Below are 57,671 nucleotides of genomic sequence, written 5' to 3'. Positions count from 1 at the left end.
TGGCGGTGGGAAATAGCTGTTGTATTTCCTGTAAAGGAGTATTCCCGTCTATCTTTCGGCCCTTGTAGGTAATATAATTTCCATTGGTAAACCAAAACTCATCGACGGCTACCTGTTGTTTGTTGTTTTCAAAACGCGAACCATTCTTATACAAATACCTGTCATCTGCATCTTTACTGCCATCGGGATTTTCAAAAATATAGGAGCAGGGAGCTTCTTCGGTCATTAGTTTTATACTATCGGCTTTGCCGAAAACTTTTCCAAAATCGCTGAGGGAAAAAAATCTTTTCAGCTGGCCATTAAATCTAATGTCATCTGTTATCATTACATCTCCCGGCACATTATCTGTACCGGGTGTGGTAACAGGAGCCGCTGAACTGCACCATTTGGAAAGATCAGTTCCCGGGAGAATCGATCTGTCGTACCGTAAGTGAACAGGATTCCCGGGATCGTTTGTAATATCCATAAGCTGGCCGGTTTTCCAATGAAATGCTAACCAGCCTACCGGGTTTTCTGCCGCTCGCTCTTTTCCCGATCTATCTGAGCGGTCATTTACATACAGTTTAATTATTGCTTTGTCAGCGGCCATATTGTCTATGCGGGCGTATACAAGAGCAGCGTTAAAATGTTTGAACGCAGCGGCGTTACTCGATTTTACGAGTGCAGTAATAAATTCTTCGCAGGTCTTAAATGTATTTTCGTCTTTTATAACCGCTTTTCGGGCAACAGTATCATTGTTGGTTACTGATGATTTTGAATCTGCATTATCTGTACAGGACAAAGCTAGAAGTAATAGGATAATTGTTGTTTTTCCCATGTTTTTATATACTAATTGTCAATTATGGCTCCAGTGAAAACCCGTCTTCGGCATAGTAAGGATCTCTGTGCGTTTTTGTATTTACCGATTTTTTATAGCTCTTTCTGAAGAGGAGCTTATGTTTGTCATTACCCAGTTGCAGATGGAGGCGACTAACCCCAACCCGCAGGATTGCCTGAGACCTGTATTGGGCGTGACTCCCGTAAGTTAACGGATGCAGCGAACGATAAGTTTGATCCGTCATGTCCCATACAAAATCTGCATCCAGGAAGGACTCCCTCCCAATCTTATACTTCACGAGCAGGGTATCGCCCCGGGTATCATCTATCCTTACCGCCTGTATTTGTTCGTTGTGACCCTTTCCTGCGAGCAGGGTGTCAAGAGCATATACCATTCCTGCAAGTTCTTTATTCCTGCTTTGTATTGTTTGCGCTTTACAGCCAAAAGATAGCAGTATGAAAACCTTCAGCAGCACAATATTGTTCATCAGCCTATTCATACGCTTTGCTTTAAAATGCGAGATCAGTCTTTCTTTCAAATTTAAAAATCATTCTTTTACGAGCTCATAAGTCTCTTTTATGCCTACAAGCTGGGCCATTAAATTACCTGATAATTGATATTTGTTTTTATCCAGTCGTAGGGTAAGTACCCGATCTTTATTGTCAGCAGCAGCCAATTGTATTTCCTTCGTATTTTTGTGCACAATTGTCAGCTTCTTTTTAATATCCTCCGCATACGTGTCAAGATGGAAGCGGGCGCCGTTTTCGTCAATATCCAGATAAATCATTCCCCAGGCACGGAGGTCGGCGTATTCCTCTTTTAATCTTAAAAAATTGCAGGTGTAGTGGCCTGCCCAGTTGGTATCTGCATGACTGCTTGTATTATTTTCAACTGTATTACGGACCATGTCCAGGTAAATAAACCCAAGATCAATGGTGTCCTTTGCTGTAAGCCCAGTATGTTTTCTAAAGTTCCTTATATCAATTACAACCTTTTTGTACCCTTTTTTTTCTATGAAAAGGTTATAGGATACGGCTCTTTGCAGGTGCCTGTCCTTATAATTGGTTACGGCTGATTTTTCAATAAAAAAGTTGCCATCCTTTTTTGTGTTGAGGGTATCAAAAGCATTAAACGCATCCCTATCTGTATAAATTTCTGCTCCCGCTAAGGGGGTGCTATCTTTCAATGATACTACTTTTCCTTTAACGGGTTCAACCAGGATATATTCCCTGTTCTTGCACGCCGCAACAGATAAGATCATTGCCCCCATTACATATATTTTCGTCATTATGGTTGTTCCTTTATTTTAGCCGGTAAGGCTCTTTTAAAAGCGTTGCTTTCCTTAATTAACGATGAATAATAAAGCGGCTGAAATTAATGCTGTCCCAATGGTGTTTTTCATGTGTTTTGAATTTAAAAATTGTTACTGTTTGATTGTTATAAGCCTGCCCCCGGTTACTTGGCAATAACGTCCTGTTGATCTACAGGAGCGCGACAATAGATGGACGTTAGCCGAGTTTTTACTAAAGATAAACAGAATTACTAAAGTTTATCAAATCCGGAGAAAATAACCCGGGAAACACCGTTGGGCTAAGCGGTATTTATTGAGGTCCTGAAACATAGTATAGCATATCTTTGGTAGTGGCATCATGCCCGCTGACTGTTTCCTTGTGGGTAAATGTAAATCCCGGGCGGTGATCAGTTGCCTTGAAAACCGTATCGCTTTCCGGGAGCGTACTGTTAATTACCATTTCAGATGCCGCTGGTTGTGGAAACAGAGGTTCCTTTTAAATATCAGCCACACGGGAGTTGCTGCATCCCGGCGTCATTATCGGATCGTATTACCCATGTTGAACATCGGCAGGTACATGGCAATGAGTACAACGCCCACCACCAGTCCCAGTACAATAATGATAACGGGCTCAATAAATTTGCTGAGCTGGGTGGTCTGATAGTCCAGGTCCCCGCTGTACCGGTCGGAGAGGTTTTTAAAGAACAGCTCCAGTTCATTTACTTCCTCGCCTACTTTTACCAGCGCCACCATTTTGGAAGGGAATATGTTTTTACTGCTCATGCTTTCATGCAGGGGAAGGCCCTTCAGGATATCCTGTTCCATTTGCTCCAGTGCAGTTTCGAGCGGGTAAAACCCCATTACCTGTTTGCTTAAACCCAGGGCCTGCACCAGCGGTACCCGGGCTCCCAGCAACAACTGCATGGTAGAGGCAAATCGGGCCAGGTATATTTTGGAAACGATATTTTTTATCACCGGCATCTTTTGCAGCAGGAGGTCTTTATACTTTTTATACCAGGGTTTGCTGCGGCTGATGCTGATAAAAACAATAGCGGTCAGCAGCAACAGGAAGAGTTTGCCGGCAGCGGCCTGCATAAAATGAGAAAGGAGCAATACCTGTCGCGTCAGAAAGGGGAGGTTGCCGCCAAAGCGCCGGAACACATCGGCAAACATCGGCACCACGTAATTCATCATAAAGAACACGGAACAGAACGCCACGGACAATACAATGATGGGGTAGGTGAGTGCCCCGATGATCTGCCGGCGCTGCCGGATCTTTGATTGATAGTAAACGGAAAGCTGCTGCAGCACGGTATTCAGTTTGCCGGTTTCTTCACCGATCTCGATGGTAAAATATTCATAGGGCGTAAAGCTTTTATTTTCGCGCAGCGCGGTGGAAAGGCTGCTGCCATTGATCACTTTTTCGAGAACGGCGCTGAGGATGGCCCTGGGTGCTTTTTTGGTCTGTTCATCCCGGATCAGCTGCAGGGCGGTACGGATATCCAACCCGGCATCCATCAGGCTGCCCAGCTCCAGGTAGAAGGACTCCTTGATCTTATCAGGAAAGGGCTTGCCAAACAGGGAAAACTCGCGGGTCAGCAGTGCTTCAAGCTGTTTCATTAAGGGGTGCGCCTGGTTGCCCGGTGGCGCCGCCTGTGTATGCTGCTTTTTCAGCGTATGGATATCGATGGAGGGTTTCCTGTTCATGGTTCCGTTGTTGTTGAATCGTTAAGAAGATCTGCCTGCGCATAGTGTTTCCCGAGAGAGGTATGAAAATATTGTGTGCCGTAACGGTGTTGCAATTTTATGGAAACGAGCAGGGGCGTACTGTCATTCAGGTAGCGTTGGGCGGCGATCCGGGCACCGGGATAGAGGGTATCGGACCGGTCCCCGTCGCTGCGCACTATAAATGCCGTATCTAACCGGTAGGTGATGGTCTTTAATGCCACTCCCTTTTCTTCCCGGAGGATGAGCTGGTGGTGCTCCGCATCCAGCCGGATACTGCGGGCCTTTTCAAAATCCTGCTGTAATTGTTTTTTAGTGAGATAATAACCGGTAAAAAAACGATGGGTAGTAAAGTAATGTGCAGACTGACGGGCCAGGATCATGTACACGGTGGCAATCACACCAAAGAGGATGGCCATCAGGAGCAGTCCAACCACCAGCTCCGGGAGGGTGAAGGCCGGGATCTTTCGCTTGTATATTTTTTTAAGGCAGTGCATGGGCTGGTGGTTCAGAAGGTGCAGGGGAGCGAACAAGGAGGACGCGGGTTAAAAGCGGGGCTGCCAGGCTGTCTTTTTTGTAAACGGTAAAGCGTACCTGTAAAAGGGCGGGCTCCCTTGTATCCGGGCTGGCCTCCCGGCTGACCGCCCAGTTATTGATGACCTCTTTTTGAATGCTGAAGTCCTGCCGGCTGAGGGAGTTTTGTATATAATCATCAAGGGCCCCGGCTGCGTTCATACGCTGCATGCTGAATCCTGATTGCTTCACAGATACAAAAAAATGAATGCTGATAAAGAATACCAGCAGGATGAGCACCAGTGCTACGACGGATTCTATCAGGGAGAAGGCCCTGAGTGTTTTCTGATAAATATTATTTTTTACCGGAGCCATTTTAAGATGGTTTGACGGCTGCTGCCGGTGAACAGGGAAAAATAACCCGCCTGCTGAAACCAGCGGGAAGGCGTAATGGAGGCATCGATAAGGATATTCTCCATGCTCATAGGACCACGTTGTTCAAAGAAAAAATGGGTAAATACTGCGCCCTCTATCCGCCCGTTGAGGTAGGTATAGCCTTCATTATATACCATTCCCCTTACCGTGGCCCCGGGTTTGATCTTTACCACAGGCCTGATATTGGTCCGGTCATTTTCAGTAAGGGCCAGGATCATCCCGTGCAGCACTGTTCCTTCATGTAGGGTTACGGCAGCGCCGGTATTGCCGATGGCATTGCTGCGGCCGATGCCTGCCAGCGCCGTGGGGTATTCAAAGGTGCAGCCGTTTTCCGCGGTGATGCTGTCCAGGGCAATGGCCTGTACGGCTCCTTTAAAGCCCTGGGCAAAATGGATAAAAGGAGCCACCAGGATCACATCTTCGAGGAATGCAGTGGAAGGTACATCGATCACAGAGTCGGACAAGACGATCAGCTTGCCCTTCAGCCAGCGGTGCTTCAGCTGTCCGTTCCGGGGCAGGATGATCTGCCGGGCTGCATCATAAAAGGACTGCGTCAGGGAGTCTGCACCATCGGCGGAACCCGCCCGCAGCGTGTCTCCGACCCGGCTGGCCAGGCTGCGCAGCTGTTTGCGGAAGATGGCAGCCAGGGGAGGGAGTTGTTTGCTGCTGGTGTCTGTAATCCCCTCAACAAGGTTTTTGCGGAAGAAGCCTTTATCCTGGAAGAAGCCGCTTCTTATCCCGGATTTTGGCAGGTATGCCCTGCCTTCGATATAGGTATCGCCGGTCACCGACAGGGGACGGTCATGGTCGGCAAGATAGAGGCTGGCATCCCCGTAGCGGAATTGCCCGGCGCCATATAAAAACGCAGCGGCTTTCATGCGTCCTTTATAGGTTACTTTAATCCCGGACACCGGGAAGCAGCCCCAGAGCTCATTCCTGCAGTACAGGGAATCTGTTTGGTCTTCAAACAGCAGCGCGCTGTCCGGCCCCTGTGTGGTGGCGGAAAGTTCCGTTGCCAATACCCGCTCCATGCCGGATTGCAGATCATCTGCCAGCCGCTGATCCAGCTGGTCCTTTATTGAAAAATATTTAAAATGATAGAGCGACAGGAGCAGCATGCCACAGGTAATAAAAAGGACCAGGGAGAGGACCAGGGTCGCGATCAGTGAACCGGCCGGCAGCTTTCGATATAAAATGGTACGGATCAAAAATAGTTATTTTTTTGAGGGCTGGCGAACCCCCTTTTTATAAGTAATCACAACGGCGCTGTCGTTTACCATAGTTAGCTGTTGCCCGGAGAACAGATGGTTCTTTTCAAAACCTTTTTTCAAAAGCCGCCCGTCGGCATCATAGGTTTTTATATACAGCGCCCCGTCCCAAAATCGTTTGCGGGTTAGGGATTGAAGCATCCCGTTCGGATGCCAGGTACGCCAGCGCCCTTTTTTTGCTCCCCGCTTATACCAGCCTTCTTCCACCAGGCGGCGTTCATGATCCACTACTTTAAAATAACCGTGCAGCAGCCTGCCATAGTAGCTGCCCTCGGTAGTGTAGATATGCCCGGATTTAAACCAGGTATAAAAATGGCTGGAATGCAGGCGGGGCGCGGCATCTGTAACCTGGAAGATGAAAGACCCGTCGGGCGAATCGATCCGTACCTGTCCATTGTAGTATTGGGCAGGGGCACAGGCTGTGAGGAAAAGAAACGGCAGGATCAGCAGCAGGCGATTCATAATGCGTGAATGTTTGAGTTGTGCATAAAGGTAACAATGGGGAATGATCCATTATTTATTTACAGGATCCAATCTTAAAAAATACGTATTTGTACGTATTGTTTGCATGGTTGCATGCATGTAATTTTGATTTACAGATATGTTATTTAGAATAGCCCCGATGATCCATGTGATTTCATAAATGCTTTCGATCCCATAAGAGCGCAGCTGATAATAAGCCAGGGCGGAGCCGCAATTGATGCGGTTACCGGATGGAAGATGTTTGCGCAGCTTTCGATTATGAAGGGTGTTATTCCGTTGCATTAAAAATGATAAGTACTGAAAATTAAAAGCTATGAGCATCCGATTTTTTCTAGTTGTAAACATTCTTGTATTCTTTGCCTGCTTTAGTGGCTATACCCAGGAAACAAAGCTTACCCCTGTAACGCCGGAGGCCGCGGCACTTACTAAAATGGTTAACTATCCTGTAGATTATAATACTGGGGTCCCGGATATTCGCATACCATTTTATGAAATTAATGTCGGAAACATAAAATTGCCGGTTGACCTGGTATACCATGCGGGTGGATTTCGGATTAATGAACAGGCAACGCGGGCCGGCTTGGGCTGGTCGTTAAGCAGCGACCTGCAGATTACCCGAACAATAAACGGGAAAGATGATTTTTCTCAGGGAGGATACCTGAACAACCCGCTTGTGAAAACTTATTATAGAAATGGTTCCTTCTGTCCCGGATGCGCCTACTCCGATTCTTACCAGGAATCCTATTACCTGGCTACCGGAGAAAAAGATGCGAGCCCGGACAAGTTTAACTATAGATTGCTGAATAAGTCGGGATCTTTTTATTTTCAAAAAAATATAGCGGGATCGGGGTATACCATTGTGCCCGTGCCGTTTGATAATATAAAAATACAATTCAATAACGGCCAGTTTATCATTACGGATACGGATGGTACAACCTATTATTTTGGCACTCCCGGTACGGGGAGTGTGAGCCAGGCATTGGCAGGTGGGATGGAGATTTCCGGTGCCGATGCAAGCGGGTCCTGCCCGGCATGTGTTACCTCTGCCTGGAAATGCAAAAGCATCTTTAGTGCCCAGGGCATTGAGGAAATTTCGTTTAGCTATACGCCCAAGACGATGGTGACTTATGCTACTTATAACGACTATATAGAATATTATAATAATGAGAGCCCCTGCACGATGTATCATTATTATAGATCCAGCGACTATCCATTGAGCGGGTACACGAATTATAGTTCACTTCCCGCGTTTTATGAATTGTCGTCTCCGAAATACATGGTGGTTTATGGAAATAGCGGAACATCATATTTTCATATACCCTATCTGGATAATACAGGAAACGTGGTGGATGCGGTATATGAACGAACTAACGTAACAAATGCATCCTTACAAAACGTACATGGACTTTCCGTTTCAGAGATTAGTTTTCGCGGAGGGAAGGTGCAGTTTAATGGCACTGATCAGTTGAACTATATCCGGGTATTGGGTCCTTCTGGCCAGGAACTTAAGACGGCGTATTTTTTTCAGTCCTACACTGAGCCTGTTTATAAGCAGGAAGCAAAAAATTATAACGGTCTGAATTTTCAGGGCACCCGGTATTTGGATTCGCTGCACATCAGAAGCGGTACGGAAACTTTTGAGCGGTACGCGTTAGGATATGAATCAAAGTATTGCTTTGGTAACCATTTGAAGGGGCATGATGCCTGGGGCTACCCAAACGACAATACCGTGGAGATTGCCTATGCCAATAACACATCCGCCAATATAATGTCCTTGCCAACAATCAAGATCAACCAGGATCGGTTTTACAGAAGTATACTGGGTGGATGTACTGATTTCGCGTCCGATATTCCCATTGCTGTTACGGGTAATGACTGGGCCGAGGCGCCGAATGAACCTGCGATGAAAAGAGGCCTATTGAAACGCATTGTGTATCCAACGGGAGGCTATACCGATTTTGATTTTGAAGCTAACCGCTATATGGAAGATTTTTACTGGATGGGAACGCATAATGCCCTGCCTCAGCTATGTGGCGGACTACGCATCCGAAGTATCAGTAGCTTTAAGGAAGATGGAACATTTGCCGGCCAAAAATATTATCAGTATGGCCCATTGGAAGAGGGAAGCGGCAAATTGATCAATAAACCGGCCCGGGTAAAGGAGGATGGTAAGTTTTATTATGGCGCTGCCGGCTACGAGCAGCAGATTGCTTATCTGAAGGTTGGAAACCCCAACGTGACCTGCTATAATAAAGAATGTTTGGATGTTTATGCGCTGGAAACAAAGACAACCTATCAGCCCGCTTCGGCGTTGGATTATACCTATAGCAATGGCGCACCCATTTATTATGAAAAAATAACGGAGTATAACCAGGACCTGGGCAAAAAGACGGGCAAATCAGTGTATGAGTATTATCCGCCGGAACAATTTTATGACTATGAAGCGCCGCTGCATGCCTATAACCGGATAGAGGGTACGAATATAAACGTTCAAAGAACAGACGGGTTAATGGGCGCTCAAAAATCGATAAAGCAATACAAGTACAACACCAATGCAAAATCCTATGAAGTGGATCAGCTGTACCAGCTGGTGCGTAAAAAGGAATTTGAGTATACCCGTTATCTGAAACCAGAGCAGGTGAGGGTCAACTATGCTTTTTTGCGTGTAAGCTACCCCATTGTTGAGGGCTCCTTTCAGGGAAGCGCGTACACGCTCTACAATCCTGCATTGAGCTTTTCGACATCTCTGAACAATCCCGGACCTGATTTTATTGAGGGGGCATATGGAATACCCGTTGGCCGGCTGCTACCCGGCAGTGTAACCGAAACCTCCTATGCCGATGCAGACAGTCTGAAAACGATTACCCAATATGATTACGACAATTTTCCCTACCTGAACCCCTCAAAAATAACGACAACGGACAGTAAGGGAATGCAAACGGAAAAGCAGCTTAAATATGCGTATAATTTTGGCGGCACCGCCGTATATGATTCCATGGTGCGCCGAAATATGGTTACTGCGTCCATTGAAGAAATTGAGATGAACATCACTTTGGGTAATAAAGAGATTGCCAGGCGCAAAACGGATTATAAAGATTTTTCGCTGGGCTGGGGTGTGCCTGCGCCTCTTAGTATCAGCAGCTCTGTGAACGGGGCCCAGCTTCGGGAGGATGTTCGCTACCAGGAATATGACCCGTATGGCAATGTATTGGAACTGAAAGGAAGAGATGGTTTAACCACTTCCTATCTCTGGGGTTATCACTCCTTATACCCGGTGGCTGAATTAAAAGGGCGAACTTATGCGTCTATTCCGTCTTCGTATAAGTCCAATACTCAAATTATAAATCCGGGTAGTGATGGAAGCCTGAGAACCTTGTTGTCCGGACTGAATGAACCCGGTGCCGTTGTGAACGTTTATACTTATCGGCCGCTGGTGGGTATTAGCAGCCAGACGGCTCCCAATTCAAAAACGGTTTATTATGAGTATGATCCCATTGGCCGGCTAACTGCAAAGAAAGACCACAATGGCAATATTCAGAACCAGTACAGCTATCGCATGCGTAATTACAGTGCTTTAGGAGCGCTGCCTGGATATGCAAACGCGCCGGCTATGCGTACCCGCAACGAGCAGTCGGGGGGATTTTGGCTGTTCTATAATATGATTATCAGAGGTGGAAACTACGTTGGGCTTGACCAGCCAGGGGTCGATTATGTAGCCGGATCATCTGCGGAAACCATGTCATTGGATGGTGCTCCCGACAATCCCGGAACGAATATGATGGCTGCTATTAAACTACGTTATTCTATAGTGTCGCCCAGCGCTATACCCTCAACAATGATGATGGACTTTATTAAAAACGATGCCGTGGTTGCCTCCTACAGGTTCAGACCCTACACCGCAACGCCTGGGGAATACACGGTTCATATCCCCGCTGGCACTTACAAAGCGAGTGTTCGGTTAAGCGCGGATTATAAATGTCCGAATGGATGTTTGGTCTACAGCTTCTATGATCTGAGCAAACCTGCTGAATATTCATTTCTTCAAAATGGCGATGAACTTGTGCTGGCAGCAGGAGGTCAGTACGAGATCAGTATTGGAGAGTTGAATTAGTGGCTTTTTAGACGGGAAACAAAATTAAAAATTAAATAAAGGGCATCAGCATTAAAAAAAATGATTATGCGCGTTGTATTATTACTCACCCTGTTGGCAATAAGCCTTGGGAGCCGGGGCCAGCAGGCAGCGGAAGACCGCAATTTTGTCAAAGTTTTGGAACCAAAATATCCTACTACGAATTCCAGTGAACTCCCGGGTAAATCCGTACAGGATGTAAGCCAGGTAACGCAGTATTTTGATGGCCTGGGACGGCCGGATCAAACGGTGGTAAAACAGGGCTCGCTCAATACATCCACGAGCGCTTATAAGGATTTAGTAACGCCGGTAGAATATGATGCTTTTGGCCGGGAGTCCAAAAAATATCTACCCTATGCCAGTACCGATGTTGCCGGTACGTACAAATCCAGTGCTGTTGCCGATCAGGGGAGCTATTATAATAATGCGCCTCATTTGGCTGGTCAGGGGGAGAACACTTTTTACAGCCAATCCTTCTTTGAAACCTCCCCCCTTAGCAGGTTATTGGAAGCCTACGCTCCGGGAAAAAATTGGGGCGGAACAGCCGTCCAGGCAAACGAGCAGGACCGGCACGGTATTAAAACCAAATATTGGTTCAATACGGATCATGATAGTGTAAGAGTATGGGACGTAACGGATGCATACACAATGGGCGGTTTCGGAAGTTATTACAACACGAACTCGCGAATGTATCCTGCTGGTACATTGTATAAAAATGTAATAACGGATGAGCATGGAAACCAGGTTGTAGAATTTAAGAATAAGAAAGGGCAGGTAGTGCTGAAGAAGGTACAGCTGCTGCTCGCTGCGGCAGATGATGGTGGGGGCCGGGGGCATAGCGGCTGGCTTTGTACCTACTATATTTATGATGAACCAGGCAACCTGCGCTGTGTGATACAACCGGAGGGAGCAAAAATAATGAACAGTACGGGATCCTGGTCGCTAAACACAGACCTGCTGGACGAACAGTGTTTTCGCTATGAATATGATAATTATAGCCGGATGATTGTGAAAAAGGTTCCAGGTGCCGCCGAGATTATAATGGTATATGATGTGCGCGACCGGCTGGTAATGACCCAGGATGGAAACCAGCGCAACGCTGGTAATTGGAGCTATACTCAATATGATCACCTGAACCGCCCGGTAAGAACCGGTATGGTCAATCTTCAGAGCAATAGCCCCAATACGCATTGGACGGCAGCCATGAGCCTATCCGGGGATAATAGTGCCATTCAGTACCCTACCCCGGGAATGTTGGTTACCCCAATGGTATTAACAGAAACTTTTTATGATAGCTACAGCTGGATGGCCAATTACCCGGACCTGGCCAGTATCAGTGGTACATACAGTACCGGTCATAATGGATACTTACTTGCCCCAACGGGCCAGTTCCCCTATGCACAGGCAAATACCCAGGATACCCGTACCCGTGGACTAGTAACTGGCAGCAGGGTGCGGTTGTTGAATGAGCCCGGGGAGCAGTTTACAACAACGGTTACGATTTATGATGAAGAAGACCGTCCTGTACAGGTAAAAAGCAGGAACCATATGGGGGGAATAGATATGGTAACCACCCAGTACAGCTGGAGCGGTCAGCCCCTGGTAATTGTAAGCGAGCAAAACAAGCCGGGTGGCACTGCTGCTTCAATAACCACGGTAACCAAAAACAGTTATGATGCACTGGGCCGGATGATACAAACGACTAAAAATATAATCAATAACCTGAACACTGTAACCAGCGGGGACAAGGTTATTGCGCAGAATGAATATAATGAGCTGGGGCATCTGAGTGCTAAGAGGCTGGGCGTTAACGGCAGTACAGCCCTGGAAACCCAGGTATTTGAATATAATGTACGCGACTGGCTGCTGGGAATGAACCGGGACTATGTAAATGCAGGAACTTCAGCTACATCTGGATTTTTTGGTTTTGACCTGGCTTATGACAGAACGGATAATAATAAAACCGGCCAGGGAAATGCAGCTATTAATAATTATTCCAGCGCGTTGTACAATGGCAATATTGCCGGCATGAGTTGGAGGGGACGGGGCGCTAACGGTACAGGTGAGATCCGAAGGTATAACTTCGTTTACGACAAGGCCAACCGGTTGCTAAAAGCTGACTTTGGACAATACAGTAGTGGCAGTTTTGTGGCAGGAAGCATTGGCGTGACGGGGAGTGTTAAGTATGATATGCAGCTGGGGGACGGGATCAACCCAACCACCGCCTATGACTTTAATGGCAACATTAAAAAAATGGTACAGTACGGGTACTTACAGGGAACAAACCAGTCTATAAAAATAGATGATCTTACATATAATTACAAGAATAATGAAGCATCAAACAGGCTGGCCAAAGTAACAGATGTTGCAGGAGATACAAGAGTCCAACAACTGGGAGATTTTAATGATGGTGGTAATAGCGGAGATGATTACGACTATGATGCTAATGGTAACCTGACCAGGGACGGGAACAAGAATATTAGCAGTATCAGCTACAATATCTTAAATTTGCCGCAGCAAATAACGATACCAGGCAAGGGTACCATTACCTACAAGTATGATGCATCCAAGGGTAAGCTGAGTAAAACGGTTAATGAGGACGGCCAGCAGCCGAGGACAACACAGTACCTGGGCGACATGATCTTTGAAAATGAGGTATTACAACAGGTGGCCATGGAAGAGGGGCGGCTACGGCCTGATGGTAGTTCATTTACAGCAGATTACTTCCTGAAGGACCATTTGGGGAATGTGCGGTTGGTAGTAAACGAAAACGGAACTCTGTTAGAGGAGACGCATTACTATCCGCTTGGGTTAACAATGAAAGGAGTTTCCTCTCAAAGTGCAACGGCCAGTTTGCAGAATGACTATCTGTACAATGGTAAGGAGTTGCAAAATGATTTAGGTCTGGATCAGTATGATTATGGTGCCCGCTATTACGATGCTCAAATTGGAAGATGGCACGTGGGCGACCCATTGGCTGATGAGATGCGGCGGTTTTCTCCCTATAATTACGCGTTTGGCAATCCAATCCGGTTTATCGATCCAGATGGTATGTCCTCGATAACCTTCAATAGTGGAGATCCTGGATTTACAGAGGCTTTTGAAGCGCTGAAGAGAAGTCTTCTGTTTACCTCGTCTAATAATGGCAACGATGAGGAAGATAATCCTCTGGATAGAGTATCGCAGAACGATCCAAAGGTGCTACCAGAGGTCATGGTAAAAAGCAAGCGTAAATCCTGGTTTTCCAGAGTTTTTAGTTCTGCCTTGGATATTGCACAAACTGCGTTGGACGTGGCAGGCTTGATACCTGGTGTCGGTGAGGCTGCAGACTTGCTAAATGCCGGGATATATACTTTGCGGGGTGATTATGTCAATGCTGGCCTTAGTTTGGCGGCCGCCGTGCCGTTGATAGGAACGGTATCTACGGGCGGCAAGATGTTTAGGCGGGCAAAGGCGGTATTTCAGAAACATCATGTAATACCAAATAAAATTTATAGAGAGTATGAGCAAGTACTGAGTAGTGCAGGGTGGGTTCAAGACGCTGGTATTAATTTGAAAAAATTGCCAACGCCCTTCCACGGTAATCACCCTGCATATAGTAGGAGGGTTAAGCAGGGTGTTGAACAATTGATACAAAATAATAATTTGAATAAACAAAGTCTTATGCAATTGCAACATGAACTTAGGCAGGAAATAAATAGTATTTATTTAAACGGAGGATATAAACGTATGAATGATTATTATAAAAGTTTAGGATTTTAGTATGAAGTACTATTTATTAAGAACCGTGTCTGATCCTAAAATAGTGGGGGTTACAGATGGGGGCGGACAAGTTGAGCTCGATGCAAATAACCCTATTACAGAAGAGCTAAAGAATTTCTTTTTTTTTGCAAGTTATTGGAATGAAAAGAGGACTGCGCCAAACTTCGATGTTAGAAATTGCACGGCAACCATAGTACCCAAAGCAAAGTTAACTGACTTCTTGAATTTTAGCCCTGCTCTAATGACTTGTCCATTCATGATTAGTGAGCGGTTGGCAGAGGTATTTGCGAGTTTTAAAGTACAAAAATATTATACCTATCCTGTGACCCTTTCTAAAGAAGGAATGCTTATTCCGGATAAATACTTTCTTTTTTGCTGCCCCTTTCTGGGATATGAGGTGATTAATTTTCCTGAGTCCGTATTTTATACAAAAAAAAGCCTGTTCGATAAGGAACGAAATTATATTCATTATAAAGATGAAAAGGACTTTTCAGAAAATTACATAGTGAGTGCCAAAATTGAAAAATTGGTTTTAAATTCAAATTTTGACAGTTCTCTAGATTATTTCAAGACTCGTGTTGGCGAGATCTATATATCAGAGGGGTTAAAGGATGCTATTGAAGTTCTAGGATTTACCGGGGTGAGCATCTTTGATGATAAAGAACCGTTAATAGTAGTTTAAATGGACTTGATAGAGAAGATATTAGCATTTTCGCTGGCCGGACTATTTTTGTCAAGCTGTGATTCTGTTCAAGGAGGGGGTGTGGAAGCAGATGGAATAGTTCATGTGAATGTACTTCAATCAACGGAGCAGGCTCAATCAGATAGTTTCAATAATGCTTCTGCATTACTGCAGGAGGTTAAAAAAGAGCCTCCGTTTTATCGTATGGTGTCTATATACAGTGGGAGAATTGAGGTGTCTGTGCCGACTTCATTTGTCGAGATGTCAGCAGAGAAAGTAACTGTAAAGTATCCAAATGTCGGTAACCGTCCTAATGTGGTATATACCAACGACCGGGCAAATGTAAACATTGCCTTTACATACACTACAATACCGGCGGAGCAGGGGGATTTACAGGAGATAAAGGACGCCCTCTCTCTACAGTTGCGGTCAGCCAAACCAGTCAATTTGCGAAGTTGGATTGAAAACGTAAACGGTTCAGATTATGTGGTCTTTGAACTTGAGAGTCAGGCCATAGACACAATGATTTATAATCTTATGTTCGCAACCGACGTTGACGGTAAATTGTTGCTGGGCTCATTTAATTGTCCTTATGCAATAAAAAATGAATGGCAGAAAAAAGCGAGGGAAATATTGTCATCAATACGTAAAGGCTAAAGAATCGTTTTTTTTAAGGTGTGGTGTTAACTCAGGAAAAGTATCGGATCTGTTTTCTACCGTTGTTGCTATGTGGCGCTCTTGGAAACCGGGGGCAAATGATGATTCTCTGCCAGGCTCGCGGTTGCTTAGTCAGATTGTGATCAGCGGTATGAACCATGAAACCGACTGCTAAGGGCTTAGGTGTCAGTAGAGCGACAAGTTGGAAGTGGTATCAATTGTATTCAAATCTATCGGCACTTCAACGAACTATTGTCTATCAGGGTGGTAAAATGGGATGGGCTTTCATCCGGAGCTTTTTCCAGACAGGATTCCGGGATTTAAAGTTTTTAAAGCCAAATTTGGCTCCCAGGCTATTGAGCCTACTTCCAATCCCATTGAGTTTGTGCTGGGGGCATTGCTTGGTCTGACAGAGAGAGTTACTCTTGCTTTAGCCGCTAAGGGGGGAGGAAACTATGCATATCGCTCGTTAACAAGTGCAAATGCTGAATCTTTAGCTGCTGGTAAAGGGATTTTTGCAAATGCACCAGGCGGATCTTGGACTTTAGAACAACATTTAATTCACGGGTCAAGTCCTAAATCATTTCTGAATAATCCTTGGATAGCTACATCAAGCGATATAAACGTGGCTAGATCTTTTTCCAGTGGAAATGGGTTAATTAGAATTGACTTATCTAAAATTTCAGCAAATTCTATGCAGAGGGGATGGATGAATTTACCAGGGTCATCAGCAGGCTATCACTATTCTATCTGGCAACAAGAGGTTTCAATTTTCGGACATATTCCACAAAATGCAATTAAAATTATCAAATAAAATGGAAGAAATAAGATTTTATAAAGTGAGTGAGCCTTATGGCTATTTTTCAAACTTTTCACCACACTCCATTTTTATTGACAACGAAAAATGGAATACAGTTGAGCATTATTTTCAAGCGAGTAAATTTAATGATAAGGAAATTAAGAAAAAGATTCAATTAATAGAATCGCCAATGCAAGCAGCAATCGAAGGAAGAGATAAAAAGAATATTCTTAGAGAAGATTGGGAGTTGGTAAAGGAGAATATTATGTATAAGGCTCTAAAATGTAAATTTACACAGCATCCTAAGTTAATGCACAACTTATTATCGACCAAAAATTGTATAATTATTGAACATACCGAGAATGATAATTATTGGGGAGACGGAGGAGATGGAAAGGGGAAAAATAAGTTGGGAGTTTTACTAATGCAAATTAGGGACGAGTTGTTGAAGCAAGTAGATGATGAGTTAATTGTTTTCCCACCTTGGATTGCTTTTCCAACTATAAGTCAGTATGATTTGTTCTGGAGAATGGGGTCAGGGGAAGAATATCTTACTCAATGGTCAAAATATTATTTGGCCACAAATACGATTGATTACAGAAATAAGTATCCAGAAACAAAAGAATGGGAGGGTATTTACGATTAGATGAATAATTGCCGCTAAGGGGGAGGCTCATTAGTTAACCTGACCGAAGAAACATTTTCACAAGCCTTATTTAAAGGAGCAGAGAATGTTGGAGGCTATTCCGTTTATGGGACAAAGGGGTTAGTAGGAAGTACATTTAATAGAAACATTTTCTTGCTGGAGGCTTCGGGCAGTAAGAGCTTATCGGGATTTAGGTCTTTTGTTGGAAGTTTAGAAAGAGAAGCTTTAGGAACCGGTGCAAATAAAATATCTATTTACGGTTCATCTGTTATTAATAAAGGCTTTCTTAATCCTAACATAGCCAGGCGCTTTGGCTACTCTTTTGAGCAATTAGGGAGTGGAGTGTTTTTCCAAAAACTTTAAAATAAATCTATTATGAATACTACTGATAAATCGTCAACATATATATCAATTTTCAAAAGAAAAGGAGGTGAAGGTTTAACCACTAAAATTATTAAAGAAGCGGACAATAAAGATTATAATGGTTTGTTTGCTCAGTTAGAAAAAAATGAAGCCCCATTGCTTATTTACTTTTTAAACTTGCTGAATTGGTTTTTGCTTACTAATAATAGAATTTTGATGTGTAATGAGGGACAATCTATATTTTTATATCTTGCTGATATAATTGAAGTGCGCCCAGCGTTACAAGAGGAAATGAATGATAGGATTAGCGATAAACGAAAGTTTACCCGGTTAAAAATAAAAACGAAAAATGGGGATTATTTTATTTGTAAATTGGAGAAAGGGCAACCTTATGAAGGAATTTATCAGGTGTTACATTTTATAGCGACTAACAACATTAGGGAAAGCCGCTAAGGGGGTACTTAATTCAAATGAAATCCATTTCATGCAGAGTAGTATAAAAAATGCCACTGGCGAATTTACAGTCTTAGGAAATGCGCAAGCATTAAAATCAGGAGCATTAAATCCAGAAGTATTGAGAATGAATGTATGGAAAGATGCAGCGGGTAAAGTTTGGACACTTGACCATAGAAGATTGGCAGCATTTAGACTATCTGGTTTACAAGAAGCCCCAATTCAATGGGCAAATCCAAGTGGACAAATGTGGAAAATGACTACGACAAATGGTGGTAAGTCAATTTGGTTAAAATTTGGTGGCGGCAATGGTGCTACTGTTAGATAAAAACAACTGAATATGGGAAATTTAATTAAAAAAGTCGAGAACTTAAATACGAAAGAAGATTTTATCGCATTTCTTGAATTGCTAATTCAAGATTTAAGAAATAATCCTAATGAATGGGAAAATAAAAGTCTTGAATCATATTTGGAAGCTGCTGCAAGTTGGACGGAAGATATGGATGGATACTATCAAAATAATAATTTGCCTATACCTCAAAATGTGAATTGGAAAGTGTTTGCAAATATTTTAGTAGCGGCGAAAATGTATGAATAAAGAGAGTTGCCACTAAGGGGGTAGCACAAGCTGAAAGTAAAGTTTTTCTGGTTACTAAGGAAGGCGTTGTATTACCTAAAGGAGCAAAAATCCCAAGTGGATTTGTAGAGAATCCTTTCCGAAGTTCTAACTACGGAATAATAGAAAATGGAAAATTTGTTGAAAAGCTAAGAATTGACCCAGCAACACCGGCAGGTATGAAAGGTCCAAACTTCAGTCATTACCACCTAAATGGTAGCGGTAAACATTTGATAGGAGGTTGGCCTTGGTGGTAAACTATAAAAATGATAAAAATGAACTTTAATGATTTTTACTGGCATGATGCCATAATAAAAAATATACAAATTGATAGGAATAGCCCAGGTGTTAATGATGTTATCATATTTGACATCGAGTGGCCAGAGGAAAAAGGGAAAGCCAACTTTATTTTTGAAGAAGTTTATTGGGCTTCTATGAATCTGAATTTTGGGATAGTTGCAAATGAAACTATTTTAAGCGCATCTGAACTCGAAGAAAATGACCAAGATTTAAAAAGCCTTTACTCAAAGTGGAAAGGAGTAATTGATGATGTGAAATTGAAAGGTTATAAGTTTAGTTTGAACTCAACTGGAGGTGAGATAAAAATCATTGCAAAAAGGTTTAGAGAGGATAAGTAATAGTTGCCGCTGGGGGGGCAAGTTCAGGCGCTCAGTATTCTGTTGCTTTTGAAATGAAGTTAGCAAGTAGTTCTTATCCTGGGGTGTATCGAAGTGCTCACTTCCTTGAAGCAAATAAGGCGTTTAGTGCAACAATGGCAACTGATGCAAGGTTTGCTTCTTCAATGTCACAACTAGGAATAAATATTCCGCGTTCTTCAGTTGGAAGTATATTAGGGAAGTCTCCAACAGGCTGGGTTTGGCATCACGATATAAATGCAGGAGTAATGCAATTGGTCCCAAAAACACAGCATACACTAGGCAGTTCTTTTTGGAATACTTTGCATCCAGGAGGTAGAGGTGGTTTTTCAATTTGGGGAAAATAAAAGTAGTAAAATATGAAATTAACTGATTTAATTAAAGACATCGAAAACATAGACGAAGAGGCTATCATTTTTCAAGAAGATAGGGAGAATCCCAATTCTGATATTATACTTTCCTTTGCAGAAGAAGGGGACGAAGGAGTTAAAGAGGTAGAAGGTAGAAAATATTATTACCTAATCGAAGTCTTTTTGGCAAAAGAATTTGTAGAGGATTGGGCAGCGAGTTTAGGGCATGAACCAACCTTGGAGGAAAAGGTAAAACGATTGTATGATTATGCAATCAATGACGCATAATGTGTAAATCGTCAGCAAAAAAGTTTACCGTTTAGAGAGATTAGTTAAGGAGATTAATTAAGGAGAGATTAGTAAATTTATCTCATCATGGAAAGTCAAAAACAGGTCAAACAGACCCCGGAAAATTACATCAAAGAACTCCGTCGTAAGACAAGGCGGGTGTTCAGCACAGAACAAAAAATATCCATCGTAGTGGAAGGGATGCGTGCAGAAACATCTGTCAGGGAGATATGCCGTAAATATGGCATAGCAGAATCACTTTTTTATAAGTGGAACAAAGAGTTCTTTGAAGCTGGAAAGCAAAGGTTATCGGGCGATGAAGTACGTCAGGCTACCTCGGATGAAGTGCTGGAGCTTCGTAAAGAAAATGCAAGGCTCAAGGAAGCGCTTGCCGATCTGATGCTGCGCACTGATATCTTAAAAAAAACTATGCAATATTTAGGGTAAACGAAAAGCATAGAAAGTATATGAGATATACAGCAGCAGAAAAACTGGAGATCATCCGCCTGGTGTAAGGTTCAGATTTGGGTATCAACCGCACCTTGGAGGAACTGGGCATCCATAAGCGTACGTTCTACAACTGGTATCATCGTTATAGGCTGACAGGTGGCTTTACCGCTCCTGGGGCGGGTACAAACAGCAACAAACACCGTTGGAATCAAATACCCCAAGAGCAGAAAAACCTGATCATTGAACTGGCATTGAACCACCCTACATTCTCTCCCAGGGAACTGGCTATCAGGTTAAGCGATGAGCAGGGTGTTTTCGTCTCAGAATCAAGCGTGTACCGGCTTTTAAAGCAAAGAGGGTTGCTTACAGCTCCATCACACATCGTGATGCAGGCGGCAGATGAATTTAACAAGAAAACCTTGTTTCCGAATGAAATGTGGCAGACTGATTTTACATACTTCAAAGTCAAAGGCTGGGGTTGGTATTACCTGAGCACGGTTTTAGACGATTATAGCCGTTATATTATCCACTGGGAGCTGTGCACTACCATGCAGGCCGAAGACGTGAAAAGAACGGTGCTCCGGGCCATGGGAAAGGCGAACCTCAAAGAGGGGCAGCGGCCGAAGCTCCTGAGCGATAACGGCAGTTGTTATATCGCTGGTGAACTAAAGTCTTTTATGCAGGAAGAAGTAAAAATGAAACACATTCATGGCGCGCCTGCTCATCCGCAAACGCAAGGCAAAATAGAACGCTATCACAGAACCATGAAGAATGTGGTTAAACTCGAGCACTATTTTCTGCCTGAACATCTGATAGCAGCCATCGAGGAATTTGTGCGGTTCTACAACAAGCAGCGTTATCATGAATCACTGAATAACCTGACACCGGAGGACGTTTATTTGGGCCGGGGCGATCAGATCCTTCAGCAACGAAAAATCATCAAGGAACAGTCATTAAAAAACAGGTATTTTCTTTTTCAACAGCAAAAAACAAAAACAGCTTAATTTTTATTCTTTAACTTCAATCTCATGCCTGTAAGTCTCCTTTAAAATTTATGCTATACCGGTAAACTTTTCTTTGAAGACATACAATTAGTGGCTGGAAATTAAACCCTGCACAATTAAATAATGTTTTAACACGAGGAAGTTTAATAAATATGGAAAATAATAGAAATAACGAACGAATTGTGTCACTTCAGTTGAGTAATGACGAGGCAATAGTTTTGTTGGAATGGCTAATTAACTTCAATCAAGAAGAGCATAGTGGACTTTTTGAAGATCAATCCGAAAAGAGAGCTCTTTGGAATTTAGAAGCACTTTTAGAAAAAAATGTTACCGAGATACTTAATCCGGACTATTTGGAAATACTTGCCAAAGCTAGAGAAAGACTGAGAGATGACGCCTGACTCAATTAATACCCCTCTAGCTCAGGTCAGTAGCCGATGACTGTGCATGGCTGACCTGTGCTATTCTGTTACTGGTATTGTTGTTGTCAGTATCGCTGAGATGGAATGAAAATGGGAGCCTTCTCAGTGAGAACGACTCCAATATAATCAGCTATAATATCTTAAATTTACCGAAGCAAGTCAGTGTGACCGGCAAGGGTACGATCAGCTATCAGTATGATGCGGCGGGTACTAAGCTAAGCAAAACGGTAAACGAGACCGGCCAGCCGCAGAAAGTAACGACTTACCTGGACGGTTTGATCTTTGAAAATGATGTCTTGCAGCATATAGCTATGGAGGAGGGCCGTATCCGACCCAATGGGAGCAGTTTTGTATATGACTATTTCCTTAAAGACCACCTGGGGAATGTACGGATGATGATCGATGAGAGCGGGAACTTATTGGAGGAGACGCATTATTATCCGTTCGGGCTCTCCATGAAGGGGATAAGCTATCAGAATTCAAGTGTAGTTAGGAATAGGATAAAGTTTAATGGCTATGAAGAGCAAAAGAATGAGTTTAGCGATGGTAGCGGTTTAAATTGGTATGATTATAAAAATCGTTTTTACGATAATCAATTAGGTCGATTCTTTTGTGTTGATAGATTGGCAGAGAAATTCCCGTATTATACACCCTATCAATTTGCAGGAAACGAACCTACTGTTGCAATAGATTTAGATGGATTAGAACCTCTTTATATAATAGACTCTAAGAATCCGACTGATTATTCAAAAAAGGAAAATAGGCAAGCTGCAAAGCAAGCACTGCTCAAGTACTTGTCGGCGACTGATGCTAATGATGCTGCAGTACTAGCCACAATGGGAACCAGAGGAAGCAATAATGCGATAAATATTGATGGGACGCCCGCCACTGGTATTGATAAGGGTTTTGCTATTGTAGGAGTTGCTATCCCTTTTGTAAGTGGAAGTGCTCTTAAAAGTGTTTGGAAGGCTATTAAATTAGGAGCGGAGGGCACCCAGTTGTTAGAAAAAATCGCTGCCAAAGTTGGGCGAATCAGTACTGCATTGGATGAGAAGCATATTACTGCGGCTGTTAATGATATTCTTGGAAAGCCCGTTGTAATTAATGGAAAAGTATATGATCATCTTAAGGAAGTTGATAATGCTTTAACAGGGGTAGGAAATCAACTTGTTGAATTAAATAAGGTAATCGATTCAGGAGATTTGGGGAAAGATGCCCTTAAAGCAGCTCAGGATATGCGTAGCCAATTGCAAAAACAAAAAGATTCTATTACGGATATATTAAATAGAGCAAGAGAAAAAGCAAAAGAATTAGAAAATGGACACTAGTAAAAGTTTAGAAGAGCTTGAAGGTGAAGTTTGGAAGAATTATGAATTTCCAACAGAATTAGTGAGACGAAGTTACGAACTCAGAAAAATTCCTGTCGCTAACCTTGATATAGATGATTTGCGATTGTTAATTAGCCAGGAAATCGGCTTAAAATATCTTGTAACATTGGCTTTAAGTATTCTTTCTGACAATATTCTTGCGGAAGGTAATTATTATCCGGGGGACTTGCTTAAGAGTATTTTAGAGATACCTAAAGCTTTTTGGCAATCGGATAAATCGAGTTTGACTGAATTGTACTTAATTATCGATAAGAATATTTCTGCGATTAATAGTTCTGATATTATCGACGATTCTATAAAAAAAATGTTACTGACGGGGATAGATACTTTAAAGAAATAATATAGGGTTATGAACTCCCGCTCCTCGAGACATGTTGCTATCCGTAATACCGCTTATATGAGGCTTGTAGTCTCATACGATTAAATTATAGCCTTTGGCTATAATGGCAGTACTAAAAAGACAGTACCTGTGGTTATAATGGTGCTGTTTAATCCGATGACGAACCCTTACCAGCTAGGCAGCAATAAGCCGGCAAAGGGTAATGCCGGCAGTACCGGAGTTGCCAGCAGACAGACTTTAATGATGGCACTATCCATGAGCGGGATAAGCTACAAAAACGCAGCGGCAGTTGAGAACAAGTATAAATACAATAAAGGATCTGAATTACAGAATAAAGAATTTTCTGATGGTAGTGGGTTAGAGATGTACGTTACAAAATTTAGAACTCTTGATCCACAATTAAGCCGTTGGTGGCAGGTTGATCCCAAACCTGATTATGCGTTGAGTGTATATTCTTCAATGAGCAATAATCCTATTAGAAATAATGACCCTTTGGGCGATACTATTATAGTTAATAGAAGAGGGTATATTGTTAAACAATATGGGATAGATAATTTAGTTTTTTTACAAAAAGGGAAAAAGCTGACTCAAATAGGTGAGCTGGGTAAAACTATTAATGCTAACAAAATATTCAAGAATTTTCTTAATGCGAATATAACGTTTTCGAGAAAGCATTCTGACCCATTTGCATTCAGAAACCTTGTAAGAAATAAGGGTGAATGGGATTTGAAAAATAATAAGGGCACAATTTATGGGATTGCGAATAGTTTCGATAAGGGTAAAGAAATAAAAACTCAATTTTCTTTTCAAAGGGCAAATTATACTGCAGCAGATTTAGGTAATTATCATTATGGAGCAACTGGGAAGGCCTGGAATTTATTTGCGTTTGGTGAACACACACTATTAGAGAGTGCAGGGAACGCGCAAATCGCAGCGGGTACTTCAAAGCCCGAATGGCAAAAATATAAGATTGAATATCGAAACGCGGGTCATGGTGAACAATATGAGAAGAAAATTTCGCAACCGCCTTATGGAGATGACCCAGCGGATCAACAAATGATTATGAGAGGGTTTAAATATTATGATGCTAATAAAAATAACTTACAGGAGGAAGAGTAATTATGAAAAGAATAATACTTTTTTTTTCAATATCATTGCTGGCTCCAGCGTGTATTTCTTTTGAAAAAGACGAACGACTTTTGTCTATGCAGAAAAAAAGAATGGTGAGAAAATTGAAATATATTATGTAGGGCTGGGTGCTACAACTAATGATGTAATACAGGTCAGAAAGGACGGCTCAAATACTCCTTTGTGGGTAAGTGATAAATACAATTATTTAAAAGAAGCAAAACTAATCGATGATACTTCTCTACAGCTTATTTTAAGTGATACCGGATATCATAATAATGATGGTGTGAACGATACAATATTGGTGCATCTTAAATAGTGCCGCAGTTCTGTATTCCTTGCAGAGAAAGCTTTAGAAGCTATTATACTCAAGAGACTTGGAAAGATAAGAATAGCTAAAGGTGAAAGTAAAACCAGTCGGTCTATTGGTGCCGATATAAATAGAGCAGATAAGGCACTACAGTTTCGGGTGGATACAATGAAGTTGTTTAAACTTTTAATTTTTTGAGAGAATCTGGTGATAAAAGCGAGCCAATGCAATGCCATCCAGGTGAAGATTTTCTTCTGATACCGCACCAGTAGCGCTTTGTAGGCATCCAGCCAGGCATTGGCGTGTTCAATGTAAACAGCAGTACTGCGGCTACAGCCCCTCTAGTGCAGGTCAGTAGCCGATGACTGTGCATGGCTGACCTGTGCTATTCTGTTACTAGTATTGTTGTTGTCAGTATCGCTGGATGGAATGAAGATGGGAGCCTTCTTAATGAGAACAACAACTCCAATATTATCAGCTGTAATATCTTAAATTTACCGGAGCAAATTTCTGTGACCGGTAAAGGAACGGTCAGCTATTAGTATGATGCGACGGGTACTAAGTTAAGCAAAACGGTAAATGAAACCGGCCAGCCGCAGAAAGTAACGACTTACCTGGACGGTTTGATCTTTGAAAATGATGTCTTGCAGCATATAGCTATGGAGGAGGGCCGTATCCGGCTGAATGGGAGCAGTTTTGTATATGACTATTTCCTTAAAGACCACCTGGGGAATGTACGGATGATGACCGATGAGAGCGGGAACTTATTGGAGGAGACACATTATTATCCGTTTGGTTTGACAATGAAAGGGATATCATCGCAAAACGCGACAGCCAGTCTACAGAATAAGCACCTGTACAACGGAGAAGAGTTGCAAAGCAATTTAGGGTTGGATCAGTATGACTATGGAGCGCGATTTTATGATGCACAGATCGGACGGTGGCATGTGGCAGATCCAATGGCAGATCAAATGCGCCGATTCTCTCCATATAACTATGCTTTTAATAATCCTATTCGATTTATAGATCCGGATGGAATGGCTCCTGAGAGCTCATCTCGTGAGGCGATAATGGGACTTCTGACTTGGGCGAAGATGTCGGCGGCGATGGGTCGAGAGGAGGAAAGAGATGATTGGTATGCTACAAAAAATGAGAATGGGTCTACTTCAGTCGCCTGGTTTAGTGATACAGAGGAAAGCCTATCCTGGAATGGCCAGACCTGGAAAAATACGGGAGTAACGGATAGGGCCGATGAGCTTGGCGGTGAATTAGCGGGTGAGTCTATGTTTTATGTTGATTTTAGTAGGCTTTCTAGTACTATTGATAAACCTATTGCTGACAATTTAGTAAATAATAGTGCGACTCCCGCGATTGCTCCTGCTCTACCCGGATTTAGAGATCAGCTTTGGGTCACCCCCCCCTTGAAACTTTCATATGGGTACCCTGACATTGGATTGGCGCGGGCGGGTAGTCTATTAAAAGCGGGTAGCTTCTTAAAAGCTTCCAGGGGAGGCACAATAATTAAACAGACCTCAAAAAAAGCCGATTATTTATTTTTTAATTGAAGTGCTGCTATGAATTGGGGAATACAACAATTGGGACATAATACTGAGAAAATATATGATGCAAATGGTAAATGGATTGGATGGAGTAGCTCAAAAGGTAAGGTCTATTGGGGACATGGGGATTGGGGCAGAGGAGTTGGATCTTCTACTTTTCCGCATTTGAATTATAATATTGATGGTACTAAAGGGCATCTATTTCTTCAAAACAAAATACCAAATAGGGGGATGTGGGAGGATTTTGCAAATTATTTTGGAAAGTAAACTTATGCTGAATTTAAAATATATAGTTGAAAATAGTGGGGACTCAATTCTTGAAAATTATAATTATTCAGGAGGCGTGTTAATGATAAATCTATATTTAAGTGATCTTGAAAAAAAAGTCCTGATAGAGATCAGAACGGATGAAATGTCATTTAAAAACTACTACTTAGATCAGGCAGAAGAACTGTATAAAACTTGTAGAATAGAAGTTCAAGCGTTGTCTGACATCCTTTCTGTCGAAAACGGTATATATGTGCCTTCAGGTAACTTCGGAAAGTTTATGAACGAAAAAAAAACGAACCGTCATTTAGCTTACGGAGAAAAAATTACTGCAAAAAAATATATTTTTTCTTTGGTTGGCTATGATAGATTGATATCTTGTCTTGTGTTCGATTTGGATTGTATAACATTGTATGAAGTTGCTTCTACTAACGGATAAGTAAAACTACATATGATTTGTTTGAAAGGAATATCGACCCAGCAGTCAACAGTTGCATTACAAAACAAGCAACTATATAATGGAAGGGAGATGCAAAATGAATTGGGGCTGGATGATTATGGGACCAGAAAGTAAATCAAAATTTCTCACTCATTTTTTTTAATAAAAATGACAAACGCTGACAGTAGTAGTAGAATAATGGCAGATGTAAGCATGACTTTTCCAGAGTTTGAAATTCCAGAGGGTATGGAGGAGCTTCCCCTCTAGCGCAGGTCAGTAGCCGATGACTGTGCATGGCTGACCTGTGCTATTCTGTTACTAGTATTGTTGTTGTCAGTATCGCTGGATGGAATGAAAATGGGAGCCTTCTTAATGAGAAGAATAACTCCAATATTATCAGCTGTAATATCTTAAATTTACCCGAGCAAATTTCTGTTACCGGTAAAGGAACGGTCAGCTATCAGTATGATGCGGCGGGTACTAAGTTAAGCAAAACGGTAAATGAAACCGGCCAGCCGCAGAAGATAACGACTTTCACAATTTTAGCAAGCCGGTTTAAAAGCGCAATTGTTGAAATTTAGAGAAAAGTGGTCATTGTATGAGCGTTTAACCTGCTCATTGCCGTCTAAAAAAAGCAGCTCAGGAGAAAGGCAATGCCAAACCTCCGGCGTTTGTTCCCGGCTAAAGGAACAGTCTGCCCCTGTTATGGGTTCTCCTGGTACGGCCCGGCGCATCCCCGGACTATATGTGCCGGGAACCCCCATACTTTAACAATCGCCTGCCAGGCTTTTGCGCACGTCAGGGCAATACGAAGCAGGCCGTTGCAGCATTGTGCATCGCAGCAAACCTGCTCATTACGGCCAGCGCTGATGAACAGGCAGCACTATGATGATCCTAATAATATGTACCTGCAGATCAGGCTGTTTAATATGGCGGCTTTTATAAGACCGACATTATTCCGTACATTAAGCTTTCTCATTAAGTTCTGCCGGTGCGTATCTACCGTTCGTTTACTGAGATAGAGCTGGGATGCGATTTCCTTGGTTGTCAGCTCTTCCCCGATAAGGCGGAGGATCTCCATTTCTCTTTTTGACAGGGTGAAGGCCTGGGGGGCGCTCTCATTTCCGTTTTTGTATAAAGCAAGGATCGTCTTCGAAATAAACAGGTTGCCCGTGGCGCAGGAATCCAGCGCCGTTTCCAGGATGTCGGTCGTTAAATCATTGTAATCAATAAAACTCAGCAAATTGTAGTTGACAAGCGTGTTGATCGTGGGAAGTGTAAAGTTCTCAGAGATCAGAACAGTTCTGCTATTCAGGGGGTAGTGGTTATAAATGAATTTTAGCAGGTCACTGCAGTGTTTTGAAATGATCAGCGTAATATCGTTGCCGGATATCAGATGTGGAGCTGTCGTCCAGTTTTTAATGGTCACCGTCTCTCCAAGTGTTTTGAAGAGGATGGTGGAGAATTCTTTCGGTAGGTCGTAGTTGGTTAACGTTAAGGCACTCATGTTTTAGTGTATTTTGAGCCCTGGTATACGGGGAATAATTTTTCTACAAGTTATAACTCGTCAGAAGGGCTCGCTTTTTGAAATATTGTTTTAAAAGCAGTAGGTCTTTATCCGTGCTGTTTTATTACCGACAGCACTTTTTCTTTAAAGGGTTTTTATCTGGTATAGAATTTCATCACAATACTATTAAATACTATCAAAAGGAAAAATACGTATTTATACGTATTTTTTTGTTGCTTGTGGTTTTATAGGTTTGTAAAAGGCAATTGAGAAACATTGATGACGAACGGCAGCGGTTTCTTATTGGCCGTTCCAAACAGTTTGATTTTTTGATCCTGACGAATAATTTCCGATACTAAATGCCCAAAAACCTCCATATTCGTTCTTCCAAACGCTATGCTGCATTTACCCTTACCGAAGTACTGGTGGTGCTGATTATTATCGGCATCCTGGTATTGCTGGCGCTGCCCAGCCTGATGCCGCTGATCTCCAAGGCCAAGAGCACAGAGGCCAAGCTGCAGCTGGAGCATGTATACACCCTGGAGCGGTCTTATTTTTTTGAGAACTCTGTATATACCAATGATCTGAACGCTATTTCCTTTGAGCAGCAGCAGCTGACGACGAATGGCGGGCAGGCCAATTATAAAATAGAGATCATGGATGCCTCTCCCAAAGGGTTTAAGGCCCGGGCCACGGCTGTGGTGGATTTTGACGGGGATGGCACGTTTAACCAATGGGAAATTGATCATAACAAAAAACTGGTGGAGACCGTCCCCGACTAACGCTATGCAATTATTGAGCCTTCTTTTATTAACGGCCGTTCTTACGGCAATGACGGTCCGGGATTTCCGGTTCCGGGCCATTGAAGGACATTATTACCTGCTGCTGACGGCAACAGTGGCTTTTTACACGGTGCTGCGCGCACCGGCCGGTGTACTGGTCGCCAATCTTTTGATCAATGCATTGCTGGTACTGCTTTTGATGGCGGGGCTGTGGGGCTATTTTAAAGCCCGGAAGGGCATTTCTTTACGGGAGCTTTTCGGTACCCAACTGGGTATAGGCGATCTGCTCTTTTGGGTGATTACCGCGCCGCTCTTTGCCCCCCTTAATTTTATTTCCTGGATGACCGGTTCGTTACTGGTTATCCTGCTGGTATATGGGGCCGTTCAGGTAACAGGAAGCCGGCAACAGCCCCGGGCCACCATTCCGCTGGCAGGCATGCAGGCCTTGCTGCTGGGGCTGCTGCTCGGGGCGAACCAGTGGGTGTTCCACTATGACTTTTTTGAAGAACCATTGCTGTTAACCGCAGGCGGTACATTATTATGAATACAACAGCCGACATATCGAAGCTGATCACGCCGGAGCTGGCCTGGAAATACCATACGGCATTTGCGGGTTTCGAAAACGGGGTATTGCTGCTGTGGGCAGATGCCGCTGCGGCAGAAACGGAGCTGGACCGGCACCGGGAGGAGCTGGAATGGATCACCGGTTACCCGGTACGTTTTGAAAAACTGGATACCGCGGCGCTTACCCAAAAGATCAGTGCCGCCTATGCTAAAAAAGATACAACCGACCAGCGGGGACAGCATAATTTTTATACGGGGCACCCAGACCATTTTTTGAATGATCTGATCGCAGAAGCAAAAAGCCTGAAGAGCAGCGATATTCATATCGAGACCTACGAGCATGATTGCCGGGTGCGCATCCGGGTGGATGGGCTGCTGGTGCTGCGCTACCTGATCGAAAAAAAACAGTACCCTGCCCTGATCAATAAGATAAAGATCAGCGCCAACCTGGACATCGCCGAAAAGCGGCTGCCCCAGGACGGGCGGATCTTCTTCCAGAAGGGGATTGATAAGTTTGATATCCGGGTTTCGATCGTGCCTACGCTGCATGGTGAAAAAGTGGTGCTGCGGTTGCTCAGCAATGATGCCACCGACATCCGGCTGGAGACCCTGGGCTTTTCAGACAATGACCTGGACAATTACCTGGAGGGGCTCAAGAAACCCTATGGTATTGTGCTGATCAGCGGTCCTACCGGCTCGGGCAAAACAACCACCCTGTATGCCACGTTAAAACTGCTGAACCTTTCCACCAGGAATATCCTGACCATCGAGGATCCCATCGAGTATACCTTAAAAGGGATCAACCAGGTACAGGTAAAAGAGAATATCGGCCTGAGCTTTTCGGTGGCATTGCGTACCTTCCTGCGGCAGGATCCGGATGTGATCATGCTGGGTGAGATCCGGGATGCGGAAACCGCCAATATGGCGATACGGGCGGCACTAACAGGGCACCTGGTATTGTCTACCATCCATACCAACTCGGCCTGGGGCACGGTGTCGCGTCTCATCGATATGAACATTCCTTCGTTCCTGATCGCCAATACCCTCAATACCTCGGTGGCCCAGCGGCTGGTGCGGTTACTGTGCCCGGACTGTAAACGGGAAGCCCCCTTTTTACCTGCTTTCTTTCCCAAAAACTACCGGCCGCCACAGGTGCTGCAAACCCACTGGGTGCCGGGAGGCTGTAGTCATTGTTATAATACGGGTTACCGCAGGCGTAAGGCCATTTATGAAGTGATCCCCGTAGATGCGGAGCTGGCGGATAAAATAAAAAAAGGCAGTTCGCGGGTGGACGAGCTTTTAAAAACAAAACAAATAAAAACATTAGCGGATAACGCTTTTGAGTTACTAAAGACGGGGGAAACCTCCCTGGAGGAAGTGTATCCCATGTTACTGAACTAAGCGCCCCGGAGAAACGTTTATGAAAAAGTACTATCTGATCATTGCATTGTTGACGGGCTGGTGTCTGCCCCGGGCAGCAATGGCCCAGCAGGACCGGATGATGCAGCTGCGCAATATCCTTACCACGCTGTCCGCAGACCTGCCGGGGCTGAACCAGCCCATCCAGATGGATGTAGCCGATATTTCCATTGCAGATTTTATGCGGGGGCTGGCCCGGTCCTATCAACTCAACATCAATATAGCGCCGGATGTCAATAAGAAGATGACCAATCATTTTTCCAACACCCTGGTACGGGATGTGTTGGTATTTATAGCAGACCAGTACAGCCTGGCCTATGATTTCCAGGGAACGATCATCAATGTAAGGAATTACCGCGATCCGAAGCTGGATCTTCCCCCGCCGCCCAAATTGATCAAAGCGGAATATAACGCGGCTACAAAGCTGCTCTCACTGGATCTTTCCAATGATACCCTTTATGATGTTACCAAAAAGATCACCCAGCTAACAGGGATCAATATTGCGGTAATGCCCAATTCTATCAATAAGCTGGTATCGGGTTATGTAAAAGACCTGCCGGTGGGGGAGGCGTTGGGAAAGATCGCCGTATCCAACCGCATTAAGATGACTTCCGGCAACGGCGATAATTTTATCCTGGATGCGCTGCAGGATGACGAGGAATACGTGCTCAAAAATACAAAGCAGGCAACGGATGGGTATACCATTGCCCGGAAGACCGGGGGCGGTGATAAAAATGCCCCCGGCCGGATGTCGATCGATGCCAGCCAGGTGGGGGATGAAAAGCTGCTGAATGTAAGCGCCGTAAATACGCCGCTCAAAGAGCTGGTAAAGAACCTCTCCGCGCAGGCGGGGGTGCCGTATTTTATTTATGCGGAGCTGAACGGCAATGTGACGGCCGAGGCGCATAACCTGCGGTATGCAGAAGTGCTGCAAAAGATCCTGCTGGGAACGCCTTATTCCTTTTCGCAACAGGATGGCATTTATATGATCGGCGAAAAGAATTTTGAAGGCATCCGGGCTCAGCGCCTGATCCAGCTGCACCACCGGTCTGTAGACTCCCTGGTGCACTTCCTGCCGGATGACCTGAAAAAAGATATTTCGGTAAAAGAATTTAAGGAGCTGAACGCCTTTCTGGCCACCGGTCCCGAACCGCAGCTCAATAAAGTGGAGCAACTGGTCAAGCAACTGGACCGCAAAGTACCCTTGATCACCATTGAAGTGATCATTATGGACATCAACAAAGGCTCCGTGGTAAAAGCGGGATTAAAAGCGGGTATTTCAGACAGTGTGCGTACGGGTGGTAACCTGCTGGGAGGCGGACTGGATTTTACACTGGGCTCGCGCCCCATTAATAATATCATTGATAAGATAGGACTGAACAACGTGTTCAACCTCGGGCATGTAACCCCTAATTTTTACCTTCAGCTGCAGGCGATCGAAAACCGGCAGAACGTGGAGATGCGGCAAACCCCCAAGCTTTCCACGCTCAATGGCCACCCGGCTTCGCTGAGTATCGGTAATACGAGGTACTATGAAGTATCTACGCAAAACACACTGGGATCACTCAATCCCACGATCGTTTCCACCAAACAGTTCAACTCGGTGGAGGCGAACATGGAACTGAAGATCACGCCCTTTGTATCGGCCGATGAGGACGTTACACTGAATATGGAAATGGATATCTCCAATTTTACGGCAGATACCAAGATCGATGAACCGCCTCCCACGGCCACCAGCAAGTTTAAGTCGATCATCCGGGTAAAGAATGACGATATGGTGCTGCTGGGCGGTATTGAACGTACGGAAAAAGGCGACAGTTATGACGGGATCCCGCTGTTGGGAAGGATCCCGGTATTAAAATGGCTGTTCAGTTCGCGCAACCGAAAAAATGTAAAAGTAGTGTCGGTGGTCTTTATCAAACCCACCATTGTTTATAATTGATCCATGTTCCGGAAGCTAAAAGATACCATCAGTACCATTAAGGAAGCCGTGGGCCTGGAGCTGCACATCGGGGCGGATGAGCGCTGGCAGTTCAACGGTGTTTATGTCAGGTTTGTTGACAAAAAATTAAAAAAGATCGCGGAATATCATGGCATCGGTGATCTGAAGGTACTCAAAGCCCAATTGCCCAAACAGGTGCCCCTGGTACTGGTGATCAATGGTAAGGGGATCCTGATGCGTCAAACCGCTGAACCGGAAAATAACCTGGTGAACCAGTTGTTCCCCGGGTCCAACCCGGCTGATTTTTTTACAGTCACCTGCCCGGATGGGGCAAGCGGGCAATATCATTTTATCTGTCGCAAAACACTGGTAGCACAGGTATTGGATACCTTGCAGGCTGCCGGCCTGATGCCGGTATCTGTGGGCATTGGATTGGAACCCTTATTACAGGCATTGCCCTTTCTTGAAGCAGCGGAGCAGGTGATAACCGCGCCGTCCTATTCGGTAACGATTGTACAGCAGGTGATCCGGGCGATGGACTATGGCCCCCGGAACGCTGCGGGTGCGGCAACGCTGCCGGTAGGTGCTGAAGTGTATGCAGCGCATAACATGAACGCACTGGGGGCGGTACTGCAGGTACTGTTAAAGCCCGCCGATCAGTTAGATGGAGCTATTGTTACCGAACCGGTAACGGCTGCGGGAGCGGACTATAAATATTATAAGCTGTTCCATTTTACCAAATGGGCGGTGCTTACCATGGTGCTGGCCCTGTTACTGGGTAATTTTTTTGTATTCAATCACTATTTCGGGAAGAACAAGGCATTGGCATTGCAGGCCGGTCTTGTAAAGGCGGCCACGCAGCGCAGCCTGCCGGAGCAGGTCCGGTCCGACTCTTCCTATACTTTTTTTATCAACGCGGGCTGGAACAAAAATACCCGGCATGGATATTACGCAGACCGCATTGCGGCGCTGGCACCGGAAACGGTGCGCTTTTCCCTGTTACAAACGGCGCCGGTGCAGGAAACCGTGGAAATGGGTGATTTTGTGTTTGCCCATAATAAAATCATTGTACAGGGCACTTCAACAGATCCCACCGACCTGGAGACCTTCAGCCGGGCGATACGAAACATCCAGGGCGTGCAAGCGGTAACCATTAGTAATTATTTATACAAGCGGGACCTGCTGGCAGCGGTATTTACCCTGGAGATCAATATGCAGCCATGAGCAAAGAAATGAACATAAAACCACCTGTTCCATACCGGAAGCGGCTGCAATGGCTGCTGGGATCAGTGATCCCCCTGCTGCTGATCTGTTACCTGCTGGGGTTCCGTAAAACAGCGTCTATGATCGGTGAATACCACAGGAACCAGCATTTGCAGGAACAGGGCGTGCGCATGGCAGACAGTATGCAGGTGTTTGAAAAAAAACGGGACGCGGTTGCCCGCTGGCAAAAGCAATACCGGGTAGACAGCTCCCGGCTGGATGGCGCCGTTCTTGCCTCCATCAACAGCCGGTGCGATGAACTGGGCCTGCAGTTCAAAGAGTACAAGCCGCTGGGCACAAGCAGCCAGGAAATATGGACACGGATGGTAACGGTGGAAGGCAGCTTTCAGCAGATCCTGCAACTGATCTTTCAATTGGAGCAGGAAGACCAGCTATGCCGGATCGCTTCTGTAAAATACCAGAACGTCAAAGAGGACGATACCGAGGTGCTGAATTGTAGTTTGTATATTCAAAACGTGGTCAAAAAATGAAAAACAGGTTTATAATGCTAATGGGCTTACTGGCCGGACTGATCATCGCATCGGCTTCCTGCGAAGCCATCTTTGATGATGACTATTCGTCATACTCCGTAAAGCTGGCGGCCCCGGCAGACAGCATATTGCTGGCAGACACCCTGGTGGAGCTGCGCTGGACGCCGATCACGCAGCCGGCAGATTACCAGGTACAGGTAGCCCTGCCCAAGTTCGACTCACTTACAAAGCTCATAAAAGATACCATTATCAGCGGCAGCAATATCCGGATCACGGCGCTGGAGCGGGGCAAAAAATACCAGTGGCGGGTACGCGCCATCGGCAAAAATACGGTGAGCCCTTACTGTGTTCCCCGGATGTTTTTTATACAAAATGCAATACCGGGTGAAGAATAGTCCTCATATGAAGTACCTGCTGATCGGCCTGGTAGCGCTGATCTGGGGCGTGATCCTTTACAAAGTGATCCGGGGATTAGCGGGTGATGATCCGCCGCCCGTGGTTACAAAGGTAAAACCACCGCAACCGGAGGATACGCTTACCAGGTACGTACTTACCACCCTGCAATACCCCGATCCCTTCAGCAATGAACTGATCACGGAGGAGGAAGAAGTGACCGGAGCATCCGTGCCCGGCCAAACAAAGGTACCCGCCGCAAACCCGTTACCCGCGCCGGTTGTGGCAGCAGCGCCACCTCCCACACCCCCTCCAGCCATTAAATACAGCGGCTATATCTACAACCCGCAGACCAAAAAAAGAACGGCCATGATCAGTGTTAACGGTCGCAGTATGACGGTGGGTGTCAATGAACGGATCGATGACAAGATAACGGTGCTGGAGATCACCGATCAGAAGATCGTTGTGCGTATTGAAGGAAGGAAGATGGATGTTGCGATTGGAGGGTGATTGCTGCAAGGCTGCATGTGGTGTAGGTAAATATAAAAACCTAAGTAGGATTATAGTATTGCGATTGGTTATCTATGGATCACAATGCGCTCTGGCAATGATACCCTCGCAGAACTGATATTGGTCTCTGTTTTTCTGAATAAAAAAAATAATACTGCCATGAAAAAAAACCATATTCCATTAAGTCCGAGATTTGATCATCTGAGCCCCCGGGAAAAAGAAATCCTGGTATTGATTGTGGAGGAAAAGACGAATGTCGAAATTTCAAAAGAACTGTTTATAAGCAAGCGGACGGTGGATGGACACCGCCGGCATATTTTGAATAAACTTAAGGTAAAAACAACAGTGGGATTGATAAAAGTTATTTATGAGGATCTTATCAATGTAAATAATAATAAACTGTCATAAAAACAGGTATTTATACGTATTGTTTGAAACAATGAATAGTGATAGCTTTGAAAATATGATGGGAAAAATGACAAACCTTTAAATAACACGCTTATACGCTCAATGGCCCTCATTCTTCAGCGTATAGTGGTTTTGAAAATTATGGCTCTTACAGATAAGTAAGTGATATGTTGTGTGACTAAAGGGTTGCGTTCGTAGCTATTCGTCGTTGTGCCGTGGGTATTAGGACAATGAATTCCTATTATAAAATATAAGCTATTTAAAATTTTCGTCATTTCCAAATAACTGCTATGATTAAACAACATTCCGCCTTTTTTTACCAAAACATGAGCAGCCGTCTGCTTAAAATACTCTTTGCTTTCTTTTTAAGCATTTTATGTTGCTCTTATGCAATAAGCCAGGTTAATGATCCTCAACAAAAAACAGTTGTTGTTCCTCCTTCTCCTGACGCTGCTTCGCTGGGCAAGTATGGTGAAATTCCGGTGAGCCTTTATACCGGTACGCCATCAATTAATATACCCGTGAGCCAGGCCGAAAGCCGGTTGTTTACATTGCCGATATCTTTAAGTTATGATGCAAAGGGAATACAGGTAAATGATCTTCCGTCAAAATGCGGGCTTGGCTGGAGCATTAACACCGCGGGGGCTATTACCCGGACAGTTTTAGGCAAGCCTGATGAATCGAATTTCGGGTATAATACGAAGGCCGGAGATATTCCGTCGGGGTTATCTAATATAGTACCCGGAACGAATTATTTACGCAACCTTTTCAATAACACAATAGACGCTGAAGCTGATGTTTTTTACTTTAATTTCAATGGACACTCGGGAAAGTTTTCAAAATTTGGTAATGAATACAGGACCATTCCATACTCTAAATTGAAAATTACACCTATTGTCAGCGCGGGCTCTATAACCGGATTTACTATTGTTGACAATAATGGTGATATCTATGAGTTTTTAACATTTGAGAGGAGCAGCTCAAGTTACAGTTCCAGTCAAATGGAGACAGAGAATACGAGTGCCTGGTTCCTGACAAAAATTGTAGACCCATTGCATACGGACTCCCTTGTTTTTAGTTATGATGCCTATGGTTTTTCTAATCCCCGGATACTGGCCTCTGAAACAAAAAAGCGATTAAATCAGCCCAACGTTGGAGGTCAACTGCCTACTTCAGTGAATAATTCTCAATATCTTGACCAAAATTTCAATAGTCAGCGGTTAAAGCAAATTTCGGGACCCAATTGCCTTGTTAATTTTTATTATTCTTTACAGAATGGTCTCAACAGCGATGTGAAAATTGACTCCATCATCGTTTCCAATATGCAAAAAGTAGTTGACAAAGTGGCTTTTTCCTATAGCAGCCATGGTGGAAAAATTGTTCTGGATTCTCTGAAAACGGCTTACCGAACTGTAGTAGATAACCAGACCTATAAATTTGAGTATCTTAATCCTTCATACTTGCCCAGTGTTAGCTCGAAAGCCCAGGATCACTGGGGGTTTTATAACGGTGTAAGTAATTCCACACTTGTGCCCACTTTTAACTATTATCAGGGAGTGGAAAACGGAGGCGACCGGCATACTGAAGAAAGTAGGGCATTGACCGGCTTGCTAACGAAGATCACTTATCCAACAGGAGGAAGTAGTGCCTTTGAATATGAGTCCAATCAGTACGGACTGGTAATGGCGGGCTCCGTTCCTGGTAATTATTCGTATAAGGACGAGACATATAGTGCAGTTGCGATGAACGCTGCGGGTAGGTTGGAAGGGCGGGATACAGTAGAACTGTCTGAGTCAACACCTGTCGAAATTTCATACAGGATTTTCAACTGTAACCCTTCTTTGCCTGGCTGCCAATCCCCACATCATGAGCCCTCAGAGGGGAAAGTTTATGTTCAGGCAGTCAATTCAACGGGTTATGTAGTATATGTTGAGGGAGGGACGATAGATGACGTGCGGCATGGTTCGTACAAAATTTCATCGCTTTCTCCCGGAAAATATGTGCTCTATGCTTCAGCTCCGGGGCAATACGATAAAGCTTCAGTTTTCTTTAAGTATAGAAGAAAGCTAATAGACACTACAGGATATCGGCTGGGACCGGGCGCGCGTATCCGTAAGATCACACATTCAGATGGTATTGATACCACTAATAATAGGATACAATGGTTTGAATATAAAATGCCGGGTGAAGGTGCATCAAGCGGGGTGTTATTGACGGGGCCTGTTTACCAAAGTAATTATATTGAATACTCATCTGCTCCCGGGATTCCTACTCCAACTTGCGGTTATGAAAATGCTTATACAACAGTCTCATCCAATAGCACGGTCCAGTTGGGTACCACCAGTGGAAGCTATATTGGCTACCAGGCTGTTACAGAAATATTTGAAGGTAGTGATTCTGCCTATAAGACCATCAGTTACTTTACTTCTCCCGCAGATTATATGGATACCTATAACGGCAGTCGTACGCTTCCTCCTACCAGTTATGATTATAAAAGAGGACTGCTGGTCAAAAAGGAATATTATAACCAGGAAGGCCAATTAGTTAAACAAGAAAAGATGGATTATCTGTTTGATACACTGTTTCGCAAAGAAAATCTGAATCTTCGCATTGGTCAGCAAACGTATTGTATCGCCAGCACTATGCAAGGCGATGGGACCTATTCGCCGGAGAAATTTTACGCGGGATATTATAAGAATATATCCGAATGGGTGCACCTTAAATCGGATACAGTCAGGCTTTTTGATCCAGTACATAATACAAGCCTTCAAACAACCAATACTTACCGGTATGATACGTCATCGCTACTGGTTGCCAGGGTGGAGACCCAAAACAGCAATGGAGAAACTATTGTGAAAAGCATCACCTACCCCTATAACTACAATCTGTCGGGAGTTTTATCTCCGCAGGGAAATGTAGAAGGTATCGCCGCATTGCAAAAGAAAAATATTCTGACCCGGCAGATTGAAACCTATAAAAGCGTGTCATTGTCCGGGGCAACGCCTGCTACCACCGAGGCCCAGTTATTTACTTATGATCCGTCAAACCTGGAAATCGACTGTCTGTATCAGCTCAAATTACGATTACCCGTAACAGACTTTAGTGCATATACAATAACCGGTAATACAGATCAGATGGATTCCCGCTACATGCCCCGGGAAACTTACAAATATGGCAAAAACAGGCGACTTATATCTGTTGTGCCGGAGGATGGCGTTCCTACTCATTATTTATGGGGATATAAAGGCCAATATCCCGTAGCGAAGATCGTTGGCAGCAACTACAGCACAATTCGCCAATTGGTAGATTCATCTGTGCTCAACAACGGGGATAGTGTGCAGATCAGGCAGCAGCTGTCGAACCTCAGGAATTCGTTGTCGGCCAGCTCCGGTGTACTCGTAACTACTTTTTTATATGATCCCTTAATTGGAATGACTTCTCAAACAACGCCATCGGGCAATACAATATACTATGACTATGATGGTATTGGAAGACTGATAGCGATCAGGGATGGTGGAGGAAATATTATAAAAAAGATCTGTTATAGTTATGCCGGACAGGTAGTGGATTGCAATACCGGACAGGTAATTGACACCCGTCCTCACTGGGTTGCTACAGGCAATCTCAGATGTGTGAAGGATGCCAGTAACAATAATACACAGGAACAGGAGCTGGAGCAACGTGATGACAATCTGAACAGTATGAGTTATAACCAGCTTAGATGGATTAGTAATGGTACTAATGCCACTGCTTGCCCGTTGCCCTGTCCCGGGTGTTTAGGTCGGGATAAAAAGTGTATCAACGGAGTTTGCAAAACGGGCATAAAGATCTATACCGGTTCTACCTATAATCATACAACAGGAAACTATACCTGCACTTATCATTATCAATTCCCGGATGGAAGCGTTTCGGACGATTATACGGAACGCAGCAGCGAACCCTGTATGGTACAATTTGCACGATAAACTATCACTATGAAGCAGTTAATAAAAATAATGCCTGTTTATATCCTCCTGTTAATTGGTATGAGAGTTCAGGCGCAGCAAAAACCTTCCAATACCCGGAATTTCATATATACCCGTGCTGTTTTAAAAGAGGGCGTTAAAACGGTGACAGATCTGCAGGCGCTATCTGCTGCGGATGTACGGGCTGAAGTGGTTTATATTGACGGGCTCGGCAGAAATATTCAGAATATAGCTATACAGGCAGCTCCGGACGGAAAAGATATTGTGACACCGTTAACTTATGATGCGCAGGGGAGGCCCGATAAAAATTACCTGCCCTATGCCGCTGGTGGAGTGGCTGGCTCATACCGGTCTGCTGCCGTTAGCTTCACCCAATACCTGGGAAGTGAGCAATACCAGTTTTATCAGCAGGCTTCATCATCAATTCCTGTTATTCCAAACCCGTATACTCAAACAATTTATGAATCGTCTCCAACAGGTAGAGTTACAGAAGTAGCCGCTCCGGGCCAAAGCTGGACTATTGGCAGCGGCCATACGATCCGTAATAACTATGAATTTAATAGTGCCGGCGAAGTAAAGAGATGGAAGGTAAATACGGCTGGCCTGGTAATTACAGGCGCCAGTAGCCCGGGTTATTATGCTGCGGGACAGTTGTATAAGAATATAACCTGGGATGAGAACCGTAACCGGGTGATCGAATACAGGGATAAAGACGGGTTGGTGATATGTAAAAAAGTGCAGGATGGAGGCGATACACTAAACGCGCCCACTTACATGGTCACCCAGTATATTTATAATGACTTAAATCAACTGGCTTATGTAGTGCCGCCTGCATTGGAAACGATCACTGTTTTTACAGAAAGTGATACCGGTTTTTTAAATTACATTTATGCGTATCATTATGACGAAAGATCGCGGGTTATTGAAAAAAAGCTCCCCGGGAAAGGATGGGAGTATACCGTTTATAATAAGGCGGATTATCCCATTTTTACCCAGGATTCTATGCAAAGGGCCCGGGATGTATGGGGGTTTATGAAATATGATACCCTGGGCCGTCTGATCATGACCGGGGAAACTGCCAGTACTTCCCAAAGAGCTGTTCTGGAAGCATTAGCCGGCACTCAAAACAAGTTGTTCGAGGTTCGGGATAATGCCAAATCCTGGGGATACACGAATACCGCTATCCCCACTGTTGTAACTGCTTTGTTTGTGGTGCATTTTTATGACGACTACAGTTTTTTAAACAGTACAGTAAATACAAACCCATACGCTTCTTTGTTCAATGTTCCTACCGGAACAAACCCGGAGGAAGTAAGCGCTATAAAGGGATTTCCAACGATCACCGTTACCAATGTGTTGGATAGCGCAACATATTTATACGTTGCTACCTATTATGATGCCAAAGAAAGGGTAACCAGGATCGTGAAGCAGCACTTGCTTAACGGGGCAGATGTAACCAGCAATACCCGCAACTTTGCAGGAGAGGTAACCAGTACTACCCGTAAACATTATGCCAATGGCAATACAACTGCCCCGGTAGTTACGGTTACAACAATCAATCAGTATGATCATGCGGGAAGAATCCTGAACACCATAGAAAAGATAAACACCCAGGCTCCGGATACGATTGCCTATGCCTATAACCCACTGGGACAGCTGGAGCAGAAAAAAATTGGCAACCAGGCAATTAATACAGCCTACAACGCCCGTGGCTGGATCAGAAATCAGTCCTCCTCATTATTTACACTGGAACTGAAGTATGACAGTGCTGCGGCTGCCGTTAATAAACAGTATAATGGCAATATTGGCCAGCAGCTTTGGAAAAGCGGCCCCGGTCCCCAAACCCAGCGAACGTATACGTATGTTTACGACCGTGCCAACCGTATTACCAGCGGTACCAGCGACGAAGGGTATAATGAACAGGGGATCACCTATGATAAAATGGGCAATATAACGGCGCTCACCCGGCCCCAAAATAGCGCTACCTCCATTACCTATAATTACGGTGCCCAAGGTAACCAGCTGCAGAGTGTAAGTGGCGGTTATACCAGGGGCTATACTTACAATGGTAATGGAAGCGTGGCATCCGTGACGGGGACAAACCCTTTGACAATTGTTTATAATGCATTAAATTTACCGGGAACGGTTACCGGGGCAGCGTCTGTTGGCTATGTGTATGATGCCGCAGGAAACAAGCTAAAGAAGATAACGGCGACAGAAACAAGGTGGTATATGGATGGTATTGAATATATTGCCAACTCTGCCGCCCCCAGCCCGGTTATAGATCTTTTACATACAGCAGAAGGTGTTGCCCGAAGAAGCGGCACTACTTACAATTATGAGTACTTCCTTAAAGATCATTTGGGTAACACCAGGGTGGTATTTAATAAGGGGGGAACGGTGCTGCAACAGACGGATTATTACCCATTTGGATTGGACATTAGCCGTTCTCAATCAACACCCAATAAGTATCTTTACAACGGAAAGGAAAAGCAGGAAGAATTGTCACAATATGACTATGGGGCAAGGTTTTATGATCCGGTGATCGGAAGGTGGCATGTGGTAGATCGGTTGTCGGAGAAGATGCGCCGGCACAGTGTTTACAATTATGCATTTGATAATCCGATACGGTTTATTGATCCGGATGGAATGGAGAGCACCGATTGGGTAAAAAGAGGGAATAACTGGACTTATGATAAGAATATAACAACTCGTAGGCAAGCAATAGAAGCTGGGTGTGATGATTTTGCAAGGGACGGTACTACTGTTCTTAGAAATGTAAAGATTGCAGGCAGCGATAAAGTGGGCAATGTATGGTTACAGGAAGGCGGCAAGGCGAGCTATGTTGCTGATAACTTTTCGGTTGTATCTGCGGCCGAACCATCTGATATACCAGATAATTTTGTTACCCGCGGAATAAGTTCACTAAAGGTTGGAATAGCTACCTTAGGCTCTGCCGTCGGTGGCTATAGCAAAACTGATGTTACTGATTTATGGGGCAATCCAACAACAACTGATCAAAGAATCGGGGATGGATTAGCGGCGGTGGGAACATTACTTCCTTCTGCAGGGTTATTAGGAACAAGTACTAATGGGGGATTTAAAACGTTTGCAGGAACGGAAAAAGCTTGGGCTTCAGGAGCAACACCCAACTCGATTTATACATATTTAAGCGGCGATGGAAAATTTGCTGTTTCAAATTATATATATAATGCAGAAGGAAAGGTGATGTTCCAGGTAGACTTTGGAAGACATAACAAAATTTTTTCTTCAGGGCATGGTCACAATATGAGCATACCGGGTAATTTGGGAAGTGGGCATATGAGCCATATGCCGTGGGAACAGGTTCCTTTGAATTATTTTAAAATTCCTAAAGGCGTACGGTATTCAACTCCTATAGGTCAATAATAATGCAGATATGTTAGCTGAAATAATAAACAAGTACGAAAAATTTTCTGATGCCTTAATTATAGGAATCGAATATCATCCGAATGATGCTACAAGAACTTTAGAGGTTGTGATCAGATGCATGAATAACATGAATGGTCATCAATTTGAAACAATTAAACTTATTTTTACAGATGTAAAATTAGTTCAGTTTTTTGAAGTTGAAAATCAAAGCAGTACTCTAATAAATGCTGCACTTATAGCTGATAATAATGGTATTATTACCTTTGATTTTTTTCCTTTAATATATGCTGGTTCAGAGTTATTTGAAAATGAAAATTCTGATTTCAAAATCAAGTGTAAAAATGTGAGCTATACACAAATAGAGCAGCCAAAATAATGACAGATTGAAAAATGTTTTATTTTGTGGGTAGAAAGTTCTTTGATTTTTGATCTCCTACCTGGCAGGGGCCCTTAGCAGTAACGGGAAACCGGATAAAAAAATATGTAGAGTACGATCATTTGAGGAACACCAGGGTGGTATTTAATAAAGCGGGAACGGTGCTGCAACAGACGGATTATTATCCTTTTGGGCTGGCAATCCAACGCTATTTAGGTGTACCTAATAAGTACCTGTATAATGGCAAAGAGCTACAGGACGAGTTGGGGTTAGGGCAGTTTGATTTTGAGGCAAGGTTCTATGATCCGCAGATCGGAAGATGGCATGTCTTAGATCCCGGCAGTGAAACCATGCGTCGGTGGTCTCCTTATAATTTTGCGTTTAATAACCCAATTAAGTTTACAGATCCGGATGGGATGGCTCCTGTGAATGAGTATGACATCATCTACGACAAGTCAACAGGAACGACGACGACTGTACAAACAGAGACAAAAGGGGGGAACGAAACAGATTATATCACCTACAAGGAAAAAGATAATTCGATTGGATATGCTCGTACTGTTGATTACAATAGAAGTTGATGTTAAGGCGGTAGTCGGTACACCTACTGCGGTTTCAAGTATCGAATGAAGATGGTTTACAGGGAGGGGCGGTTGTGATGAAAAAGGAAAACTTCGTTCAAGGCATGTCGAGAGAAGATGCGGAACGAAATAGTACATATAGAGATGGGGATGATCCAAATTATGGGTTTTCTAGCAAGGAGGCAGCACTAAAATGCGGGAACGATTATGCGAACTTGAAGAATAGGCCGGATTATGATGGGTTTGTGACAATTAATGAAGGTGTTGCATGGGCTAAAGCACATCCTGGAGCGGTAAGCAACCCTACAGCAGACAACACGTTATATCTTGATGCTTCTAAAATGGATTTTGGTAATTTAAAACCCAGTGATATGGTTGAAGGAGTTAAGGGTAATGTTAATTTGTTTGACTTCGTAGATTCTATTACCTTTTATAAAAACATGGATAGTCTTCAAATAAAAGTCAAATTACAGAATAGATAATAATAAAGCCCGGTAATGACCGGGCTTTATTATTTATAGGCTGATCTTGTTTTAGCATGTTGAATTAACCCGTCAATGGAATACATGATACAGGTTTTATCTTCATCATGGAGTTTTTGAATAGAAACGACCTTATCTAAAAGGGACTTGTCGAGTTCCACAGTTTTCCGGGAGCGGGAAAGCCGCAAAAATGTTTGGGGGCCTGTTCGCGCCTGAATACCGGGATCTTTCGTATATTTAGATGACCAAACTTAATGAGCAGAACGATGCAATCCCCAACTGTACACAGTCCGCCGCTGTATCCTGGTGCCTTTTTGCTGCGTTATCTGCGGGAGCCGGAGCCGCATTTTTTTATACCAATCCTATAAAGTTAAAATATGACCAGATATTCCATTTTCGCCGTTTTTATTGCTGCAACAGCGCTTTTATTTTCCTGTAAACATGATGCGAAAGAAAAACCCGCGCCCCTGATCGACATGAAGACCTTTTTCAGGAACGGGGAGAAAAGTACTTTCCGGATCTCCCCCGATGGCCACTATTTCAGTTATCGCGCGGATTATAAGGGGAAGACCAATATTTTTGTTCAGAAAGTGAGCGACAGCACAGCTATCCGGGTTACCAATGACACGTTGCGGAGCATCGGTGGTTATTTCTGGAAAGGAGACCGGATCGTATATGCCCAGGATATAGGCGGCGATGAGAACTTTCAGCTCTTTTCCGTTAAGACAGATGGTACAGATCTAAAAGCGTTAACGCCCTTTCCCGGTGTAAGAAGCGATATCATTGATGCCTTACTCGACATCAGCGGAAAGGAAAAGGAGCTGATCGTACAAATTAATAAAAGGGTAAAGGAATACTTTGATCCCTATCTTTTGAATATTGAAACAGGCGCCCTTACCCTGCTTTACGACAATAAAGAAAACTATGATAGCTGGGTTACGGATAACAACGGGGTGATCCGCCTGGCCTCAAAAACGGACGGCGTAAACATTACCTGGAATTACCGCAACTCGGATAAGGATCCCTTTACACCGCTGCTGACTACTTCGTTTAAAGACCTTTTTACACCGGCTTCTTTTGACAGGGATAATAAGATCCTTTACGCGCTTAGCAATATTGGCAGGGATAAGGTGGTACTGGTTGAGTACGATCCGGTAACCAAAAAGGATATAAAGGAATTGTATGCAGACAATAACTATGATTTAGGTTCTATCAAATATGACCGGAAAAAACAATCGCTGACCTCCGTTTACTGGGTTGCCGAAAAACAGAAGCAACATTTCTTTGACGCGGAGTGGGGAGCCATCCAAAGCGGCCTGGACAAAAAATTTGAGGGGTATGAAACAGAAATCGTAAGTTATGACGATGCCCGTTCAAAGGCCATTGTTGCCATCAGCAATGACCGGGCACCTGTGAAATATTATATTTATGATTTTGGTACCAGGGCCATTAACGAAGTGGCCAATCCCTATCCCTGGATCGAGGAAAAACAAATGAGTTTTGTAAAACCCATTACCTACCAGTCCCGGGACGGGCTGGTGATCCATGGCTACCTGACGCTTCCGCTGGGTCTGGATCCCAAAGGATTACCTGTTGTGATAAATCCGCATGGCGGCCCCTGGGCCCGGGATGGCTGGTACTACAACCCTGAAACACAATTTCTGGCCAACCGGGGTTATGCCGTTTTACAAATGAATTACAGGGGCAGCACCGGCTACGGGAAAAAGTTCTGGGAAGCCAGTTTTAAGCAATGGGGCAAACAAATGCAGGATGATATAACTGATGGCGTGGAATGGCTGAAAAAGCAAGGCATCGCCGATCCAAAACGGATCGCTATTTACGGGGGCAGCTACGGCGGCTATGCAACCCTTGCGGGGATCACGTTTACGCCCGACCTGTACGCGGCGGCTGTTGACTACGTTGGCGTAAGTAACCTGTTCACATTTTTGAATACCATACCGCCCTATTGGAAACCCTACCTGGACCAGTTTCATGAAATGGTGGGCGACCCCAAAAAAGACAGCGTGTTGCTGGCATCGGCATCGCCGGTCTTACATGTGGATAAGATCCGGGCACCCCTGTTCATTGCGCAGGGAGCAAACGACCCCAGGGTTAACAAAGCGGAGAGCGACCAGATGGTGGCTGCATTAAAAAAGCGGGGAATAGAAGTGGAATATATGGTAAAAGCAGACGAGGGACATGGTTTTCATAACCAGGACAATCAATATGATTTTTATGGCGCTATGGAACAATTTTTAAATAAACACTTAAAACCGAAAAAATAGCGCGGGCCAGGGGCGGATCCTGCAATAGCAATAAGCGCGGGGTATGGAAGGGGATGGCAGGGAGGTTCCCGTTCAGCCGGCATCATCATCATCCCAGCCCGGGATCGCATGCCGGATCAGCCCGATGGCGTCTTCGGCCGCTTACCTGGTATCAAATATACCGATGGCTACGTCACCGGAATGGGACCTGTAAAGGAACTGTTCCAGGCATCGCATATAGTAGTCTTTTAAAGGCTGGGTAAATAGCCGGTTTTCCCTGATATTGCCCACCAGCATGTACCATTCGCGGGCAACCACCAACCCTTCGCCAAAGAACTGGTCTTCCTCCGCTTTTTTTATAGTATTGCGGGCTGCTTGCTCCGAGGTATAACCGCCAAGAAGGATCGTGCAGGTATCCCGCTCGTTACGGAAATGCTCCAGGTTGCTGGTAAAAAAATCCTGGAGGTTTAGAACAAAAAGTTCCCGGGTATGGATATTCCCGGTCAAAGCATAGAAACGGGACACATCCAGCAGCCCGCCATGCGTTTTTAGCGCATTGTTGATCAGGTCGTCTACAGTCATAAGGAAAGCCGGTTTTAGCGTAAAGATACGGTTATTTTCCCGCTATTGGGATTGGCATGGTCCGGCAGGGCATTCCCGTTCTGCCGGACCATTTGGGGGGCAGTAATACCTGCTTTTCCCACTGGCGGTACCTATCCTAACCCCGGCTATGACGGTTTTTGCAACGGATCCTCCGGGAGGAGGACCTGGGCTTTTAGAATGTATTGCAGACCGTAGGCAACAACAAGCCCGGCAGGAATGCTGATGGATAACCAGGTAGCCATATCCCTGGTAATTCCCTGCCAGTGTTTATAGTAACGCAGGTAGGCTCCCAGTCCTGTAACAATACCCGCTGCTGCCGCCATTACATAGACCAGTATGCATTGTACTACCCATTTCCTGGGCGACCGGACCAGCGGTTTTAATTGCAGGGCGTTGATGATGCCGATAGAGAGGAAGAGGAACAGGATGTCGAAGGGCACATACAGGGTATAGTAACCCAGCCAGAACACCCAGGGGCTAAAGAACAGGAACGGCCAGATGCCGGCCAGGCGCCTGCGGTTGTCCGCTACCCGGAAGATACTGTTCTGTACGTTTACAAGAACGAGAACGAAGGCAAACAGGGAAAGGGTATGCATAATGAACTGCGGGGGGCTAAGCCGCTGGTCGTGATCGCCGGTAAGCCCGTGCGCAATAAGGGGATGTAAAAAGCCCAGTGCGCCGGGATAAATGGTCATATTGCCCCGTACCCACTTTTTTAAAAACATGTTTTTACCTGATTTCATAAATTTGTATTTAGTAGGGCAAAGAACCACCATTCTGGAGGGGAGGAAAGGGATATTTGCCGCCTGAAATGATATATTTTACGCCATGGCTTTACAGGGAACGGTTATCCGCACTATTTTCCAGACGGCTGCTTCAATGGGAGCTGCCTTTGATACTGTTTGCCGGATGTCGGGCATCAGCCCCCGGGAAATAAGTGACTCGGAAAATATGGTAGAGTGGGAGAAGGCGGCCCTTATCTGGGTGCCGCTTTTAAAGTTGTCCGGCGATCCGGTCATCGGGCTGCATGTGGGCATGAGCGTAAACAAGCTGCTCCACGGGATGGTAGGCTTCCTGATCCAGAGCAGCAGGGATCTTGACCAGGCGCTGCAGCTGCTGTGCCGGTATGGTCCGATGATATCCCCGATGGTAGAATACCGGTATACGGTAGCAGATGTGGCCGTTCTTGAAATAGCGCCCAATAAGATGTGGCTTACAAAGCACCCGGAGCCTGCGCGGCATGCCAACGATTTTCTGATGGCAGCCACCATCAATACAGGCAGCACCCTGTCCGGCAGGCGTATTGTTCCGCTGCGGGTAGAGCTGGCTTACGAAATGCGGGAGATCTCGGCATACCGGGATTTTTTTGGCTGTGATGTGTTTTTCAATAAAGAAGCCAACCGCATCGTGCTGAGCAGGGAAACCATATCCTCCGCAGTACTCACCAGCGATCAGTCCATGTTCCGGCTCTTCAGCTCTATCCTCGCAGACAAGCAGGCGCTGCTGGCTGCCGGCAGTACGGCAGCCAATTTAAAGCAGGTATTGTTTATGCAGTTCAAAGGACGCATCCCCGCAATTGAAGAAGCCGCTGCCGCATTGAACATGACCGTCCGCAACCTGCAGCGCAGGCTGCTGCAGGAGCAAACCAGCTTCCGTGCCGTTGCCGGTGACATCCGGAAGGAAATGGCTTTTCAGCTCCTGCAAAACCCCGCCATCAAGCTCTCGGAGATCTCCGATATCCTGGGTTACTCAGATCTTACCGCATTCAGGAAGGCCTTTAAATCCTGGACCAACACAACACCGCGGGCGGTAAGGAAGGGGCAGGTTGCATAGTACCCCGGCTCACGGGTCGTACTTCAGGTACTCTTCAGGCGCAGAGGGGCGGCGGTTTTTGGGGTGATATTGGTACCAGGGTTTAATTATCTTTTCTTATTGATGCGGATGCTTTTCGTGCTACCTGTTCCCGTTGTTTTACCAGGGCCAGGCGGTAGCGCACAATTTCCTGTTTTTCAGGGCAACAATACTCCATCGATTGGAGGAGTTCATTTTCCCGGATTTTCAGGAAGAGGCTCCGTCCCTCATCCGTGTAACGCTTCCCCGGTAAAAGGATAAACCGGAGTTTGGCCTCCAGTACCTGGTACCGTTTCTGTTGCTGTTCCAACAAACGGCTCAGCCGGGCTACCTCAAAGCTGGCAGCCGATGCCTCGTTTTCCAGGAAAACAGCGACCTGCTGTTTTATCCCACGGCGGGCAGCAGTAACCGGAACTGCCTCTTTGCGATTGCTTTTGCAAAATGCCAGCCAGTCGCTTCTTAGCTGCGCAAACCGTAAAAATGCATCCGTAGGCAAGGAGCGATTCCCTTTAAGATGATGCCCGGTTAAACTATGTGAAAATCCCAGGATGACTGCCAGTTCGCGGATCGTAAATCCGGCTCCTTTCATAAAATGGTCCATCATGGTAGTTGCTTTATATTTCGGGTTTGCGCACCGCGACAAAAAACCGCCGGCGGTTGTAGACAATACTATTGTAGATTTTTTAAATGTCTACAAATGCATGTCTGCAACAGATCTTATTATCGGGGCGCGCATATTTGGAAAGGTCAAAAAGTGTTTTCATTCCATATGCTGGTAAAGAAGCGTTAATGATTGCTGTTTTAAAGGCACTAAAAGAAGGCCGGCCGCTGAAATTTTTTTAGGATAGCAGTAAAGGGTGGCTCCTGTTTTTTGCAGGCTTCTTTTAAATGGTAACACAACAGGATCCTCAGTCATTGGTTTCTGTCTTAAAGAGTGGTGTTATGCCTTTTTTTCAAACAGACCTGGGTTCTTAGACACAAAAATGCCCCGCAGATAGGCGAGGCGCTAAATGTTTTCACAACGGAATCATCCTTATTGTGAATTGCTTTCAGAAGCAAATATAAATGAATCTTATTTGACTAAATACGGGAATCCGTAAATTTAGCAATAGATATTTATTATTTTAGAAAACCAAACTAAGTAAATTCAAGGGGCAGTGCTTAGAGTATAGAAGGTTAGTAATTGAAAATGTACTTAATTTTTATTCATTAAAAAATAGGGGTTGGCAGTTAAGCAATTCACAACATACTACTCACAAAATGGCTAATGAATAATATGAAACCAACCCCTAAATACAAAGATAGTGAATTTAAAGATTGAGTAGTATGGGTTCGTTATAAAAATTATTCATATATTTGATTGAAAAATAATTGTTTATGCCAGCAAAGAATATTTTAGGATTAGATTTAGGCACAACTTCAATCGGCTTTGCCAAAGTAGTTGAAGATGATCATTATCAGAACTCTGCTGTTGAGTTGATTGGTGTTCGAGTGAATCCCCTGACCACGGATGAACAAACCAATTTTGAAAAGGGTAAGCCCGTTTCTGTAAATGCTGACAGAACCCTCAAAAGAGGCATGCGCCGTAACCTGGATCGTTACCAGCTTCGACGGAATCACTTAATCAAGGTGCTGCAAGAGCATCATATTATTGCAGCAGATACAAAACTTGCTGAAGACGGCAAAAATACAACCCATGCTACTTATGCATCAAGAGCATTGGCTGCGACAGCGGAAATCCCATTGGACATCTTTGCGCGAGTGCTTTTGACTATTAATAAAAAGCGGGGTTATAAAAGCAGTAGAAAAGCTAAGAATGAAGAGGAGGGCCAGCTGATTGATGGGATGGCTGTAGCAAGAAGGCTGTATGAAGAATGCCTGACACCCGGCCAGCTTTCTTACCAGTTATTAAAAGAAGGTAAAAAATACCTGCCCGATTTTTACCGGTCCGATTTGAATGCCGAACTGGATAAAGTGTGGAACTTTCAAAGGCAATTTTACCCCGACATATTAACCGAAGAGTTTAAAAAGCATTTAGAAGGAAAAGGGCAAAGAGCAACATCCGCTGCATTTTGGGGACAATACGGTTTTAACACGGCAGAAAATAAAGGCGGCAGGGAGGAGAAAAAACTGAAAGCCTATCAATGGCGTAGCGAAGCTGTGCAAAAGCAATTGGTAAAAGAGGAAGTGGCATATATGATTACTGAAATCAACAATGATCTTAACAAATCCAGTGGTTACCTGGGCGCTATTTCTGACAGGAGCAAAGAGTTGTTTTTTAACAAACAGACGGTCGGACAGTATTTATATGGGCAACTGAAAGAAAACCCTCATACACGTCTGAAGGGCCAGGTGTTTTACCGCCAGGATTACCTGGACGAGTTTGAAACAATTTGGGAAACGCAGGCAAGGTTTCATCCGGAACTGACACCCGAATTAAAAGAAAAAATTCGTGACGTTATTATTTTTTATCAACGAAAATTGAAGTCACAAAAGGGGCTCATCAGCTTTTGTGAATTTGAGAGTAAAGAAACAGAAGTTGAAAAGAACGGGCGAAAGATAAAGCAGCGGATAGGCTTGCGGGTTGCACCTAAATCGTCGCCATTGTTCCAGGAGTTTAAAATATGGCAGGTATTAAATAACCTGGAGTTTCGCAACAAAAATACCAAAGAAGTGTTTGTGCCGGATATAACTGCTAAACAGCAGTTATTTGACGAGCTTAATATCAAGGGGAACCTGTTGGCAAGTGAAGCTATAAAAATGCTGGGTTATAAAACGAAGGATTGGGAAGCCAATTATCATACACTGGAAGGAAACCGTACCAATAAGTCTTTGTACGATGCTTATCTGAAGATTTTAGAGCTGGAAGGGTATGACGAAAATTTACTGAAGCTGAGTAGTAGTGATGATATTGATGTTTCCAAAATAGAAAAGCCTGCATTAGAAATCAAACAAATGGTGCATGCTGTTTTTGAGGTTTTGGGTATTGATAGCACTGTTCTGGATTTTGACGCAGAAGCAGATGGGAAAGCATTTGAACAGCAGCCTGCATACCAATTATGGCATTTACTGTATTCAGCAGAGGATGATAATAAAAAACATGTACAGGAAGATATTTTCACCTATGGGCGCGATAATATTGGATTAAAGAAAAAACTATGTGAAAAGTTGGGTTTTAAGCCGGAACACACAAAGATTTTAGTGAATGTTGCTTTCAGTGATGATTATGGCGGCCTGAGCAGCAAAGCAATCCGGAGGATTTATCCGTTTATTAAAGAGCTTACTTATGATAAAGCATGCGCAGAAGCCGGGTACAGGCATTCGGCTTCTGCACTCACAAAAGAAGAAATAGCTACCCGCCCTTTACAAAAGCGGTTGAATTTATTGAAGAAGAATGAACTCCGCAGCCCGGTGGTAGAGAAAATCCTCAATCAAATGATTAACGTGGTCAATACCCTGATTGATGATGAAAATACGAAGCGAAAAGCCCAGGGCGTATCCGAAGATTTCCATTTTGATGAAATAAGAATTGAGCTGGCCCGTGAACTGAAAAAGAATGCCAGGGAGCGTGCAGAGATGACCACTAATATTAATGCGGCAAAGCAACTGCATGAAAAAATTATTAAGATACTGCAAACGAAATTTGGAGTACCCAACCCATCCCGAAACGATATTATCCGCTACAAACTATACGAAGAACTAAAGAATAACGGGTATAAAGATTTATATACTAACACATACATTTCACCCGACATCCTGTTCAGTAAACAGATTGATGTGGACCATATTATTCCGCAAATGAGTTTGTTTGATGATAGCTTTTCTAATAAGACAGTTGTGTTCAGAAAAGATAACCAGGATAAGGGAAACAAAACGGCCTATGACTATCTGCTTGGTAAATACGGAGAACGAGCATTGGAAGAGTATATTTCCCGGATAAGCAGCTTGTTTGAATTGGGAAAGAAAAATAAAGAAGAAGGTATTAGCAAGGCAAAGTTTCAGAAATTGCAAAAACGTCTTATTGATATTGGAGATGGCTTTATCGAAAGAGACCTTCGGGAGAGCCAATACATTGCTAAGAAAGCAAAGCACATGCTTTACGCAATATGTCGTAGCGTAGTTTCTACCAGCGGCGAAATTACAGCAAGGTTGCGTGAGGACTGGGATTTGGTAAACGTGATGCAGGAAATTAATTTGTCAAAATTCAGGACATTAGGCTTGACAGAAATGATCGAAAAAAAGGATGGTGGCCAAAAGGAACGCATCACCGACTGGACTAAGCGAAATGATCATCGACATCATGCTATGGATGCTTTAACCATCGCTTTTACACGGCATAGTCACATTCAATATTTAAATCACCTGAATGCGCGTAAAGATGAGGTAGATAAATGGCACCCGGTTGTTAGTAAGATTGAGGAAAAAGAAACGGATCTTGTTTATGATGATCTTGGAAACCGGAAAAGAAAATTTAAGGCCCCAATGCTCAACTTTCGGGAAGTGGTAAAGGAGCATTTGGAAAACGTGCTGATTTCTCATAAGGCCAAGAATAAAGTGTTTACCAAAAACAAGAATAAAATAAAGACTGCCAGGGGAGAAAAAATAAAAACAGAGCTTACTCCACGAGGGCAATTGCATAAAGAGACCGTTTATGGCCGGTATCGTTATTATGAAAGTAAAGAAGAAAAAATAGGGACAAAGTTTAATGAAGGTATAATAAGAATGGTTGTGAATCCGCAGTATAGGAAACTTTTGCTGGAGCGACTTGTTGCAAATGAAAATGATCCTCAAAAGGCTTTCGGGGGTAAAAACGCTTTAAGCAAAAATCCGATTTACATTGATGAAGTTCAAGGAGGATTTTTACCTGAAAAAGTGTTATTGCAGTGGCAGGAATATGATTATTCCATTCGCAAAGATATAACGCCTGAAAATCTGAAGGATGTAAAAGCCATCGAGAAGGTTTTGGATGAGGGAGTAAAAAAGATACTATTAAAACGCCTTGCTGATTTTGGTGATGATCCAAAGAAAGCTTTTTCCGATTTAGATAAAAAACCTATCTGGCAGAATGAGGCTAAAGGAATCGCTATAAGACGGGTGACTATCAGCGGTGTTAAAAATGCCGCACCATTGCATCATAAACAAGATCATCTCGGTAAGGATATTTTAGACGAAAACGGAAAGCAGATACCAAGCTCTTTTGTAAGTACCGGTAATAATCACCATGTAGCGATTTATCGGGATGTGGAGGGGAATTTACAGGAAAGGGTTGTTTCGTTATTTGACGCCGTACAATTAGTAAATGCCGGTGAGGCGGTAATTGATAAGGAGTATAACAAAGGGATAGGCTGGCAGTTCCTGTTCACAATGAAGCAAAATGAAATGTTTGTTTTTCCGGATGAAAAGACCGGTTTCAATCCGAAGGAAATTGACTTGTTGGATTTGAAAAACCGAAAACGAATTAGCCCCAACTTGTTTAGAGTGCAGAAGTTGGCAACTAAGAATTATATGTTTAGACATCATTTTGAAACAACAGTTGAAGAAAATAAAAAACTATTTGGATACACGTATAAACATTTTCGGAGCACTGGTTCTCTAGAAGATATAGTCAAAGTTCGTATCAATCATATAGGAGAGATTGTAAGCGTAGGAGAATATTAAAAGAAAAAACGTGCTCCATTTTGAAACATATTACCATATTTATAATCACGCCAATGGTGATGATAACCTGTTTCGTGAGGCGGAGAATTACAATTTCTTTTTAAAGAAATACCACCAGCATCTTGATCCGGTCGTTGAAACGATTGCCTGGTGCCTGATGCCGAACCATTTTCATCTGCTGGTTAAAATAAAAAGCGAAGAAGCGGTAGCGTCAACTTTTCTGAAGTTCCAAACTTTAGAAAAGTTTGAGCAGCGCAGCGCTTTTTTAAGTAAACAGTTTTCTAATTTCTTCAGCAGCTATACGCAATCGTTTAATAAAGTTTATAAGAGGCGTGGCTCTTTATTTATAAAGAATTTTAAAAGAAAGGAGGTGACAGATGAGGCTTACTTGCGTAGTTTGATTCTGTATATTCATCTCAATCCCGTTAAACATGGGTTCGTAAAAGAAATGAACAGCTGGTTCTGGACTTCCTTGAAAACGTTCCCCGATGCCTATCCGGATTTAGCAAAACAGCTATTTACGAATTTCGAACAATACAATATTTCGCATCAAAACAAGCAAATCTATTTTGAGGAATATACGAAACTGGAGAACGACTTAATTTAAGCGATATGATCAAACGCACTCTGTACTTCGGTAACCCTGCTTACCTTAAAACCAAAAACGGGCAGTTGTTGGTAGAGCTGGCCGATACCGGCGAAACGAAAACCGCTGCTATCGAAGATATAGGGGTGTTGATCTTAGATCACCAGCAGATCACCATCACACACAGCGTTATTGCCAAGCTGCTGGCCAACAATGTGGCGCTGATCACCTGCGATGATATCCACCTGCCTACCGGCCTTATGCTGAACCTGGACGGGCATACCCTGCAAAGCCAGCGTTTTCAATTACAGGTAGATGCATCCATACCGTTAAAGAAGCAGTTGTGGCAGCAGACTGTAACCGCTAAGATACAAAACCAGGCGAACCTGCTGGCCATGTACAGGATACCCAATAAAACCTTACTGAACCTGGCTGCCCGGGTAAAAAGCGGCGATAGTGATAACTGCGAAGCGCAGGCTGCTAATTACTACTGGAAGAATGTGTTTCCGCTGTTCCCGGGGTTTAAACGGTTCCGGGAGGGGGAGCCTCCCAACAATTTATTAAATTATGGCTATGCAGTGCTGCGTGCCATTGTGGCAAGAAATTTAGTGGGCAGCGGGTTATTGCCCACCCTGGGCATTTTTCACCGCAACCAGTATAATGCTTATTGCCTGGCGGATGATATCATGGAGCCCTACCGGCCATATGTGGACAAACTGGTGTATGATATAGTAAGGGGCAATGGAAAGTTTCTTGAGATGACACCGTTCATGAAGCAGCAATTGCTGAGTATCCCGGCAATGGACGTGCTCATCGGCGATGAAAAAAGCCCTTTGATGAATGCGGTACAGCGGACAACTGCCAGTTTGGCCAAATGTTTTGAAGGCGCCAGCCGTAAGCTGCTGTATCCTGTATTGCCTCCTTCATTTGTTTAAAAATGAATTTTGAACGGTTAAATGCTTACCGGATTATGTGGGTGATTGTGATGTTCGACATGCCTACGGAAACAAAGATCGAGCGGAAGCGCTATGCGAAATTCCGGAAGCGGATCCTGGACGATGGGTTTACTATGTTCCAGTTCAGCATGTATATCCGTCATTGCATGAGCCGGGAGAACGCTGAGGTGCATGTACAACGGGTAAAAAAGATCCTGCCGGAAAAGGGGCATATCGGCATCATCTGTATTACTGACAAGCAGTTCGGGCAAATGGAGATCTTTAATGGCAGGGAAGCAACAGAATCGCCGGTGCCGGCTCAGCAATTGGAGCTATTCTGAATACAGAAAGGAGCATATTGACAAAATAGCAATAAAAAAACGGGGAATTTCCCCGTTTTTTTATCCTGTTGACAACCTGAAATCCTTTACTGTTGCGGG

Annotated in this window: 52 protein-coding genes and 1 pseudogene (1 of these 53 running past the window's edge); 41 read left to right on the top strand and 12 right to left on the bottom strand. The window is 44.1% G+C overall.

Going from position 1 to position 57,671, the window contains the following annotated elements; genetic code table 11:
- The 8 genes from BLS44_RS26260 to BLS44_RS15915 all read right to left on the bottom strand — a co-directional run.
- Positions 1-466, bottom strand: partial view of a hypothetical protein gene (locus BLS44_RS26260; protein ID WP_143019810.1) — the 5' portion only. The gene continues 146 nt to the left of window position 1, outside the view; only the first 466 of its 612 coding nucleotides appear in the window; the start codon lies at positions 464-466; the stop codon falls past the left edge of the window.
- 373 nt (positions 467-839) lie between these two features.
- Positions 840-1,355, bottom strand: a complete 516-nt coding sequence (locus tag BLS44_RS15945) for a hypothetical protein (RefSeq protein WP_090391222.1) — start codon at positions 1,353-1,355, stop codon at positions 840-842.
- 9 nt (positions 1,356-1,364) lie between these two features.
- Complete coding sequence (locus BLS44_RS15940; protein ID WP_143019808.1) at positions 1,365-2,105, bottom strand: hypothetical protein; 741 nt, start codon at positions 2,103-2,105, stop codon at positions 1,365-1,367.
- Between the two features lie 540 nt (positions 2,106-2,645).
- The gene (locus BLS44_RS15935) at positions 2,646-3,815 is read right to left on the bottom strand and encodes a type II secretion system F family protein (protein ID WP_090391220.1); all 1,170 of its coding nucleotides are present in this window, start codon (positions 3,813-3,815) and stop codon (positions 2,646-2,648) included.
- Positions 3,812-4,330, bottom strand: coding sequence for a type II secretion system protein (locus tag BLS44_RS15930; protein WP_090391219.1), 519 nt, complete (start codon positions 4,328-4,330; stop codon positions 3,812-3,814). The genes BLS44_RS15935 and BLS44_RS15930 overlap by 4 nt, the downstream gene beginning before the upstream one ends.
- Positions 4,317-4,721: a hypothetical protein gene (locus BLS44_RS15925; RefSeq protein WP_090391218.1), complete on the bottom strand. Its 405-nt coding sequence runs from the start codon at positions 4,719-4,721 to the stop codon at positions 4,317-4,319. Before BLS44_RS15925 ends, BLS44_RS15930 begins: the two co-directional genes overlap by 14 nt.
- Positions 4,709-5,989, bottom strand: coding sequence for a hypothetical protein (locus BLS44_RS15920; RefSeq protein ID WP_143019807.1), 1,281 nt, complete (start codon positions 5,987-5,989; stop codon positions 4,709-4,711). Before BLS44_RS15920 ends, BLS44_RS15925 begins: the two co-directional genes overlap by 13 nt.
- Positions 5,990-5,995: 6 nt before the next feature.
- Entirely contained in the window at positions 5,996-6,511 is a 516-nt protein-coding gene (locus tag BLS44_RS15915; RefSeq protein WP_090391216.1) for a toxin-antitoxin system YwqK family antitoxin, read from the bottom strand.
- A 334-nt stretch (positions 6,512-6,845) separates the two neighbouring features.
- On the opposite strand from BLS44_RS15915, the gene BLS44_RS15905 reads away from it, so the two are divergent.
- The 21 genes and pseudogenes from BLS44_RS15905 (at position 6,846) to BLS44_RS15805 (ending at position 27,821) form a co-directional block, all read left to right on the top strand.
- Positions 6,846-10,643, top strand: a complete 3,798-nt coding sequence (locus BLS44_RS15905) for a hypothetical protein (protein WP_090391214.1) — start codon at positions 6,846-6,848, stop codon at positions 10,641-10,643.
- Positions 10,644-10,709: 66 nt separating this feature from the next.
- Complete coding sequence (locus BLS44_RS15900) at positions 10,710-14,423, top strand: DUF6443 domain-containing protein (protein WP_176954453.1); 3,714 nt, start codon at positions 10,710-10,712, stop codon at positions 14,421-14,423.
- Between the two features lies 1 nt (position 14,424).
- The gene (locus BLS44_RS15895; protein WP_090391212.1) at positions 14,425-15,105 is read left to right on the top strand and encodes a hypothetical protein; all 681 of its coding nucleotides are present in this window, start codon (positions 14,425-14,427) and stop codon (positions 15,103-15,105) included.
- On the top strand, positions 15,106-15,762 hold the full coding sequence (locus tag BLS44_RS15890; RefSeq protein ID WP_090391211.1) for a hypothetical protein: 657 nt from the start codon (positions 15,106-15,108) through the stop codon (positions 15,760-15,762).
- Positions 15,763-16,039: 277 nt separating this feature from the next.
- Entirely contained in the window at positions 16,040-16,576 is a 537-nt protein-coding gene (locus BLS44_RS15885) for a hypothetical protein (protein ID WP_090391210.1), read from the top strand.
- Positions 16,554-17,207, top strand: coding sequence for an NADAR family protein (locus tag BLS44_RS15880; RefSeq protein ID WP_218127766.1), 654 nt, complete (start codon positions 16,554-16,556; stop codon positions 17,205-17,207). The genes BLS44_RS15885 and BLS44_RS15880 overlap by 23 nt, the downstream gene beginning before the upstream one ends.
- 375 nt (positions 17,208-17,582) lie before the next feature.
- Entirely contained in the window at positions 17,583-18,023 is a 441-nt protein-coding gene (locus BLS44_RS15875) for a hypothetical protein (protein WP_090391209.1), read from the top strand.
- Between the two features lie 31 nt (positions 18,024-18,054).
- Positions 18,055-18,351: a hypothetical protein gene (locus tag BLS44_RS15870; RefSeq protein ID WP_090391208.1), complete on the top strand. Its 297-nt coding sequence runs from the start codon at positions 18,055-18,057 to the stop codon at positions 18,349-18,351.
- Between the two features lie 12 nt (positions 18,352-18,363).
- Complete coding sequence (locus BLS44_RS15865; RefSeq protein ID WP_090391207.1) at positions 18,364-18,621, top strand: DUF7660 family protein; 258 nt, start codon at positions 18,364-18,366, stop codon at positions 18,619-18,621.
- Between the two features lie 293 nt (positions 18,622-18,914).
- A complete protein-coding gene (locus BLS44_RS15860) occupies positions 18,915-19,277 on the top strand; it encodes a hypothetical protein (protein ID WP_143019806.1) in 363 nt (120 codons plus the stop codon).
- Positions 19,278-19,330: 53 nt separating this feature from the next.
- Positions 19,331-19,642: an HNH endonuclease gene (locus tag BLS44_RS15855; RefSeq protein WP_090391205.1), complete on the top strand. Its 312-nt coding sequence runs from the start codon at positions 19,331-19,333 to the stop codon at positions 19,640-19,642.
- 12 nt (positions 19,643-19,654) lie between these two features.
- Positions 19,655-19,933, top strand: a complete 279-nt coding sequence (locus BLS44_RS15850; RefSeq protein ID WP_090391204.1) for a hypothetical protein — start codon at positions 19,655-19,657, stop codon at positions 19,931-19,933.
- Between the two features lie 84 nt (positions 19,934-20,017).
- A pseudogene (locus BLS44_RS15845) lies at positions 20,018-21,387 on the top strand (IS3 family transposase).
- A gap of 152 nt (positions 21,388-21,539) precedes the next feature.
- Positions 21,540-21,788, top strand: a complete 249-nt coding sequence (locus tag BLS44_RS15840; protein ID WP_090391203.1) for a hypothetical protein — start codon at positions 21,540-21,542, stop codon at positions 21,786-21,788.
- Positions 21,789-21,871: 83 nt separating this feature from the next.
- Positions 21,872-23,137: an RHS repeat-associated core domain-containing protein gene (locus tag BLS44_RS15835; RefSeq protein ID WP_090391202.1), complete on the top strand. Its 1,266-nt coding sequence runs from the start codon at positions 21,872-21,874 to the stop codon at positions 23,135-23,137.
- Positions 23,127-23,537 (top strand): contact-dependent growth inhibition system immunity protein, encoded by a 411-nt coding sequence (locus tag BLS44_RS15830; RefSeq protein ID WP_090391201.1) that lies wholly within the window; start codon positions 23,127-23,129, stop codon positions 23,535-23,537. The genes BLS44_RS15835 and BLS44_RS15830 overlap by 11 nt, the downstream gene beginning before the upstream one ends.
- 156 nt (positions 23,538-23,693) lie before the next feature.
- Complete coding sequence (locus BLS44_RS15825) at positions 23,694-24,656, top strand: polymorphic toxin type 44 domain-containing protein (protein ID WP_176954452.1); 963 nt, start codon at positions 23,694-23,696, stop codon at positions 24,654-24,656.
- 942 nt (positions 24,657-25,598) lie between these two features.
- Positions 25,599-26,540 (top strand): RHS repeat domain-containing protein, encoded by a 942-nt coding sequence (locus tag BLS44_RS15820; RefSeq protein ID WP_143019805.1) that lies wholly within the window; start codon positions 25,599-25,601, stop codon positions 26,538-26,540.
- A 9-nt stretch (positions 26,541-26,549) separates the two neighbouring features.
- A complete protein-coding gene (locus tag BLS44_RS15815; RefSeq protein ID WP_090391199.1) occupies positions 26,550-26,801 on the top strand; it encodes a hypothetical protein in 252 nt (83 codons plus the stop codon).
- Positions 26,802-26,805: 4 nt separating this feature from the next.
- Entirely contained in the window at positions 26,806-27,240 is a 435-nt protein-coding gene (locus BLS44_RS15810) for a hypothetical protein (protein WP_090391198.1), read from the top strand.
- A gap of 293 nt (positions 27,241-27,533) precedes the next feature.
- Positions 27,534-27,821, top strand: a complete 288-nt coding sequence (locus BLS44_RS15805; protein ID WP_090391197.1) for a hypothetical protein — start codon at positions 27,534-27,536, stop codon at positions 27,819-27,821.
- Positions 27,822-28,123: 302 nt separating this feature from the next.
- Here BLS44_RS15805 and BLS44_RS15800 read toward each other — a convergent pair whose 3' ends face one another.
- The gene (locus BLS44_RS15800) at positions 28,124-28,747 is read right to left on the bottom strand and encodes a helix-turn-helix transcriptional regulator (protein ID WP_090391196.1); all 624 of its coding nucleotides are present in this window, start codon (positions 28,745-28,747) and stop codon (positions 28,124-28,126) included.
- Between the two features lie 359 nt (positions 28,748-29,106).
- On the opposite strand from BLS44_RS15800, the gene BLS44_RS15795 reads away from it, so the two are divergent.
- From BLS44_RS15795 to BLS44_RS15725, 15 genes are all read left to right on the top strand, one after another.
- Positions 29,107-29,529 carry a prepilin-type N-terminal cleavage/methylation domain-containing protein gene (locus BLS44_RS15795; protein ID WP_090391195.1) on the top strand — a complete coding sequence of 141 codons (423 nt, stop codon included), beginning with the start codon at positions 29,107-29,109 and terminating at the stop codon, positions 29,527-29,529.
- Positions 29,489-30,073, top strand: coding sequence for a hypothetical protein (locus BLS44_RS15790; RefSeq protein WP_176954451.1), 585 nt, complete (start codon positions 29,489-29,491; stop codon positions 30,071-30,073). Before BLS44_RS15795 ends, BLS44_RS15790 begins: the two co-directional genes overlap by 41 nt.
- The gene (locus tag BLS44_RS15785; RefSeq protein ID WP_090391193.1) at positions 30,070-31,494 is read left to right on the top strand and encodes a GspE/PulE family protein; all 1,425 of its coding nucleotides are present in this window, start codon (positions 30,070-30,072) and stop codon (positions 31,492-31,494) included. Before BLS44_RS15790 ends, BLS44_RS15785 begins: the two co-directional genes overlap by 4 nt.
- A 19-nt stretch (positions 31,495-31,513) precedes the next feature.
- Complete coding sequence (locus BLS44_RS15780; protein WP_090391192.1) at positions 31,514-33,454, top strand: type II secretion system protein GspD; 1,941 nt, start codon at positions 31,514-31,516, stop codon at positions 33,452-33,454.
- 3 nt (positions 33,455-33,457) lie between these two features.
- Entirely contained in the window at positions 33,458-34,678 is a 1,221-nt protein-coding gene (locus BLS44_RS15775) for a hypothetical protein (RefSeq protein WP_090391191.1), read from the top strand.
- Positions 34,675-35,208, top strand: a complete 534-nt coding sequence (locus BLS44_RS15770; RefSeq protein WP_090391190.1) for a hypothetical protein — start codon at positions 34,675-34,677, stop codon at positions 35,206-35,208. The genes BLS44_RS15775 and BLS44_RS15770 overlap by 4 nt, the downstream gene beginning before the upstream one ends.
- Positions 35,205-35,603: a fibronectin type III domain-containing protein gene (locus BLS44_RS15765; protein WP_090391189.1), complete on the top strand. Its 399-nt coding sequence runs from the start codon at positions 35,205-35,207 to the stop codon at positions 35,601-35,603. The genes BLS44_RS15770 and BLS44_RS15765 overlap by 4 nt, the downstream gene beginning before the upstream one ends.
- A gap of 7 nt (positions 35,604-35,610) precedes the next feature.
- Positions 35,611-36,111, top strand: a complete 501-nt coding sequence (locus BLS44_RS15760; RefSeq protein WP_176954450.1) for a general secretion pathway protein GspB — start codon at positions 35,611-35,613, stop codon at positions 36,109-36,111.
- A gap of 159 nt (positions 36,112-36,270) precedes the next feature.
- Positions 36,271-36,519, top strand: coding sequence for a response regulator transcription factor (locus tag BLS44_RS15755; protein WP_218127765.1), 249 nt, complete (start codon positions 36,271-36,273; stop codon positions 36,517-36,519).
- A 326-nt stretch (positions 36,520-36,845) separates the two neighbouring features.
- Entirely contained in the window at positions 36,846-40,484 is a 3,639-nt protein-coding gene (locus BLS44_RS15750) for an RHS repeat domain-containing protein (RefSeq protein WP_176954449.1), read from the top strand.
- 9 nt (positions 40,485-40,493) lie between these two features.
- Positions 40,494-43,892 carry a DUF6443 domain-containing protein gene (locus BLS44_RS15745; RefSeq protein WP_090391185.1) on the top strand — a complete coding sequence of 1,133 codons (3,399 nt, stop codon included), beginning with the start codon at positions 40,494-40,496 and terminating at the stop codon, positions 43,890-43,892.
- Positions 43,893-43,902: 10 nt separating this feature from the next.
- On the top strand, positions 43,903-44,271 hold the full coding sequence (locus BLS44_RS15740) for a hypothetical protein (protein ID WP_143019803.1): 369 nt from the start codon (positions 43,903-43,905) through the stop codon (positions 44,269-44,271).
- A 161-nt stretch (positions 44,272-44,432) separates the two neighbouring features.
- On the top strand, positions 44,433-44,852 hold the full coding sequence (locus tag BLS44_RS15735) for an RHS repeat-associated core domain-containing protein (RefSeq protein WP_218127764.1): 420 nt from the start codon (positions 44,433-44,435) through the stop codon (positions 44,850-44,852).
- Positions 44,853-44,956: 104 nt separating this feature from the next.
- Positions 44,957-45,334, top strand: coding sequence for a hypothetical protein (locus BLS44_RS15730; RefSeq protein ID WP_143019802.1), 378 nt, complete (start codon positions 44,957-44,959; stop codon positions 45,332-45,334).
- A gap of 377 nt (positions 45,335-45,711) precedes the next feature.
- On the top strand, positions 45,712-47,619 hold the full coding sequence (locus BLS44_RS15725; RefSeq protein WP_090391181.1) for a S9 family peptidase: 1,908 nt from the start codon (positions 45,712-45,714) through the stop codon (positions 47,617-47,619).
- A gap of 141 nt (positions 47,620-47,760) precedes the next feature.
- Here BLS44_RS15725 and BLS44_RS15720 read toward each other — a convergent pair whose 3' ends face one another.
- Together BLS44_RS15720 and BLS44_RS15715 are read right to left on the bottom strand one after the other, a co-directional pair.
- On the bottom strand, positions 47,761-48,180 hold the full coding sequence (locus tag BLS44_RS15720) for a hypothetical protein (protein ID WP_090391180.1): 420 nt from the start codon (positions 48,178-48,180) through the stop codon (positions 47,761-47,763).
- Positions 48,181-48,326: 146 nt separating this feature from the next.
- Positions 48,327-48,944 (bottom strand): hypothetical protein, encoded by a 618-nt coding sequence (locus BLS44_RS15715; protein WP_245729234.1) that lies wholly within the window; start codon positions 48,942-48,944, stop codon positions 48,327-48,329.
- An 85-nt stretch (positions 48,945-49,029) separates the two neighbouring features.
- Here BLS44_RS15715 and BLS44_RS15710 point away from each other — a divergent pair, with 85 nt between their 5' ends.
- Complete coding sequence (locus BLS44_RS15710) at positions 49,030-50,034, top strand: AraC family transcriptional regulator (protein ID WP_090391179.1); 1,005 nt, start codon at positions 49,030-49,032, stop codon at positions 50,032-50,034.
- Positions 50,035-50,116: 82 nt separating this feature from the next.
- Here the strand turns inward: BLS44_RS15710 and BLS44_RS15705 are convergent, their stop codons facing one another.
- Complete coding sequence (locus BLS44_RS15705) at positions 50,117-50,656, bottom strand: hypothetical protein (RefSeq protein WP_143019801.1); 540 nt, start codon at positions 50,654-50,656, stop codon at positions 50,117-50,119.
- A gap of 773 nt (positions 50,657-51,429) precedes the next feature.
- Between BLS44_RS15705 and cas9 the strand changes: the two genes are divergently transcribed.
- Genes cas9 through cas2 form a run of 4 tightly spaced genes read left to right on the top strand, consistent with a single transcriptional unit; the run spans position 51,430 to position 57,572 of the window.
- Positions 51,430-55,710 (top strand): type II CRISPR RNA-guided endonuclease Cas9, encoded by a 4,281-nt coding sequence (gene cas9 / locus BLS44_RS15700; protein ID WP_090391177.1) that lies wholly within the window; start codon positions 51,430-51,432, stop codon positions 55,708-55,710.
- A gap of 10 nt (positions 55,711-55,720) precedes the next feature.
- On the top strand, positions 55,721-56,317 hold the full coding sequence (locus BLS44_RS15695; RefSeq protein ID WP_090391176.1) for a transposase: 597 nt from the start codon (positions 55,721-55,723) through the stop codon (positions 56,315-56,317).
- A gap of 5 nt (positions 56,318-56,322) precedes the next feature.
- The gene (cas1, locus tag BLS44_RS15690; protein ID WP_090391175.1) at positions 56,323-57,231 is read left to right on the top strand and encodes a type II CRISPR-associated endonuclease Cas1; all 909 of its coding nucleotides are present in this window, start codon (positions 56,323-56,325) and stop codon (positions 57,229-57,231) included.
- A 2-nt stretch (positions 57,232-57,233) separates the two neighbouring features.
- Positions 57,234-57,572, top strand: coding sequence for a CRISPR-associated endonuclease Cas2 (gene cas2, locus BLS44_RS15685; protein ID WP_090391174.1), 339 nt, complete (start codon positions 57,234-57,236; stop codon positions 57,570-57,572).
- The last annotated feature ends 99 nt before the right edge of the window (positions 57,573-57,671 follow it).

The organism is Niabella drilacis (assembly GCF_900101395.1).
Classification (GTDB): domain Bacteria; phylum Bacteroidota; class Bacteroidia; order Chitinophagales; family Chitinophagaceae; genus Niabella; species Niabella drilacis.
Note: the sequence above shows the minus strand (reverse complement) of the source record. Positions and strands in the feature narration are given on the sequence as shown.

Excerpts from the sequence above, each read along its gene's own strand:
- BLS44_RS15805 (WP_090391197.1), top strand. The coding sequence starts at position 27,534 with ATGGCTGACCTGTGCTATTCTGTTACTAGTATTGTTGTTGTCAGTATC.
- BLS44_RS15855 (WP_090391205.1), top strand. The coding sequence starts at position 19,331 with ATGAAGTTAGCAAGTAGTTCTTATCCTGGGGTGTATCGAAGTGCTCAC.
- BLS44_RS15705 (WP_143019801.1), bottom strand. The coding sequence starts at position 50,656 with ATGATGGACCATTTTATGAAAGGAGCCGGATTTACGATCCGCGAACTG.
- BLS44_RS15850 (WP_090391204.1), top strand. The coding sequence starts at position 19,655 with ATGAAATTAACTGATTTAATTAAAGACATCGAAAACATAGACGAAGAG.
- BLS44_RS15925 (WP_090391218.1), bottom strand. The coding sequence starts at position 4,721 with ATGGCTCCGGTAAAAAATAATATTTATCAGAAAACACTCAGGGCCTTC.
- BLS44_RS15885 (WP_090391210.1), top strand. The coding sequence starts at position 16,040 with ATGGGCTTTCATCCGGAGCTTTTTCCAGACAGGATTCCGGGATTTAAA.
- BLS44_RS15880 (WP_218127766.1), top strand. The coding sequence starts at position 16,554 with ATGCAATTAAAATTATCAAATAAAATGGAAGAAATAAGATTTTATAAA.
- BLS44_RS15780 (WP_090391192.1), top strand. The coding sequence starts at position 31,514 with ATGAAAAAGTACTATCTGATCATTGCATTGTTGACGGGCTGGTGTCTG.
- BLS44_RS15770 (WP_090391190.1), top strand. The coding sequence starts at position 34,675 with ATGAGCAAAGAAATGAACATAAAACCACCTGTTCCATACCGGAAGCGG.
- BLS44_RS15895 (WP_090391212.1), top strand. The coding sequence starts at position 14,425 with ATGAAGTACTATTTATTAAGAACCGTGTCTGATCCTAAAATAGTGGGG.
- BLS44_RS15875 (WP_090391209.1), top strand. The coding sequence starts at position 17,583 with ATGAATACTACTGATAAATCGTCAACATATATATCAATTTTCAAAAGA.
- BLS44_RS15750 (WP_176954449.1), top strand. The coding sequence starts at position 36,846 with ATGAGCAGCCGTCTGCTTAAAATACTCTTTGCTTTCTTTTTAAGCATT.
- cas1 (WP_090391175.1), top strand. The coding sequence starts at position 56,323 with ATGATCAAACGCACTCTGTACTTCGGTAACCCTGCTTACCTTAAAACC.
- BLS44_RS15940 (WP_143019808.1), bottom strand. The coding sequence starts at position 2,105 with ATGACGAAAATATATGTAATGGGGGCAATGATCTTATCTGTTGCGGCG.
- BLS44_RS15930 (WP_090391219.1), bottom strand. The coding sequence starts at position 4,330 with ATGCACTGCCTTAAAAAAATATACAAGCGAAAGATCCCGGCCTTCACC.
- BLS44_RS15865 (WP_090391207.1), top strand. The coding sequence starts at position 18,364 with ATGGGAAATTTAATTAAAAAAGTCGAGAACTTAAATACGAAAGAAGAT.
- BLS44_RS15765 (WP_090391189.1), top strand. The coding sequence starts at position 35,205 with ATGAAAAACAGGTTTATAATGCTAATGGGCTTACTGGCCGGACTGATC.
- BLS44_RS15905 (WP_090391214.1), top strand. The coding sequence starts at position 6,846 with ATGAGCATCCGATTTTTTCTAGTTGTAAACATTCTTGTATTCTTTGCC.
- BLS44_RS15915 (WP_090391216.1), bottom strand. The coding sequence starts at position 6,511 with ATGAATCGCCTGCTGCTGATCCTGCCGTTTCTTTTCCTCACAGCCTGT.
- BLS44_RS15840 (WP_090391203.1), top strand. The coding sequence starts at position 21,540 with ATGGAAAATAATAGAAATAACGAACGAATTGTGTCACTTCAGTTGAGT.
- BLS44_RS15745 (WP_090391185.1), top strand. The coding sequence starts at position 40,494 with ATGAAGCAGTTAATAAAAATAATGCCTGTTTATATCCTCCTGTTAATT.
- BLS44_RS15755 (WP_218127765.1), top strand. The coding sequence starts at position 36,271 with ATGAAAAAAAACCATATTCCATTAAGTCCGAGATTTGATCATCTGAGC.
- BLS44_RS15740 (WP_143019803.1), top strand. The coding sequence starts at position 43,903 with ATGTTAGCTGAAATAATAAACAAGTACGAAAAATTTTCTGATGCCTTA.
- BLS44_RS15825 (WP_176954452.1), top strand. The coding sequence starts at position 23,694 with ATGACGAACCCTTACCAGCTAGGCAGCAATAAGCCGGCAAAGGGTAAT.
- cas2 (WP_090391174.1), top strand. The coding sequence starts at position 57,234 with ATGAATTTTGAACGGTTAAATGCTTACCGGATTATGTGGGTGATTGTG.
- BLS44_RS15785 (WP_090391193.1), top strand. The coding sequence starts at position 30,070 with ATGAATACAACAGCCGACATATCGAAGCTGATCACGCCGGAGCTGGCC.
- BLS44_RS15815 (WP_090391199.1), top strand. The coding sequence starts at position 26,550 with ATGAATTGGGGAATACAACAATTGGGACATAATACTGAGAAAATATAT.
- BLS44_RS15935 (WP_090391220.1), bottom strand. The coding sequence starts at position 3,815 with ATGAACAGGAAACCCTCCATCGATATCCATACGCTGAAAAAGCAGCAT.
- BLS44_RS15900 (WP_176954453.1), top strand. The coding sequence starts at position 10,710 with ATGCGCGTTGTATTATTACTCACCCTGTTGGCAATAAGCCTTGGGAGC.
- BLS44_RS15810 (WP_090391198.1), top strand. The coding sequence starts at position 26,806 with ATGCTGAATTTAAAATATATAGTTGAAAATAGTGGGGACTCAATTCTT.
- BLS44_RS15715 (WP_245729234.1), bottom strand. The coding sequence starts at position 48,944 with ATGAAATCAGGTAAAAACATGTTTTTAAAAAAGTGGGTACGGGGCAAT.
- BLS44_RS15800 (WP_090391196.1), bottom strand. The coding sequence starts at position 28,747 with ATGAGTGCCTTAACGTTAACCAACTACGACCTACCGAAAGAATTCTCC.
- BLS44_RS15795 (WP_090391195.1), top strand. The coding sequence starts at position 29,107 with ATGCCCAAAAACCTCCATATTCGTTCTTCCAAACGCTATGCTGCATTT.
- BLS44_RS15890 (WP_090391211.1), top strand. The coding sequence starts at position 15,106 with ATGGACTTGATAGAGAAGATATTAGCATTTTCGCTGGCCGGACTATTT.
- cas9 (WP_090391177.1), top strand. The coding sequence starts at position 51,430 with ATGCCAGCAAAGAATATTTTAGGATTAGATTTAGGCACAACTTCAATC.
- BLS44_RS15730 (WP_143019802.1), top strand. The coding sequence starts at position 44,957 with ATGTCGAGAGAAGATGCGGAACGAAATAGTACATATAGAGATGGGGAT.
- BLS44_RS15775 (WP_090391191.1), top strand. The coding sequence starts at position 33,458 with ATGTTCCGGAAGCTAAAAGATACCATCAGTACCATTAAGGAAGCCGTG.
- BLS44_RS15760 (WP_176954450.1), top strand. The coding sequence starts at position 35,611 with ATGAAGTACCTGCTGATCGGCCTGGTAGCGCTGATCTGGGGCGTGATC.
- BLS44_RS15720 (WP_090391180.1), bottom strand. The coding sequence starts at position 48,180 with ATGACTGTAGACGACCTGATCAACAATGCGCTAAAAACGCATGGCGGG.
- BLS44_RS15710 (WP_090391179.1), top strand. The coding sequence starts at position 49,030 with ATGGCTTTACAGGGAACGGTTATCCGCACTATTTTCCAGACGGCTGCT.
- BLS44_RS15870 (WP_090391208.1), top strand. The coding sequence starts at position 18,055 with ATGCAGAGTAGTATAAAAAATGCCACTGGCGAATTTACAGTCTTAGGA.
- BLS44_RS15830 (WP_090391201.1), top strand. The coding sequence starts at position 23,127 with ATGGACACTAGTAAAAGTTTAGAAGAGCTTGAAGGTGAAGTTTGGAAG.
- BLS44_RS15860 (WP_143019806.1), top strand. The coding sequence starts at position 18,915 with ATGAACTTTAATGATTTTTACTGGCATGATGCCATAATAAAAAATATA.
- BLS44_RS15725 (WP_090391181.1), top strand. The coding sequence starts at position 45,712 with ATGACCAGATATTCCATTTTCGCCGTTTTTATTGCTGCAACAGCGCTT.